Genomic DNA, 41,679 nt, shown 5'->3' on the forward strand with positions numbered 1-41,679 from the left:
CCACGCCATGCGTGGATGCCCTCCGTGAGGAACCACGGCGCCAACCAAGGTTGGCGGCTACCAACAGCAGGCCCACACAGCGATCGTTTGCCGGCCAGCGGCAGGCACTACAAGTAGATCCACGCCATGCGTGGAGGTCCTCTGCGAGGAACCATGGCGCCAACCAAGGTTGGCAGCTACCAACAGCAGGCCCACACAGCGATCATTTGCCGGCCAGCGGCAGGCACTACAAGTAGATCCACGCCATGCGTGGATGCTCTCTGCACGGAACCACGGCGCCAACCAAGGTTGGCATCTACAACTGCAGGGCGCGATCACACACAAAAAAGCGGCGCCCTTGCGGGCGCCGCCTTGGCTTGCTTCAGTACTCAGTCGAGCAAGCTCGACGCTACTTCGCCGCAGCCGGGGCCTTGTCCTTCATCATCGCGTCGCGGGCTGCCTTGAACGGGTTGCCTTCGTACCAGTTCGGCCAACGATCGCCACCGGCCAGTTCCTTGCCGACGCCGTACATCAGTTGCAGGTCTTCCACGGTGCCGTCCAGCTTCCAGGTGGCCGCATCGAACTCGTCCTTCGGGCCGTGGTAGCGGTTGGCGCCGTAGTCGGCTGCAGCCTTGCGGCCCGCGTCCACGCCACCCTCGCGCAGGTCTTCGCCGCCATCGGCGTACAGGGCCGGCACACCGGCCTTGGCGAAGTTGAAGTGATCGGAACGGAAGTAAAAGCCACTCTGTACCGAGGTCTCGCCGTGCAGGGTACGGTCCTGGGCCGCGGCCAGCGGCTTGAGGATGTCTTCCAGTTCCGAGCTGCCGAAGCCGGTGACGGTAACGTCCTTGGCACGGCCGGCCACCGACATCGCGTCGATGTTGATCACGCCGGCGATCTTGTCCAGCGGGAAGGTCGGATGGGCAACGTAGTACTTCGAACCCAGCAGGCCGGATTCTTCCAGGGTCACCGCCAGGAACACCACCGAGCGCTCCGGCTTCGGCTCCTGGTGGGCCATGGCTTCAGCCACCTCGAGGATGCCGGCCACGCCGGTCGCGTTGTCGACCGCGCCGTTGTAGATGTTGTCGCCGGTCTCGCCCTCGTGCTTGCCCAGGTGATCCCAGTGCGCCATGTACAGCACGGCCTCGTCGGCACGCTTGCTGCCCGGCAGTACGCCCACCACGTTGCGCGATTGCTTCTGCGCGATCTGGCTCTTCAGATCGACCGCAGCGGTGGCCTTCAGCGGCACCGGCTTGAAGCCGCGCTTGCTGGCGTCCTTGTAGGCCTGCGCCAGGTCCAGGCCGGCACCGGCGAACAGCGACTTGGCAGCGTCGGCACTCAACCAGCCCTGCACCGGAATGCGGGCTTCCGGGTCATCCTTGGCCGGCAGGTCGTACTGCGGGCCTGCCCAGGAGTTCTTCACCACATCCCAGCCATAGGAAGCGCCGGCGGTGTCGTGCACGATCAGCGCGGCAGCGGCGCCCTTGCGCGCAGCCTCCTCGAACTTGTAGGTCCAGCGGCCGTAATAGGTCATGCGCTTGCCGTCGAACAGCTTCGCGTCATCGACATGGAAGCCCGGGTCGTTGACGAACATGACGACCGTTTTGCCCTTCCAGTCCTGGCCGGCGTAGTCGTTCCACTTCTGCTCCGGCGCGTCGACGCCGTAGCCGACGAACACCAGGTCGCTGGCATCGACCTTCACCTCGGCCTGGCCGGTACGGGTACCCACCACCATGTCGGTGCCGAACTTCAGCTCGGTGGTCTTGCCGCCCTGGGTGATCTTCAGCACGGTCGATTCGTCGGCCGTGGTCTCGGTCATCGGCACATCCTGGAACCAGCTGTCGCCGTTGCCGGGCTGCAGGCCGATGCGCTGCATCTGGTCGCGGATGTAGTTGACCGTCAGTTCCTCGCCCTTGCTGCCCGGGGCGCGGCCTTCGAATTCATCCGAAGCCAGCGTCTTGACCATCTCGGCGAAGTCGCCGGCGTTGATCTCCGGCGAGAACGCATGGGCCGCCGGCTTGGCAGTGGCGGTGTCGGTGGCCGGCGCGGGCGCCGGAGTGTCTTCGCCTTTGCAGGCACTGAGCGCGGCCGCAGCGGCCAGGCACAGGAGGAGTTTGCGGGGCATCGTCGATTCCTGGAAAACAAAGGGCGGCCGCACCACGTGTACGACCGGTAACAGCGAGTATCACCGAACCGATGGGCGCGGTGTGCTCAGTCCGCCGGAGCGGTTTCGGTGTCGAACGGGATCGGCTCGGCGCCGGTGACCGGGCCGATGCGGGCCGTGCGGTGCACGTACAGCACCACCTCGCGTTCGAACTGCAACGGGCCGTCCACCACGGCATTCGGACCGATGATCACGCGTGGCTTGCGGCTGGCGGTCAGCGAGACGCTGAAGTTTGGCTTGCGCACGTGCACACCGCCCTTGACCTGCGAACCGATGCCCACGGTGATGTCACCGTTGACGGTTTCCACGTCGTTGCCGACGCGGCTTTCGACCAGCCCGATGCCACCGTTCACGGTTTCAACGCCGCCTTCGATCTGGCTGCCGCGATCGCTGAAGATGCTGCCGTTGACGGTGCTGACGCTGCCGTGTGCGATCACTTCGCGGCCCAGGCGTACGCCGCCGTTGACCGTTTCGATCTTGCCGGTGCGCGCGCGATCGGCGACCTTGACCCCGCCGTTGACAGTGTCGATGCTGCCGGTCTCGACACCTTCGCCGACACGGATGCCGCCGTTGACGGTGTCCAGCTTGCCGTAGCGCTGGCCGGGTTCGGCGCTGATGCTGCCGTTGACCTTGCTGATGTTTTCCTGCGCTGCCACTGGCCCGGTGACCAGCAGTACGCCCAACAGCAGCGGAATGGAGAGAGCTTTCATGGGGACCTCGATGGATGTGCGGCTGGCAGGCCGCGTGCGGAGATGTCACCATTCCCCGGTACCCCCTGCAACTGCCTGAAGTCACTGGAAAGCCCTTGCGCAACAACGCCTTCCCATCACGCCGACATCACATCGCCGCCGCTCGCGGCGGGCGCTGCCTGCTGTTGGGGCTGGCCTTGGCACTGGCGTTGCCGCTGCCGGGGGCCGCGCAGACCACGCGCGAGACCGAGCGCAAGCTGCAGAAACTGCGCAGTGAACTGAAGGGCGTGGCGCAGGAGCGCCGGCAGATCGAGGGCCAGCGTGGCCAGGCCTCGCAGCAGTTGCGTGAGGCCGACGAGAAGGTGGCCCGCACCGGCCGCGCGCTTGCGCAGACGGAAACCGCGCTGCGCGAGCAGGGCCACGCCCTGGCCGAGGCCGAACAACGCCGCAGCACGCTGCAGGTCAACCTCGCCCAGCAGCATCGCGAGCTGGCCGGCCTGCTGCGTGCGGCCTACCAGCTGGGCAACCACGCACCATTGAAGCTGCTGCTGTCGCAGGACACGGTGGCCGATGCCAATCGCGCCCTGGCCTACCACCGCTACCTGCAGCGTGAGCGGGCCCAGCGCATCACCACGCTGACCGCCGACCTGAAGGAACTGGAAGCGCTGCAGGCGCAGATTGCCGAGCGCAAGCAGAAGCTGCAGGGGGCGCAGCAGGACCAGAAGCAGCAGGCAGCGGCGCTGGAAGCCGACCGCCGCGATCGTGCAAAGACCGTGGCCTCGCTGGACGAGCGCTTCAAGGACCAGCGCGAGAAGGAACAGGCGCTGGGCCAGGACGCCAAGGCGCTGGAAACACTGCTGGCCAATCTGCGTGCGGCCGCCGCCCGTGCCGAGGCCGAGCGTCGCGCGGCTGCGCGCCGTGCGGCTGCGGAGAAGGCGGCCGCCGAACGTGCCGCACGCCAGGCCGCGGCACAGGGACGGCCGCCACCGCCCACCAAGGTTCCGCCGGCGGTGGCTTCCGCACCGGCGCCGAAGGTGGGGGGCCTGGGTTGGCCGTTGTCCGGCAACCTGCTGGCCCGCTACGGCGGCAAGCTGCCTGACGGGCGTACCAGCAGCGGCGTGCTGATCGGCGCACCGGCCGGCAGCACCGTCACCGCTGTGGCCGACGGTACCGTGGTGTTCTCCGACTGGATGACCGGCTACGGCATGATCCTGATCGTCGACCACGGCAATGGCTACATGAGCCTGTACGCCCACAACGACACCCTGCTCAAGGACGCCGGTGCACGGGTCAGCCGTGGCGATGCGGTGGCCAAGGTCGGCAACTCGGGGGGCCAAGGGGTCACCGCGCTGTACTTCGAGCTGCGTCGTGGCGGGCAACCGGTGAATCCGGACAGCTGGCTGCAGCGGCGCTGAATCCCGGCTCGCCACGTGCGGGCTGGATTCAACGGGAATTTAGCTGTGCTTCGCGCATAATCGGTGCATGTGCCTTGGGCACGATGCCAACGTCGACAGGAGTGATCCATGCGCGCAGCCCGTACCGCCACCCTCTTGCTGGCCCTGTTGCCAGCGCTGTCCTGGGCGCAGCAGACCGCGCCCGCCCCGAGCCAGGAAACCGGCGGGCAGGCAGCGAGCAGCGAGGAGGCGGTGACCTCGAAGGTGCCGCTGGAGGACATCCGCCGCTTCGTGGCCGTCTACAACGCAGTGCGGGCCGCCTACGTCGATCCGGTCGATGACAAGAAGCTGATGCAGGCAGCGGTGCGTGGCCTGCTGCTCGACCTCGACCCGCACAGCACCTACTTCAACAAGGAAGACGCGCAGGCCTTCGACGAACAGGCCAGCGGTGCCTACGAAGGCATCGGCGTTGAGCTGCAGCAGCAGCCGGACAACGCCAGCATGAAGGTGATCTCGCCGATCGACGACACGCCGGCGGCCAAGGCCGGCATCCTCGCCGGTGACCTGATCATCGCCATCGACGGCAAGCCGATCAGCGCGATCGATGCCAGCGAACCGCTGCGCGGCCCGGCCGGCAGCAAGGTGGTGCTGACCATCGTGCGCGAAGGCAAGCCCAAGCCGTTCGATGTCAGCCTCACCCGCCAGACCATCCGCGTGACCAGCGTGCGCAGCCGCCTGCTGGAACCGGGCTATGGCTACATCCGCCTGAGCACCTTCCAGGCCGACACCGGTTCGGACTTCCAGAAGCACGTGCAGCAGCTGCAGAAGCAGTCCGGTGGCCAGCTCAAGGGCCTGGTGCTGGATCTGCGCAGTAACCCGGGTGGCCTGCTGACTGCTGCCGTGCAGGTGGCCGACGACCTGCTCGACAAGGGCAACATCGTCAGTACCCGCGGCCGCATCAGCATCAGCGATGCACGTTTCGATGCAACGCCGGGCGACCTGCTGAAGGGCGCACCGGTGGTGGTGCTGGTCGACGCCGGTTCGGCCAGTGCCTCGGAAGTGCTGGCCGGCGCACTGCGCGACAACAAGCGCGCCCGCGTGGTTGGCAGCCGCACCTTCGGCAAGGGCTCGGTGCAGACCGTGCTGCCGCTGGACAACGGTGACTCGGTGAAGCTGACCACCGCGCGTTATTACACGCCCAGCGGCAAGTCGATCCAGGCCACGGGCATCGTGCCGGAGGTCGAACTGAAGCCGGCCGCTACGCCGGCCGAGGATGCACTGCCGGCCAGCCTGAGCGATTACAGCGAAGCGACCCTGCCGGGTCATCTGCGCGGTGACGACGAGGGCACCGAGGGCTATCACGCCGGTGCGGTACTGCCGGGCGATGGCCCGATCAACGACGCGCTGGCCGAGCTGAAGACCCCGGGTTCGGTGGCTGCACGCTTGAAGGCCGAAGCGGCAAAAGCGGATGCGGCCAAGGCTGCGAAGGCCGCTGCGGCGAAGCCGGAAGCGAAGGTAGAACCGAAGCCGGAAGCGAAGCCGGAAGCGAAGGTAGAACCGAAGCTGGAAGCGAAGCCCATTCCGGTCCCGGCCAAGCCCTGACGGTAGCGCCGGGCTGTGCCCGGCGGACACCCTGCTCATCCACAAGGCGACGCGGCCGAGGCGTCGCCCGATAGAATCGGCCCATGGACGATTCGAACCTGGCGACTACGATCAGCCAACTGCTTGGTCGTGATCCGCTGCCACCTGACCGGGCCGCCACCTTGCTGGAATCCCTGGCGGTCCGCCATGGAATCGATCCGCGCTTTGTCTATTGGTGGGCAGGCAAAGCGACGTCTGATCAGACGATCCAATACGACAGCAGCGATGAAGGCCTTTCCTGCCTGGCTGAACTGCTGGCTGAACTGCTGGCGGAAGTGAACGGTGAAATGTGCCTGGTAGCGTCAGATGAGCGCGCATTGCCGTGGCCGATCTGGACTCTGCAGGCAAGTGAACTGATTCCTTTGCTCGGCGAGTTGCCGTTCTTTGAATACTTCGTGGTGCTGGATGACGGCGCTACGCTGCTGTTCGATACCCACCACAACACGTTGGTGGTCAGTCGCGAGTGACGCATTCGGCGTCATCGCGGACGGAGCAGATCCATATCGATGAAGGAGTCGAGCACGCTCGACGCCACGAACGAGCGGGTGCGCATGGAGCCGGCCAGCGGCCGGCACTACCAGGGGTCAGAAGCCGTGGTGCTTGCGCAGGCGGCGGGCGATGGCCGCCCGCACGTAGACCCCGTACACCACGCCGAACACGAAGCCGCCGATGTGCGCCCACCAGGCCACCATGCCGAAGCTTGGGCCGATATGGGCGAACACCACCTGCAGGGCGGCCCAGACGCCGATCAGCAGGTAGGCCGGGGCGCGCACGAACTCCAGGAACAGGCCGAGCGGAATGACCACGCCCAGCCGGGCGCCCGGGAACAGGGCCAGATAGGCGCCGATCAGTGCGGACACCGCGCCGCTGGCACCGATGATGATCTGGTCGGGGCTGCCCATGGTGTAGATCGCCACCAGATTGGACACCGCACCGCCGACCAGGAACAGCAGCAGCAGCCGCCACGGCCCCAGCACCCGCTCGGCGGGCAGGCCGAAGATCAGCAGGAATACCAGGTTGCCCAGCAGGTGTGACCAGTCCGCGTGCAGGAACAGGGCCGTGAACAGCCGCAGCACGCTGCCGTCCTGCAGGGTCGCCCACCAGTCCAGCGGGTGGGTCAGGCCGGTGGACAGGGCGCCCCAGTCCAGCCAGAGGCTGCCCCGGGCGTCGTCCGGACGCGAGATCGACCACAGGAACGCCAGCCACAGTGCCGCAAACAGCACGGGCGTGGCCCAGCGCAGGGCCGCCTTCTTGCGCGACGGGAGGGAGACGAACATGGGCAATAGCCTAGCGTGCGGGCGCTTACGGCGGGGATTGTCCTGTTCAGCTTCTGGGACGAAAAAAGCGCCTGCGCTGTTATTGTTTCATTAACAGCTCTGGGTAATACTCGCATACGGCGTCGTATGTCGGGAGGGGAATCCGGCGCGCTCCGAAGGGCCCCAAGGCCTGCCGGGCGCAGGCGCACTCAGAGCACCATCACCGCTTACCGGAGAGAGAACTACGATGCAAACCGCTTCCACCATTGCCCGTCTGACCCTGCTGGCCGTCGGCGTTGCCGGTGCGCTGGCCGCCGCCGACGCCAACGCTGCTGCCTTCCAGCTGAAGGAAAACAGCGCCAAGGGCCTCGGCCGCGCGTTCGCCGGTTCCGGCAGCGCCGAAGGCGACGCCTCCATCATCGCCGTCAACCCGGCCGGCATGCGCCAGCTGGAAGGCACGATGGTCCAGGGCGACCTGAGCGCCATCAGCTTCAAGGCCGAGTTCAAGGGCCAGGGCCGCAATGCGGCAGGCCGCCCGCAGACCGGTGGTGACGGCGGCGACGCCGGCATGATCGCTCCGGTCCCGGCTGCGTACTTCCACATGCCGATCGGCGAGAAGGCCCACTTCGGTGTGTCGCTGACCGCACCGTTCGGCTTCAAGACCGAATACGACAACGGTTGGGTGGGTCGTTACAGCGGCCTGAAGACCGATCTGAAGGCCATCGACCTTGGCTTCGCCGCGTCGTATGACGTCAACCCGTACGTGTCGTTCGGCGCGTCGGTGTTCGTCGAGCACCTGACCATCGAGCTGAGCAACGCCGTCGACTACGGCAGCATCCTGGCCGGCGCCGGCGCTCCGGGCTTCGCCCCGGGCAGCGCGGATGGCACCCTGAAGATCGAGGGTGACAACAATGCCGTGGGCTGGACCGTCGGTGGCCTGTTCTCGATCGACGAGAACACCCACATCGGCCTGAGCTACCGTTCGAAGGTCGAGCACAAGATCACCGGTGGTGATGCGACCTTCAGCGGCGCCGACCGCGCACGTTCGCTGCTGACCAACTCGCCGCGTACCCGCGGTTGGTTCATGGACACCAGCGGCAAGGCCACGGTGACCATGCCGGCCTCGGCCACCCTGAGCGTGACCCACAAGGTCAACGACCGCTGGACCGTGATGGGCGACGTGACCCGTACCGCCTGGTCGACCGCCTTTGACAGCGTCACCGTCGACTACGCGTCGCCGCAGGCGGACTCGGTCCTGGAGTTCGGCTACCGTGACACCACCTTCGTGTCGCTGGGCGCCGACTACAAGCTGAGCGACACCGTCACCCTGCGCGGTGGTGTTGCGCTGGACCAGACCCCGACCACCGACGCCCACCGCGACGCGCGCGTGCCGGATACCAGCCGCAAGTGGCTGTCGCTGGGCGTGGGCTGGACCCCGTCGGCAAACACCGAGTACAACTTTGGCTACACCCACCTGTTCACCAGCGATCCGAACGTGAACGTGCGTGCGACCACTGCCAACCAGGGCAACTCGCTGTCGGGCAAGTACAAGGTCCGTGGCGACGTGTTGGCGGCTTCGTTCCAGTACAAGTTCTGATTCGGGCCTCGGCCTGACGCAGCACACGGAAGGCCCCGCGCAAGCGGGGCTTTCTTTTTCTGTGGCCACGGGCCATCCACGCGCGGCGTGGATCTACCGAAGAGCGCAGCCATCCACGGCGTGGATCCACGACAATGGCGCCATGAACCTGTCCGATCCGAACTTCCAGCTGGAGCTGGCTGCCAACATCGCTGTCGCCGGCTCGATCCTGCTGGCCGGCCGCAACAACGTGCACACCTGGTGGCTGGGCATCGTCGGTTGCGCACTGTTTGCCGCGGTGTTCGAGCGCTCGCACCTGTACGCGGACATGGTGCTGCAGTTCTTCTTCATTGCCATCAGCGTGCTGGGCTGGTGGCAGTGGCTGCGTGGCGATCACGGCGCGCCGCTGCCGATCACCTCATTGCGGCCGCGTGCATGGGCCTGGCTGGCGCCGCTGGCGGTGGTGGCCACGTTCGGCTACGGCTGGATGCTGACCCGACTGACCAACGCCTACGCGCCCTACATCGATTCGGCGGTGCTGGTGCTGAGCGTGATCGCGCAGATCCTGATGATGCGGCGCAAGCTGGAATCGTGGTGGGTGTGGCTGTTGGTGAACACCGTGGCGGTGCCGCTGTACTACAGCCGTGGCCTGCACCTGACCTCGATCCTGTACGTGGGCTTCTGGATCAACGCGCTGGTGGCGTTGCGTCATTGGCGCGGCCTGATGCGGGTGTAGCGCCGAGCCCATGCTCGGCTGCACCGTACAAGCCGAGCATGGGCTCGGCGCTACAGGAAAAAAGGCACAAAAAACCCCGCTTTCGCGGGGTTTTTCGTTCACTGCAACTACCGGGCGATCAGTCGCCCAGGGTCAGCAGCGAGGCGTTGCCGCCGGCAGCGGTGGTGTTCACCGTCACCGTCTTTTCGGTGGCAAAGCGCAGCAGGTAGTGCGGGCCGCCGGCCTTCGGACCGGTGCCGGACAGGCCCTGGCCGCCGAACGGCTGCACGCCGACCACCGCACCGATCTGGTTGCGGTTGACGTAGACGTTGCCGACGTGGACGCCGTTGCTGATGCGGTCGACGGTCTCGTCAATGCGCGAATGCACGCCCAGGGTCAGGCCGTAGCCGGTGGCGTTGATCTGGTCGATCACCGCGTCGAGCTGGTCGCCCTTCCAGCGGATCACGTGCAGGACCGGACCGAACACTTCCTTCTGCAGTTGGCCCAGATCCTTCAGTTCGTACGCACGTGGTGCGAAGAAGGTGCCATTGGCCGCTTCGGCAGACAGCTCGGCGGCAGCAATCAGGCGCGCTTCGCGGTCCATGCGTTCGGCGTGGTCCTGCAGGATCTTCAGCGCATCGGCGTCGATCACCGGGCCGACGTCGGTGGACAGCAGGCCGGGGTTGCCGACCTTCAGTTCCTTCATCGCACCGGCCAGCATGGTCATCACCTTGTCGGCGATGTCGTCCTGCACGAACAGCACGCGCGCGGCCGAGCAACGCTGGCCGGCAGAGGTGAAGGCCGAACCGATCGCGTCCTTGACCAGCTGTTCCGGCAGTGCCGAGGAGTCGGCAATGAAGGCATTCTGGCCACCGGTCTCGGCAATCAGCACACCGATGGCGGCGTCACGTGCGGCCATCGCGCGGTTGATCGCACGGGCGGTGTCGGTGGAGCCGGTGAAGGCCACGCCGGCCACGCGCGGGTCGGCGGTCAGCGCGGCACCGACGGTGGCACCGTCGCCCGGCAGGAACTGCACCACCTCGGCCGGCACGCCGGCGTCGTGCAGCAGCTTCACCGCGTAGTAGCCGATCAGGTTGGTCTGCTCGGCCGGCTTGGCGATGACGCTGTTGCCGGCGGCCAGGGCGGCAGCGACCTGGCCCAGGAAGATCGCCAGCGGGAAGTTCCACGGGCTGATGCAGACGAACACGCCGCGGCCGTGCAGCTGCAGCTCGTTGGATTCACCGGTCGGGCTCGGCAGCTTCTCGGCGTGGCTGAACTGCTCGCGCGCCTGCTTGGCGTAGTAGCGCAGGAAGTCCACCGCTTCGCGCACTTCGGCGATGCTGTCGGGCAGGCTCTTGCCGGCTTCCTTCACGCACAGCGCCATGAACTCCGGCATGCGCGCTTCCAGCTGGTCGGCGGCGTGCTCGAGGATGGCGGCGCGGCTGGCGGCCGGGGTGCGGTTCCAGGCCGGCTGCGCGGCCACGGCGTTGGCCAGGGCCTTCTGCACGGTGGCGGCATCGGCGGCCAGCCACTGGCCGACCACTTCGCGGGTGTCGGCCGGATTGGTCACCGGCAGCGCGGCGCCGGCCGTGTTGGCACCCGGCACCAGCGGGGCGGCCTGCCACGGCTTCACAGCCGCGTTGATCTGCTCGGCGAGGGCGCGCAGTTCGTTGTCGTTGGCGAGGTTGGCGCCCATGGAGTTCTTCCTGTCGTGGTTCTGGCTGCGCAGCAGGTCAACCGGCAGCGGGATCTTGGGATGCGGAATCGATTCGAACGAAGCGACCATCTCGACCGGATCGCGGATCAGGTCGGCGATCGGCACGCGTTCGTCGGTGATGCGGTTGACGAAGCTGGAGTTGGCGCCGTTTTCCAGCAGGCGGCGCACCAGGTACGGCAGCAGGTCTTCATGCGAACCGACCGGTGCATACACGCGGCAGGGCAGGTTCAAGCGGTCGGCCGGCACCACTTCGGCGTACAGGTCGTCGCCCATGCCGTGCAGCTTCTGGTGCTCGTACACGCCGCCATTGGCGATGCTGCGCACGGCCGCGATGGTGTGTGCGTTGTGCGTGGCGAACATCGGGTAGATCGCGTCGGCATGCGTGAACAGACGCTTGGCGCAGGCCAGGTAGGAGACATCGGTGTTCTGCTTGCGGGTGAACACCGGGTAGCCCGGGTAGCCTTCGATCTGCGCGCGCTTGATCTCGGCGTCCCAGTAGGCGCCCTTGACCAGGCGCACCTGCAGGCGGCGACCGGCGCGGCGCGCCATGTCGGCCAGGTGGTCGATCGTGTACGGCGTGCGCTTCTGGTAGGCCTGCACGACCACGCCGAAGCCGTCCCAGCCGGCCAGCGAGGCGTCGGAGAAGACCTGCTCGATGATGTCCAGCGACAGTTCCAGGCGGTCGGACTCTTCGGCGTCGACGGTGCAGCCGATGCCGTAGCTCTTGGCCAGTTGTGCCAGTTCCAGCACGCCCGGCACCAGGTCCTTCAGCACGCGCGCGCGCTTGGCGTGCTCGTAGCGCGGGTACAGCGCCGACAGCTTGATCGAGATGCCCGGCGCGTTGTTGACGTCGCCGTCCGGACGGCCGCCGCGTGCCTTGTGGTCGCCGCCGATGGCGTGGATCGCACGACGGTAGTCTTCCAGGTAGCGCAGCGCGTCCTTCATGGTCAGCGCGCCTTCGCCCAGCATGTCGAACGAGTAGCGGTAGTTCGCGTTGTCGCCCTTGTGCGAGCGCGACAGCGCTTCGCTGATGGTGCGGCCCATGACGAACTGGTGGCCCATGATCTTCATCGCCTGGCGCACGGCCAGGCGCACCACCGGCTCACCGACGCGGCCGACCAGGCGCTTGAACGCGCTGGGCGCATCGGCACGGGTGGCGTCGTTCATCTGCACCAGCTTGCCGGTCAGCATCAGGCCCCAGGTGGAGGCGTTGACCAGCACGGAGTCGCTGCCGCCCAGGTGCTTTTCCCAGTCGGCATCGGCCAGCTTGTCGCGGATCAGCTTGTCGGCGGTGTCCTGGTCCGGAATGCGCAGCAGCGCCTCGGCCACGCACATCAGCAGCACGCCTTCCTCGCTGCCCAGGTCGTACTGGCGCATGAAGGCTTCGATCGCGCCCTGGTCCTTGGCACGCACGCGCACGCGGCCGACCAGGTCGGCGGCCAGCGCCTGCACCTTGGCCTGCTCTTCGGCGGGCAGGCGGGCCTGCGCCAGCAGCTCGCGCACGTGGCTGGCCTCGTCCTTCAACCAGCCATCGGTGATGGCCTGGCGGAACGGGTTGGGGGGCGCCGGCAGTTCCGGCGACAGCAGCGCGCCGGGACGCGGAGCGTCGTGGGCGGCAGGGGAGGAGGAAGGTGCGTTCATGCCGGTCCGGCCAGTGGAAAACTTGGCGATTTTAATCATTTTTGCGGGTTGCGGAAGTGCCCATCAGCCACCTTCGTGAAGCGCTGATAGCCCCTAGCTGCGGTGGATTCAGCGTGTTCAGCAAGCTCGGCAGAATTTGTGCTGAATTCGTCATTCGTGCCGCCGACCTCATGCTGTGTTGCAGCATGGTAAAAAGTGTGAATGCACCCTTGCTACCGGCGAGAGGGCGGGGCTACCATCGAGACGTTTCCCGCGGCAGGAACGCGGTTGCGACATGATCGAGGTGCTTCCAGCTCCGGATGGGTCAGGTACGCAGCTGCGGCTGCGTCCCCCACGGGCGCTCGATGCCCGGCAGTTCGTCCTGTTGTTCACCGTGTTGTCGGGTGCGATGTGGCTGGTGTCCGCCCTCGGGTGGTTGGCCGGCAATGCATTCGCCCCCCTGTTCGCGCTGCTGTACAGCCTGGTGCTGGCGGCGGCACTGCGTGCCTTGTGGCGCAGTGGTGAACGGCAGGAGGAGATCCGGGTAGTGCCGGCGTACGTGGAGGTCATCCCCGTACCCGGTGGATCGCCGGTGTTCCGGGCCCACCCCCACTGGGTGCGCCTGCTCACCGACGACGAGAGGGTCCGGCTGGCATCCAGCGGCCGGCAGGTGGAGGTGGGGAGTTTCCTCGCGCCGGCCGAACGTCAGACGCTCGCAGAGACACTTGAAAGCTTGCTCGCCGCCAGCGATGGCGGCAACCGACGACGCTAAGGGTCTAGGCAATGAAGCAAAGCAGCAGGTGGGGCACGAAGTGCGTTGCAGCGGTCGCCGCCATGGTGGCCGGGGGACTGATGCCGGCGTTGGCCTGGGCCCAGGCGGCCGATCCCAAGCCGTGGCAGCTGAACATGGGCAAGGGGGTGACCCAGACCTCGCGCCTGGCCTGGGAATCGAACAATCTCTCGTTGATCATCTGCACGGTGATCGGCGTCATCGTGTTCGGGGCGATGGCCTACGCCATCTTCAAGTTCCGCAAATCCAAGGGTGCGGTCGCCGCCACCTTCAGCCACAACACCAAGGCCGAGATCATCTGGACGGTGATCCCGGTGATCATCCTGATCGTGATGGCATGGCCGGCCACGGCCAACCTGATCAAGATGTACGACACCCGCGACGCCGAGATGACGGTGAAGGTCACCGGCTACCAGTGGATGTGGAAGTACGAATATCTCGGCGAGAACGTCACCTTCACCAGCCGCCTGGACCGCGAGTCCGACCGCGTGCGGCAAAGTGGCATCGTGCCGACCCGCGAGACTCACCCGCATTACCTGCTGGATGTCGACAACCGCCTGGTGCTGCCGGTCGATACCAAGGTGCGCTTCGTCATCACCTCCGACGACGTGATCCACGCCTGGTGGGTGCCGGCGCTGGGCTGGAAGCAGGACGCCATCCCCGGTTTCATCAATGAGGCCTGGACCAGCATCGAGCAGCCCGGCGTCTACCGCGGCCAGTGCGCCGAGCTGTGCGGCAAGGACCATGGCTTCATGCCGATCGTGGTCGAGGCGGTGTCCAAGGAAGAGTTCAAGCAGTGGCTGGCACAGCGCAAGCCGGCGCCGCCCGCCGAGCCGGCAACGCCGGCGGCACCTGCCGAACCGGCTGCACCGACTGCACCGGCGAGCGAGGCACCGGCTGCGCCTGCTGCTGCAGAAGCGGGCAGCGCGCCTGCCACCGCGGCCAGCGGAGCGTGATGTAAAGCCCGCGGCCGTTCGCGGCCGTGGTGACAACCGATTCTGAGAGGTGTTTTGCAATGGCGCACTCGGCAGTTGGGCACGACGATCACCATCACCAGCAGAGTTTCTTCGAGCGTTGGTTCTTCTCGACCAACCACAAGGACATCGGCACGCTGTACCTGGGTTTCAGCTTCATCATGTTCATCATCGGTGCGGCGATGAGCGTGGTGATCCGTGCCGAGCTGGCGCAGCCGGGCCTGCAGTTCGTCAAGCCCGAGTTCTTCAACCAGATGACCACCGTGCATGCGCTGGTGATGATCTTTGGCGGCGTGATGCCGGCCTTCGTCGGACTGGCCAACTGGATGATTCCGCTGCAGATCGGCGCGCCGGACATGGCGCTGCCGCGCATGAACAACTGGTCGTTCTGGCTGTTGCCGGTGGCTTTCAGCCTGCTGCTGCTGACCCTGTTCCTCCCTGGCGGTGCACCGGCCGGCGGCTGGACGTTGTACCCGCCGCTGTCGCTGCAGGGCGGCTACAACGTCGCCTTCAGCGTGTTCGCCATCCATGTGGCCGGCATCAGTTCGATCATGGGCGCGATCAACATCATCGCCACCGTGCTCAACATGCGTGCGCCGGGCATCGACCTGCTGAAGATGCCGATCTTCTGCTGGGCCTGGCTGATCACCGCGTTCCTGCTGATCGCGGTGATGCCGGTGCTGGCCGGTGCGGTGACCATGCTGCTGACCGACAAGTTCTTCGGCACCAGCTTCTTCAACGCCGCCGGTGGCGGTGACCCGGTGATGTACCAGCACATCTTCTGGTTCTTCGGGCACCCCGAGGTCTACATCATGATCCTGCCCGCCTTCGGCGTGGTCAGCGAGATCATCCCGACCTTCAGCCGCAAGCCGCTGTTCGGCTACCAGGCGATGGTGTACGCCACCGCCGCGATCGCGTTCCTGTCGTTCATCGTCTGGGCCCACCACATGTTCACCGTGGGCATGCCACTGGGCGGCGAGATCTACTTCATGTTCGCCACCATGCTGATCTCGATCCCGACCGGCGTGAAGGTGTTCAACTGGGTCAGCACGATGTGGCGTGGCTCGCTGACGTTCGAGGCGCCGATGCTGTGGTCGGTGGCGTTCGTCATCCTGTTCACCATCGGTGGCTTCTCCGGCCTGATGCTGGCCATCGTGGCGGCTGACTTCCAGTACCACGACACCTACTTCGTGGTCGCGCACTTCCACTACGTGCTGGTGACCGGCGCGGTGTTCGCGCTGATCGCGGCGGTGTACTACTGGTGGCCGAAGTGGACCGGGCGGATGTACAGCGAGAAGTGGGCCAAGGTGCACTTCTGGTGGTCGATCGTGTTCGTCAACCTGCTGTTCTTCCCGCAGCACTTCCTCGGCCTGGCCGGCATGCCGCGCCGCATTCCCGATTACAGCGTGGCCTTCGCCGACTGGAACCTGATCAGCTCGATCGGCGCGTTCGGCATGTTCGTCACCCCGTTCATGATGGCCGCGATCCTGCTGTCCTCGCTGCGCAACGGCGAGAAGGCCGAGGCCCGATCGTGGGAAGGTGCGCGCGGCCTGGAATGGACGCTGCCGTCGCCGGCGCCGGCGCATACGTTCACCACGCCGCCGACCATCCGCCCGGGGGATCTGGCGCATGACGACATCACGCATTGAGGTGGGGCATGCATAACGAAAGCCCGCTCCCGATCGGTAGAGTCGAGCCATGCTCGACTGACGAAAAGCAGCCGACCAACGGTCGGCTCTACAACAGCGAAGCGCAGCCGACCAGCGGTCGGCTCTACCAGGGTGGAAGCATCGACCAGCAACGCCAGCGCGCCAGGCGCACGGCGATGTGGGTCGGCGCCATCGCCGTGCTGGTCTACGTCGGTTTCATCCTCAGCGGGGTGATCGGCCGATGAGCGAGGCGCCGGCCAGCACACCGTCACGCAGTGCGGGGCTGCCGCGCCTGATCGGCGTGGCGGTGGCGGTGTTCCTGCTGACGTTCTCGCTGGTGCCGCTGTACCGCATCGCCTGCGAAAAGGTATTCGGCGTGCGCCTGGAGCGCGGTCCCGGCAGCGAGGCCAGTACCGGCGCCGTGACCGGCAAGCGCACCGTGCGCGTGGAATTCGATGGCGGGGTCAACTCACGGCTGCCATGGTCGTTCCATCCCGAGCAGCTGACCATGGACGTGGTGCCCGGCGAACTCAACGAAGCGCTGTACTTCGCCCGCAATGACAGCCAGCAGGCAGTGGTCGGCAGCGCGGTGCCTTCGGTGGCGCCGGCGCGTGCGTCGGGCTTCTTCAGCAAGACCGAGTGCTTCTGTTTCACCGCGCAGACGCTGCAGGCCGGCGAGAAGCGCGACATGCCGGTGCGCTTCATCGTCGATCCGGACCTGCCACCGGAGATCAAGACGATCACGCTGTCCTACACCTTCTACCGCAACGACGTGCTGTCCGATCGGCTGGCTCCGGCCGCCACCTCGGAAGGCGCGCACGCCGCACCCTGACCCCGGATACCGACATGGCCCAGACACCGACCGACGCCAACGTGTACTTCGTCCCGGCCCAGAGCAAATGGCCGTTCGTGGGTTCCATCGCGATGATGGTGACCATGGTCGGTGTGGCCAGCTGGCTCAACGATGCCAGCTGGGGACGCTGGACGTTCTACATCGGCATCGCGATGCTGGTGCTGACCCTGTTCTGGTGGTTCAGCGACGTGGTGCGCGAATCGCAGGCCGGCAACTACAACCATCAGGTCGATGGCTCGTTCCGGATGGGGATGATCTGGTTCATCTTCTCCGAAGTGATGTTCTTCGGTGCGTTCTTCGGCGCGCTGTTCTACACCCGCAACCTGGGCCTGTCGTGGCTCAGCGGCGAAGGCCGCGGGGTGATGACCAACGAGCTGCTCTGGCAGGGCTATTCCGCCGGATGGCCGACCAATGGCCCGGCGGCGATCGGTGGCGCGTTCCAGACCATTCCGGCCTGGGGCCTGCCGCTGATCAACACGCTGATCCTGTTGACCTCCGGCGTGACCCTGACCATCGCCCATCACGCGCTGAAGGCGGGCAACCGTCGCCAGCTGCTGATCTGGCTGGGCCTGACCGTGGTGCTCGGCCTCGGCTTCCTGACCCTGCAGGCGGAGGAGTACATCCACGCCTACAAGGAACTGAACCTGACACTGGGCTCGGGCATCTACGGTTCAACGTTCTTCATGCTGACCGGCTTCCACGGTGCGCACGTGCTGCTGGGCACGATCATGCTGATCGTGATGTGGCTGCGTTCGGCCAAGGGGCACTTCACCCGCGACAACCATTTCGGTTTCGAAGCCGCCGCGTGGTACTGGCACTTCGTCGACGTGGTGTGGCTGATGCTCTTCATGTTCGTCTACGTGCTTTGACCGCGCACGTATCGGTGGCCTCAGCCGCCGATGCCGTGCGGTTTTATCCAGCCCATGTAGATGCTCACGATCACCAGCAGGATCAACGCCACCGACACCGCGATGCGGCGGGTCAGTGCGTTGACCGTGCGCTTGGTCTGGCCGCGGTCGACCAGCAGGTAATACAGGCCGGCGCCCAGATTCCAGACGATGACGATCAGAAACGCGATTACCAGCAGGGTCTTCAGCGAATCACTCATGCGCGGCTCGAGGGCAGGGTGGATGCGCCTATCTGACCGCGTTTGCGCGGACTTGTCATGATGCGCCAGCACACGCGCGTGATCGGCTGGCTGTTGGCGGTGCTGGCGATGGCCGGTTTCAGCGCATTGGGGCTGTGGCAACTGCAGCGCATGCATGCCAAACAGGCAATGTTGGATGCGCAGGGTCCAGCTGTGGCGCAAGCGCTTCCGTTGTCGCAGGCCCTGGCGGCGCCCGGCGCCTTGCACGGCGTGGCCGACCACGGCCGCTTCCTGCCCGGCGTGGTGCTGCTGGACAACCAGACCCGGCATGGTCGCGCCGGGGTGAAGATCTATCGTCCGTTCCGCAGTGACGGAGGCAGCGTGCTGCTGGTCGACCTCGGCTGGCGCGCGCTGCCGCCGGATCGCACGCTGCCGGATGTGCCGGCGCCGCCTTCGCCGGTGGCGGTGCGTGGGTTATTGGCGCCGCCGCCGTCGGCGGGACTGGCACTGGGCCCGGCGTTCTCCGCTACCGATGAGGCCGGGCGTTGGCTGGCCAGCCGTTTGCCCGCCGAAGGCCTGGCGGCGGCGCTTGGCCTACCGGTATTGCCCGACCGCGTCCTGCGCCTGGACCCGGCACTGCCATTCGGCGACGAACGCGATCTGGACCTGCTGCCGAACACGCTGCCGCCGCAGCGTCACCTGGGCTACGCCGTGCAGTGGTTCGGCCTGGCCCTGACCGTGCTGGTGGTCGCGCTGGTGCTGGAGTGGCGCAGGAGACGTGCCGTGGCCCGGTAGTGCCGGCCGCTGGCCGGCATCCCCTCGGATTCCTGGATGCCGGCCAGCGGCCGGCACTACCGGGGCACCACACCCGCATCCCTTACCCAACCATGAGAAAATGCCCCGCATGAACACTGCTACGTCCCCGCAGGCGCGCGGCTCCGGCCGCCGGACCCTGGTGCTGCTGTTTGCCGTGTTCTTCGGTGCGATGGCACTGGCCGCCGTGCTGCGCTTCTCCGGCTGGCAACCGACCGGGCACCGCAATGCCGGCCAGCTGCTGAAGCCGCCGGTGGACCTGCGCCAGCAGGCGCCGACCCTGGCCAGCGGCCAGCCCTACGCCTGGAACCCCGAGGCCCGTACCTGGCGTCTGCTGGTGGCGCCGGCCGGTGCCTGCGACGCGCAGTGCGTCACTTTGTCGCAGGGACTGGGCAAGGTGTGGCAGCTGTTCGGCCATAACGCCGATAATGTCGAAATCCTGTGGCTGGGAACGCCACCGGCGTCGATCGCCTCGCTGCCCGCGCTGCGGCCGCTGGCTCCGTCGCCAGCACTGCGCGCGGCCCTGCCCGGCGTCGACGATCCGGCTGGCCTGCCGGTCTACGTGATCGATCCGAACGGCTTCGTGATCATGCGTCATGCCCCGGGCACCGACCTGGGTGGCCTGCGCAAGGACATGGCCACGTTGCTGAAACTGAAGTGAGTCCCGTTTGATGAGCCTTTCCGCGCGTCCGGCGCTGCACCGCAATTTCCACCGCCTGGCGTGGTTCGCCATGATCATGACCGCGAGCACGATCATGTTCGGCGCGTTCGTGCGCCTGTCCGATGCCGGCCTGAGCTGCCCGGACTGGCCGACCTGCTATGGCCAGGCCACCTGGCCGCAGCACGTGGAAGAGACCATCGGCCACCCGGCGGCGGAGATCCGCCCGCTGGAGACCCACAAGGCCTGGCGTGAGCAGGTGCACCGCTTCCTGGCTGGCGCGCTGGGCATCGAGATCCTGACCCTGGCCCTGTTGGCCACGCGCAAGCGGCGATTCGGAAGCACGGCGGTGGTGACCGCCTGCGTGCTGGTGGCCGCCGGCATACCGCTGTACATGATGGGCTGGCATGGCACGGCCAGCGTGCTGGCGTTGATCGGTGAGGCGATCCTGCTGATCGCCGCGCTGCGCTGGAGCAACATCGACCTGGCGCGCGCTGCATTGCTGACCCTGGCGGTGGTGATCTTCCAGGCCTTGCTGGGCATGTGGACGGTGACCCTGCTGCTCAAACCCATCGTAGTGATGGGCCATCTGCTCGGTGGCATGCTGATGTTCGGCCTGCTGGTGTGGATGGCCTGGCGCGCGACGCACATGCCGATCACGCTGGCCGAGGCGCCGAAGCTGAAGTGGCTGCTGCGCATCGGCGTGGCGGTGCTGGTCACCCAGATCGCGTTGGGGGGCTGGGTCAGCGCCAATTACGCGGCGCTGGCCTGCGGCGGTGGCAGCGCCTCGCTGGACAACTTCCCGCGCTGCGCCAACCAGTGGTGGCCGCAGCACAACTTCGTCGAAGGCTTCACCCTGTGGCGTGGCATCGGCGTGGACTACGAAGGCGGCGTGCTGGATGGCGCCTCGCGTATCGCCATCCAGATGGCGCACCGCCTGTTCGCGGTGGTGGTGGCCGTCTACCTGCTGTGGCTGGGCGTGCGCCTGTTCCGGTTGCCGAGCATGCGTGGCTGGGCCAGCGCGCTGATCGCGCTGCTGGTGCTGCAGGTCACCCTCGGCATCCTCAATGTGAAGCTGGCGCTGCCGCTGGAAGTGGCGGTGGCCCACAACGGCGTGGCCGTTGCCCTGTTGTTCGTGCTGGTCAGCCTGCTGGCCCGCCTGCGTGCCCCGGACTGATTCCATGTTTTCCAATTACCGCCAGTACTGGGACCTGACCAAGCCCAAGGTCGTTGCCCTCATTGTCTTCACCGCCCTGGTCGGCATGGTCCTGGCCATCCCCGGCGTGCCCAGCTGGGAGCAGGTGCGCGCAGGCGTGCTCGGCTTCCTGGGCATCTGGCTGGCCGCTTCGGCGGCCGCGGCGATCAACCAGCTGCTGGATGCGCACATCGATGCGCAGATGGCCCGCACCTCGTGGCGGCCGCTGGTGGTGGGCAAGGTCAAGCCGTGGCAGGTGCTGGTGTTCGCCGGCGTGCTGATCGTGCTGTCGATGGTCATCCTGGTGCTGTGGGTGAACCTGATCACCGCCGTGCTGACCTTTGCCTCGCTGATCGGCTACGCGGTGATCTACACCGTGTACCTCAAGCGTGCGACCTCGCAGAACATCGTCATCGGTGGCCTGGCCGGCGCGATGCCGCCGATGCTGGGCTGGGCTGCGGTGACCGGCATGCAGGGTTCGTCGGACTGGGCGTACTCGTCGCTGCTGGTGCTGATCATCTTCATCTGGACGCCGCCGCACTTCTGGGCGCTAGCGATCTTCCGCCGCGAGGACTACGCCAAAGCGGAGATCCCGATGCTGCCGGTGACCCACGGCGTGGTGCACACCCGCAAGCAGATCATGGTGTATTCGGTGGTGCTGGCGCTGGTCTGCCTGCTGCCGTACCTGGTGGGCATGAGCGGTGCGTTCTACCTGGGCGGCGCGATCGTGCTCAATGCGGTGTTCCTCTGGTACGCCTGGCGCATGCTCAATCCGCCGGACGAACTGTTCTCGATGAAGATGTTCTATTACTCCATCGTCTACCTGATGGCGCTGTTCGCCTTCCTGCTGGTGGACCATTGGATCCTGCCCTGGCTGTAGAGTCGAGCCATGCTCGACTCGGGGGCGGATCCCCGTCGGGGCTCTGACCCGGTCTGATGGTGGGCGCATCCACGCATGGCGTGGATCTACTTGAACCGCGGTTGCTGTGTCGCCATTGCTGTTCCTGACCTCAAGGGAAGGAAGGCGCAGGGATGCATTCGATCTTCCGCTGGACTGCGGCGCTGCTGCTGACGCTGGGCATGGCCCTTAGTGCGCATGCCGACGACACCGCCGTGCAGATCCGCCAGCACGCCGGTGAGCATCGCCTGCTGGTGCTGGGTGAATTTCACGGTACCCGCGAGACACCGCTGCTGGTACGCCAGCTGGTGGACGACTACAGCCGTAACGGCCCTGTCCTGCTGGCCCTGGAACTGCCGCGTGCAGAGAACCCTGCGCTGCACGACTATCTGGAATCCGATGGCGGGGCCGCGGCGCGCCAGCACCTGCATGGCCGCGCGTTCTGGACCGTGCGCGATGACCAGCATGACGGCCGTCGCAGCCGCGACATGCTGGCGATGATCGAAGACCTGCGTGCGCTGAAGGCACAGGGTCGTGCCATCGATGTGGTCGGCTATGACGTCGACAACAGCGATGGCGGCAACCAGGCACGCGATGACCGCATGGCGGCCGAGCTGCGGCGGCTGTACCGGCGACTGCCGGCTGGCGCACGCATGCTGGTGCTGACCGGCAACGTGCACGCCATGCTGCAGCGCCCGCAAGGTATGCCGCCGGAAATGCAGATGTACCCGATGGCGTCGCAGCTGCGGGACCTGGATATCTACAGCGTACGGTTGGGCGCGCAGCGTGGTCAGGCGTGGGGATGCGCGGGCCGCTGCGTGGCGCGGTCACTTCCAGAGCAGGTGGCCACGGCGCCGCGGGTCGATGCCGATGCGAAACGGCCGTACGACCTGTGGGTGTGGATGCCGGAGTTGAGCGTCGGCACGCTGGTGGGCCCGTAACGGCAGGCAACCCATCCACGCATGGCGTGGATCTACTGGTGGTTCACGCCATCGGTGGGAGTAGAGCCACGCCATGCGTGGATGGGCTCTCACGGAACCCGGCGCAGCCAGTGTCGGGTTTCGCCCGGGAGGGCTGCAACTGCGCCCACCGACCAAGCCGTCGCGCTGTAGGGTTTTGCCGCGCTGTCAGCTTCCTGCACGCAAGGCGTCACAGATACCGACTGTTCCACCAGACCGGATCATCAACAGTAGATACACAGGTATTGCGGGATGACTCGCAATTCTGTGGAGCAATCCATGAGATGTCATGTTTCTCTGCCCATCGTTCTGTGTGCCGCGCTTACCTGCCTGCCTGGCTGGCAATGCGGCAGCAGAAGTAAAAGCACTGAGTCGGGCCAACTGCATTGGATTCATCAACGAATCCGTGACCTATGAACGGCCCCAGTTTCGCAATTTTCAGGGGGCGGCCGTAACCAGGCACGTTCCCCTCGGGAACATTGAGCCGAAGCATGCTTTCGGTGCGCCTAACAATGGACTGTACACCTGGCGATTTTACGCAGGCGATGGCAGTGATCCAGAACGAATGGTTGTTCACGGATATCACACATGGGTGCTGGGCGGACGCGTATTTACGCAATCCACGAGTGCGGTCGATTGCCAGCTTTCGGAGTGGTGAGCATCATGAAGATTCTTTGCTTTATCGCATTCTCGCTGGCCATGTCGATGTCAGCTCAAGCATCCCAGAATGAACCTGCTCCCGATGCGGTAGGGAGCTGGCTACACCAACGCGCCATGCAGGCTGCAACGCAGGAGGCCTCGGCAATGGGAAGATCGTCCGCCAGCGTGGGCAGCTACCAGATGGTGAAACTGGCAGACCTTGATGCCCCCCGAGAAGTGAAGCGGCAGCTTCGCGATGACATCGAACGATCCAACGGTGTCGTGCGGGTTGCAGCAGGGAGCATCCCAACGCAGGCCGAAATGCTGGCTGCCGTGCCGCGGACTCACCGCTCAACTCCAGAACTACGCCAGCGCCTGCCGCAGCCACCCAGCAGGCTGGAAAGCAGCCTGCTGGGTGCAGCCGAGATGATTGGCATGGAGCCCAGTGGTGCGTTGGAGGGTGGAAAGTCCTCGGGCTTGAGCCGTTTCTACCGGCTGGAGGGTGTCGGCATCGTGGAGTTCAGCGAGAACAACTTACTCGCTGCGGGCATGCAGATCGAGGTCATCGCGGAGGCGCAGAACACCGTGGTGGACGGCAAGCCCGCTCACCTCGGGAAGGTTGTGGATAGTGTCGGCCGTACTCGGGTTGAGCTTGCCTGGACGGGAGACAGCAAGACCTACAGTCTGACCGTCACGGGCGAGCCGGGCAGCGACGTGGAGCGCAACGCCCGAGTGCTGCACGACATCGCCGCGGCCATCGTGGATTAGCGGCGGCGTATGCGTCATCCACGCATGGCGTGGATCTACTGCGGGTTCACGCCATCCGCGGTTTGGTAGATCCACGCCGCGCGTGGATGGGCTCTCTACAAAAACCCGCGCGCCCAATCAGGGCACGCGCTTCGCATACCGCTGCGCGATCACACCGCAGACGATCAGCTGGATCTGGTGGTAGATCATCACCGGCAACACGATGGCGCCGAGGCTGCCACCCGCAAACAACACCTTGGCGATCGGCACACCGGTGGCCAGGCTCTTCTTCGAGCCACAGAACACGATGGCGATCTCGTCCTCGCGGTTGAAGTGCAGGCGGCGGGCGAGGAAGGTGATCAGCGGCATGGCGATGCCGAGCAGCACGGCGGCGACCACTGCTACCGCGAACAGCGACAGCAGCGGTGTCTTGCTCCACAGGCCCTCGGTCACCGCTTCGCCGAACGCGGAGTACACCACCAGCAGGATGGTGGCCTGGTCGGTGTAGCGCAGCAGCGCGCGCTGCTTCTCCACCCAGCCGGCAATCCAGGGCCGCAGCAGATGGCCGGCCACGAACGGCACCAGCAGCTGCAGCATGATGCCGCCGATCGCATGCAGCGGATCGTGGATGCCGCCGGAGGTGCCGGCCAGCGCGGTCAGCAGCAGCGGGGTCAGGAATACGCCGAGGATGCTCGACAACGAAGCGCTGCACACCGCTGCGGGCACGTTGCCATGCGCCATCGAGGTGAACGCGATGGACGACTGCACGGTGGAGGGCAGGGTGCACAGGAACAGCACGCCCAGGTACAGCTCCGGGGTCAGCAGCCAGCCCGACAGTGGCTTGAACATCAGCCCCAGCAGCGGGAACAGGATGAAGGTGCAGGCCAGGATGGTCAGGTGCAGCCGCCAGTGCAGCATGCCGCCGATGATCGACTCGCGCGGCAGGCGCGCGCCATGCAGGAAGAACAGCGCGGCGATGGCGACGGTGGTGACATCATCGAGGACGATGGCGGCGGCGCCCTTCATCGGCAGCAGCGAGGCCAGGCCGACGGTGCACAGCAGGGCGAGAGTGAAGTTGTCCGGTCGCAGGCGCGACCACCAGCGGGTCATGGTGGGCAGAGTCCTTGGTGCGGAGGGTTCAGGGCGAGGTGACCGGCGTGGCCAGGCGCTGGCGGGTGGCGGCTTCCAGCGACTTCAGGCCAGCACGCTGGCCCAGCTGAAGGGCCTGTTCGGGGCTGGCGTGTTCGTAGCGTGCATTGACCAGGCCGAGCACGGCACCGGCGCGGTTGCCGGAGGCGCAGTGCAGCAGCACCGGCCCCTGGCTCTGCTGCAGGGCCTGGTGCACGGCACGGATGTTGGCTGCATCCAGGCCGTCGGCGCCGGCCACCGGAATGCGTACGTAGCGCAGACCCAGTGATTCGGCCACCCGGGTTTCATCGAAGCCGCGGTCTTCGTCGGGCTGGCGCAGGTCGATCACGGTGCGCACGCCCTGCGCGGCCAGGGCCTGCAGCTGTGTGGCGCTGGGTTGGCCGCCGGCATACAGGCCGGGGCGGACTTCGTTCAGGGGCGCGTCTTCGGCCAGGGCCGTCAGCGGCAGGCAGAGCGACAACAACAGCAGGCAGGTCAGGCGCAGCAGCATGGTCCTCTCCGTGAAAACGTTCTGCCGCTACAGGCGCAGTCCGGCCCGCGCTTTCAGCAGCTCGCGCAGTTCGTATTTGTCAGTATCGTCCAGACCCTGTTGGCGCTGCTTTGCCAACAACTCCTCCAGACGTTGCACCAGCAGCTGTTTCTCCAGCTGGGCCACGGCATCGTGCAGTTCCTGGGTCCACATCGCGTCGTCGCCGGGCATCGTCTGCGCGGCCAGCGTGTGCAGTGACGCCTGCTCCTCACGCCCGTCGAAGTGCTCCAGCAGTGCGCCGGTGCTGATGTCCGGACGTTGCTCGACCAGGTCCAGCAGCTCCAGCAGCAGCTCTACGCCCGGCAGGCGCAGGCCCTGGAAGTGGTGCTTGCCGCCCAGCGTCAGCGCCAGCGACGGCTGCTGCAGCAGTACGGCGATCGCGCCGCGTACCAGGCTGCGCTTGGCCACGGGTTGGATCGTCCGCTGCGGCTGGCGTTGCGGCATCGGTGCGCGCGCTGCCTGGGCATTGCCGCCAAGGCCGGTCAGCTGCGCCAGCTGCTGCTTCATCAGGTCGCCGAAGGCGCCGTCGGGAATCTGCGCCAGCATCGGCTTTGCGCGCTCGGCCAGGCGCGCCTTGCCATCGAGCGTGCCCAGGTTGATTTCGCGGGTGAGCTCGTCGAAGAAGAACTGCGACAGCGGCGTGGCCTGTTTCAGGCGTTCGTTGAAGGCCTCGGCGCCTTCCTTGCGCACGATGGTGTCCGGGTCTTCGCCATCGGGCAGGAACAGGAAGAAGGCCTGGCGGCCATCCTTCATGCGCGGCAGCACCGACTCCAGCGCCTTCCAGCCGGCGCGGCGGCCGGCGGCGTCGCCATCGAAGCAGAAGAACACATCCGGTGCGTTGCGGAACAGCAGCTCGGCATGTTCCGGCGTGGTTGCGGTACCCAGCGTTGCCACCGCCTGGGTGACCCCGAACTGGAACAGCGAGACCACGTCCATGTAGCCCTCGACCACGATCAGCCGCTCGATCTTCTGGTTGGCCTGGCGCACCTGCCACAGTCCGTACAGTTCGCGGCCCTTGTGGAACAGCGCGGTTTCCGGCGAGTTGAGGTACTTGGGGCCGTCGTCCTTTTCGAACACGCGGCCACCGAAGGCGATCACCCGGCCGCGGCGGTCGAAGATCGGGAACATCACCCGGTCGCGGAACTTGTCGTAGACGTGACCGCGATCGTTCTTGGAGAACAGGCCGGCGCGGTCGAGCAGCTTCATCCGCCGCTCGTCCTTGCCCAGCGCATCGCGCAGGCCGCTGTAGCCATCCGGCGCGTAGCCGATCTGGAAGCGCGCGCGGTTCTCTTCATCCACGCCGCGGCCATCCAGGTAGCTGCGGGCCTTGTCGCTGCCCTGCAGGTTGCTCTGGAAAAACTTCGTGGCCGCCTCAAGCGCCGAGTACAGCTCGCGGCTGTCGTCCTGCTGCTGGGGGCTGCGCGGATTCTCGCTGCGCGGCACTTCCATGCCTGCGCGCTTGGCCAGTTCATCCACCGCGTCGAGGAATTCGAGGCGGTCGTAGTTCATCAGGAAGCTGATCGCGGTGCCGTGCGCGCCACAGCCGAAGCAGTGATAGAACTGCTTGGTGGGCGAGACCGTGAACGACGCCGAGCGCTCGTCATGGAACGGGCAACGCGCTGCGTATTCCTTGCCCTGTCGCTTCAACGGCACGCGGCTGCCCACCACCTCGACGATGTCGGAGCGGGCGAGCAGATCGTCGATGAAAGCGTCGGGGATACGGGCCATGGGCAACAGAACGGGGCGCGGCCGCAGGGCGCGCAGCAGGGGCGGCAGGTTCCCCTAGTTTACTCGCTGGCGGTGCCGGGGCTGGCCTGTTCCGCATCGGCCCCGGCCCTGGCCAGTTGCGCCCGTGCATGCTGCCGTTCGTCGATCACCGCGGTCATCAACGCACCGACGAAGAACACGGCGGTGGCGTAGTAGATCCAGACCAGCGAGATCACCAGCGCGCCCATCGAACCGTAGGCGCTACCCGGGGCCACCGTGGCGATGTAGACGCCGATGCCATAGCGGCCGAGGGTGAACAGCACCGAGGTGATGGCACCGCCGATGAAGGCCTGGCGCCAGGCCACGCGGCGGTCCGGCAGGTAGTGGTAGAGGAAGGCGAAGGCCAGCGTGTACAGCAGCAGCGAGGTCAGGTAGCCGATCGCCGGCAGCACCGAGGGCAGCTGCGCGAACACCACCTGCAGTGCGGTGGTGGCGGTCATCGACAGGATCAGCAGGAAGCCCAGCGCCAGCACCACGCCGAAAGAGAACACGCGCTTGCGCAGCCAGGCCTTGACCCCTTCCAGACGCTGGCCGCTGGTGTGGAAGATCCGGTTCAGCGCGTTCTGCAGCTGGGCGAACACGGCGGTGGCGCCGATGAACAGCAGCAGCGTGCTCCACAGCCCGGCCAATGAACCGACGCTGGGCTGGCTGTTGGCGTTGTGCAGCACGGTGTCGGCGACGCTGGCCACGCTGCTGCCGGCCACCGAACCGATCTGGCTGATCAACGTCTGTTGTGCTGGTGGGTACAGCGAGGCGGTCAGCCACAGCAGCAGCACCAGCAGCGGTGCCATCGACAGCAGGGCGTAGAAGGAGACCGAGGCGGCCTGGGTCAGCACGTCGATTTCGACGAAGCGCTTGGCGACGGCCATCGGGAAGCTGTCCTGCAGGCGGTCAGCGTAGTGGCGAAGCCGTGCGGGAATGCCGTGGGGACGCGTGTCGGCGGGGGAGTGCGATTGCTCGACCATGGGGATGTTGTAGCAGCCGGGGGTCGAAGGTGCGGTGAAGCGGGTGCATCAATGGGGTCAGAGCCCTTCCGCGATGCGAAAGGGATCCGACCCCGGCAATGGCTTACGCCAGCTGCTGCTTGACCAGCTTGGAGACCAGACCCATGTCGGCCTGGCCAGCGAGCTTGGGCTTCAATGCGCCCATCAGCTTGCCCATGTCGGCCGGACCGGAAGCGCCGGTCTCGGCGATGGCGGCCTGGATCGCGGCGACGATCTCGGCTTCGCCCATCTTGGCCGGCAGGTAGGCTTCGATGACCACGATCTCGGCGCGCTCGATCTCGGCCAGGTCCTCGCGGTTGGCGGCTTCGAACTGGCTGACCGAGTCCTTGCGCTGCTTGACCATCTTGTCGAGCACGGCGATCACGGCGGTGTCATCCAGCTCGATGCGCTCGTCCACTTCGCGCTGCTTGATGGCGGCGTTGATCAGGCGGATCACGCCCAGCTTGTGCTTCTCGCCCGCCTTCATGGCGGCCTTCATGTCTTCGGTGAGCTGCTGCTTCATGCTCATGAGGAACCTCGTGGTGGTAGGTGGGGCGGGGCGGATGCCCGAACCCGGAAACGCAAAAAGCCGGCGACGCTCGCGCGTGCCGGCTTCGGCTCCATCGCGACAGGCAAGCCCATCGCAATGAAGATGCGTCCGATCAGTACAGGCGCTGACGCTTGGTAACGTCGCGCGACGAGCGGCGCAGCTGACGCTTCACAGCAGCGGCGGCCTTGCGCTTGCGCTCCTGGGTCGGCTTTTCGTAGAACTCGCGCTTGCGGGTTTCGGCCAGCACACCGGCCTTTTCGCAAGTGCGCTTGAAGCGGCGAAGAGCAAACTCGAAGGGCTCGTTCTCGCGGACTTTGACGCTGGGCATGGAATCTCCGGGACACAGTAGAACCGGGTCACGCCCGGCGAGCCGCACATTATAGCGGCGAATAGACAAACTGCAAGCGGCCAACCCTGAATACGGGCCAGAGGTTCGAAAGCAGTGAGACCTGCACGTCCCCCGAGGGGGCGGCAGGGGCGTCATAATAGCAGGCATGCGAGTCCTTGGCATCGAATCTTCCTGTGATGAGACCGGCGTGGCGGTGTATGACACCGACCTGGCCGGCAGCGCGGCCCTGCGCGCCCATGCGGTCTACAGCCAGATCGCCCTGCACGCCGAATACGGTGGTGTGGTGCCCGAACTGGCCAGCCGCGACCACGTCCGCAAGTTGCTGCCACTGGTACGCCAGACCCTGGCCGACGCCGGTCTGGGCGTAGACGACATCGACGGCGTGGCTTACACGGCGGGTCCCGGCCTGGTCGGCGCGCTGCTGGTCGGCGCGGGCGTGGCGCGGTCGCTGGCCTGGGCGTTGGAGGTGCCGGCGGTGGGCGTACACCATATGGAAGGCCACCTGCTGGCCCCGCTGATGGAGGACGACCCGCCGGAAGCGCCGTTCGTGGCGCTGCTGGTGTCCGGTGGCCATACCCAGCTGGTGGCGGTGGACGCGATCGGCCAGTACCGCCTGTTGGGCGAAACCCTGGACGATGCCGCCGGCGAGGCCTTCGACAAGACCGCCAAGATGATGGGCCTGCCCTATCCGGGCGGCCCGCAGTTGGCCAGGCTGGCCGAGCAGGGCACGCCGGGTGTCTACCGCTTCGCGCGGCCGATGACCGACCGCCCGGGGTTGGATTTCAGCTTCTCCGGCCTGAAGACCCAGGTCCTGATGGCCTGGCGCGACAGTGACCAGAGCGAACAGACCCGCGCCGACATCGCTCGGGGCTTCGAAGACGCCGTGGTCGAGACTCTGTCGATCAAATGCGAGCGCGCGCTGGAAGCGGCCGGCACCAACGTGATCGTGGTGGCTGGCGGCGTCGGCGCCAACAAGCGCCTGCGCGCACGCCTGCAGCAGATGGCCGAGCGCCTTGGCGGCCGTGCCTGCTTCCCGCGGCCGGCGTTGTGCACCGACAACGGCGCGATGATCGCCTTCGCCGGCGCGCTGCGGCTGCAGGCCGGCCAGCACAGCCCGCCGAAGGTGGACGTCACCCCCCGCTGGGACATGGCGACCCTGCCGGCGGTCTGAGCCCCCGGCCGCGCGAACCGCTCGATCGACTCTACAGGCAGGCCTCCGTAGCGCCGGGCTACGCCCGGCTACACATTACGGACGCCCTGCCAACGGCGACGCCGCCAACACCGTTGTCGCCCGCTCATGGCGCTGCAGCCAGCCCAGCGTATGCGGGCAGCGGGCGTGGATCAGCCGTCCGATCGCCGCCAGGTCGGCACCGATGTCGCGTTCCAGGATGGGTTCGTGGTGGGCGATCCGATTGCGCAGGAGGCGGATGCGGTCGAGGTCGGCATGGATGGACCGACGCAGGACGGACAGCGGCACCGAGGGTGCGTGTGGCAGCGCCAGGCCCATGGTCCCGGCCCAGATCGAATGCTCGAACCGTCGAGCGAACAATTGCTGCCAGAAGCCGAATCGCAGTTTGGCGATGACCTCCGGTACATCCCGTGGAGCTCCGGCGCTGCCGCGGACATCGCATAGCGAGGCAAGGGCGCCTTGGGCAGGAAGGCTGCGCAGCAGCGCTGGATGCCAGGGCCAGCATCGACCATAGCGATGCACCAGCGCCGTAGCTGCTGCATTGCGGATCACGACTTCACAGATGTGCAACGGTGGCAGGAGAGCAGCACACATCTGCATGTTCCAGGCATAGAGCGTGGCTGGATCGGCTACGCAACGAGAAGCGATGCGCTCGTAGGTCGACCATCTCTGCCTGGATAGAGCTGCCTGCAGGATCCTGCTTTCCTTCATCAACTCACTCCCAGGGAACGTGGTTTCACCTTGACCCTGGGAACGATGCAGGAACATCAGAAAACGGCATCATGATCGTCAGTGTTCTTTCGTGGATCGGCTCGGTTTTTCACCCGGTCGTCTGCCGTGACGCATTTGCCAATTGACTGGTCAGGGGGGCACTCCTAACCTTGCGGCGTGTGCTCCGGGACTCGCGGCTGAATTCCAGCTTCCCCTGGGGACGTTGAGAGGTACCGAAGGGCCCCGCTAGCAGGGCCCTTTGTCTTTTCTGGAGCCGCGTTCCTGCCGGCCACCCACCGCCCGTTCCGGGCAGGCTCACCGCCGTGCCGTTACCATGGCCCCCTGTATTCGGGCTGGTTAAGCGCAATGGACAAGGTTTTCATCGAGGGGCTGACGATCGACGCCCTGATCGGTATCTACGATTGGGAACGACGGATCCGCCAGGACCTGGTGTTCGACCTGGAGATGGGCTTCGACAACCGTCGTCCCGCGGCCTCCGACGACATCGCCCATACCCTGAACTACAAGGCGGTGAGCAAGCGCCTGGAGCAGTTCGTGCGCGAGTCGGAATTCGGCCTGGTGGAAACCCTGGCCGAGCGCTGCGCACAGATCGTGCTGGACGAATTCGACGTGAAGTGGCTGCGCCTGAAACTGAGCAAGCCGGGCGCGGTGCGCGGCGCGCGCGCGGTGGGCGTGATCATCGAGCGCTCGCGGGACTGATCCGGTAGTGCCGGCCGCTGGCCGGCACCCCCAACAACAACGACAACGCAAGGAGACAACTGATGGTGGACGCGGTGGTGGCGGTACAGTGGCTGGAAAAGCTGCAGAACACACTGGAACCCTATCCCGGCGCCTACCTGGCGTTGATGATCTCGGCGCTGCTGATCGCTGCGGGCTTGGCCAACTGGGTGACCAAGCGCATCCTGGTGCGTGGCCTGCGGCGCCTGCTGCAGCGCCTGCCGGGTGCCGAGTCCGGGCGTGGCAGCCATTTGATGCGGGTCATCTCGCGCCTGTCCAACGTGGTGCCCAGCCAGGTGATCGCCTCGGGCATCACCCTCATTCCCGACCTGCCACCCGGCTTGGTCAACGTCATCATCAAGCTGTGCATCGTATGGGCCGTACTGACGGTGTCGATGGCGTTCTCACATGCGCTGGACGCGGCCAACAGCCTGTACGAGCGCAAGCCCGATGCGCGCAACAAGCCGATCAAGGGCTACCTGCAGGTGGTCAAGATCGTGGTGTTCGTGGCCGCCGGCCTGTCCATCATCGCCACGCTGCTGGGGGTGAAACTGGGGCCGTTGGTGACCGGCCTGGGGGCGGCCACGGCGGTGCTGATGCTGATTTTCCAGGACACCATCCTGTCGTTGGTGGCCAGTGTGCAGATCAGTGGCGATGGCCGTGTGCGCATCGGCGACTGGATCGAAATGCCCAGCCAGAACGCCGACGGCGATGTGATCGACATCGCGCTGCACACCATCACCGTGCAGAACTTCGACAAGACCATCACCACCATCCCGACCAAGAAGCTGGTGACCGAGTCGTTCAAGAACTGGCGTGGCATGCAGGAGGCCGGTGGCCGCCGCATCAAGCGCGCGCTGTACCTGGACCAGCACAGCGTCGGTTTCCTGGACGAGGGTGATCTGGCCTTCCTCGGCGAATTCGCGCTGCTGCGCGACTACCTGCAGGCCAAGGAGCAGGAGCTGGGCCAGTGGAACGGGCGCCTGCGCGAGCAGGGCGTGGCCGAGGTCAACAGCCGCCGGGTGACCAACCTGGGCACCTTCCGTGCGTACGTGGAGCGCTACCTGCGCAGTCACCCGGGCATCCATACCGACATGACCCTGCTGGTGCGGCAGCTGCAGCCGACCACCGAGGGCCTGCCGCTGGAGCTGTACTGCTTCACCCGCAGCACCGCCTGGGGTGAATACGAGGCGGTGCAGTCGGACATCTTCGACCACCTGCTGGCGATCCTGCCGGCGTTCGGCCTGCGCGTGTTCCAGGCCTCCAGCGACGCCATGTTGATGGCCGGGCAGCGCCAGTTGGCCGGCTCGGAGTAAGCTGCGGTGCCCCCGGCGGGGCCATACGGACCCCGCTGGTGGCTGAAACTGAATGAAGAAACCTCTCGCCAAATCGCCCGGGATCGCTAGAATGCCGGGCTTGTAAACGTTTTCATCAAGGACTGCCGGTGGCCTCCGATCGCATCGAATCCCTCATTGCCCAGATGACCGTCGAGGAAAAGGTCGGCCAGCTGGGTGTCTTCGCGGACATGGTCCGCCCGTTCGCCCCGGACGTGAACCCGGAAGCCAACGTGCGCAATGCCGACCAGGTGCTGCAGCAGGTGCGCGAGGGCAAGGTCGGCTCGCTGTTCAATGGTGTGGGCGCCGAGCTGGGCCGCCGCATCCAGCAGGTCGCCACCGAAGAGAGCCGCCTGGGCATTCCGGTGATCCTGGCCGCCGACGTCATCCACGGAATGCGTACCGTGTTCCCGATCCCGCTGGGCGAGGCCGCCAGTTTCGAGCCGGAGCTGGCCGAGCGCACCGCACGCGCCACCGCCATCGAAGCCACCGCTGCTGGCCTGCACTGGACCTATGCGCCGGCCGTGGACATCGCCCGCGACCAGCGCTGGGGCCGTGGCGCCGAAGGTGCCGGTGAGGACGTGGTGCTGGGGTGTGCGTTCGCCGCCGCCCGCGTGCGCGGCTTCCAGGGCAGCGACCTGCGCGCTGCCGATTCGCTGCTGGCCACGCCGAAGCACTTCGCCGCCTATGGCGCGGTGATGGCGGGCATGGAATACAACATGGTGGACATCTCGCCGCAGACCCTGCGCGACGTGCACCTGCCGCCGTTCAAGGCTGCGTTCGACGCCGGCGCGATCACCGTGATGTCCTCGTTCAACGACATCAACGGCGTGCCGGCCAGCGCCAACGCCGAACTGCTGACCGACATCCTGCGCGGTGAGTGGAAGTTCCCGGGCGTGGTGATCTCCGATTACACCGCCGACATGGAACTGGTCGCGCACGGTTATGCCGCCGACGACCGCGATGCCACCGCCAAGGCGTTCACCGCCGGCCTCGACCTGAGCATGCAGAGCGGCTTCTACGCCGAGCACCTGCCGGGCCTGGTCGAGAGCGGCGAGGTGCCGATGGCGGTGCTGGATGAAGGCGTGCGCCGTATCCTGTGGCTGAAGGAAACCATCGGCCTGTTCGACGACCCGTACCGTTCGCTGGATCCGGCGCGCGAAGCCGATACCTCGCACATTGCCGCACATGACGCGCTGTCGCGCGATGCGGCGCGTCGTTCGATCGTGCTGCTGAACAACCGTGACAGCGTGCTGCCGCTGCAGAAGACCGGGCAGAAGATCGCGCTGATCGGTCCGTTCGTGCAGGACCGCGAGAACATCGAAGGCTGCTGGACGCTGTTCGGCGACAAGCAGCGCTACGTGGATCTGGAAACCGGCGTGCGCGCCGCCATCGGCGATGAAGCGCTGCTGGAAATCGTGCCGGGCTGCGATCTGGAAGCCGCGATTCCGGGCGGTACCGAAGCGGCCGTTGCCGCCGCGCTGCGCGCCGACGTGGTGGTGCTGGCGCTGGGCGAACCGCAGCGTTACAGCGGTGAAGCCCAGTCGCGCGTGGAGATCACCCTGCCGCCGGCACAGCAGGCGCTGGCCGAGGCGGTAGCGATGACCGGCAAGCCGCTGGTGGTGCTGCTGCGCAATGGCCGCGCGCTGGCGCTGCAGGGCGCGGTGCGCAATGCACAGGCCGTGGCGGTGACCTGGTACCTGGGCACCCAGACCGGCCATGCCGTGGCCGATGTGCTGTTCGGTGACTACAGCCCGTCCGGCCGCCTGCCGGTCAGCTTCCCGCAGGTGTCCGGCCAGCAGCCGTACTTCTACAATCACCCGCGCACCGGCCGCCCGGAACTGCCGACCATGTCGGAGTTCAAGGCCCGCTGGCGCGAGATTCCGAACGAGCCGCTGTATCCGTTCGGGCATGGCATCGGCTACACCACCTTCGCCTATGGCGTGCCGCAGTTGAGTGCGGGCCAGCTCGGCTGGGACGACACCCTGACCATCACCACCACGCTGACCAACAGCGGCGACGTGGCCGGCGAGGAAGTGGTGCAGCTGTACATCCACGACCGCGTGGCCAGCCGCGTACGTCCGGTGCGCGAACTGAAGGACTTCCGCAAGGTGGCACTGCAGCCGGGCGAGTCGACCGAAGTGGTGTTCACCCTGACCCGCGAGCAGCTGGCGTTCACCGGCCGCGACGGCGTGCTGCGTGCCGAGCCGGGCCAGTTCGACCTGTGGGTCTGCGCCTCGTCGGCAGCAGGCGAAGCCGTGCAGTTCGAGCTGCTGAAGGCCTGATCGAGAAAAAGGGGACGGAGGGGATTAAGTCGTTTGTGCCACTAACGACTTAATCCCCTCCGTCCCCTTTTTTGTTGTCCTCACTGGGGCGGCGCTACCATCGGTGTTCTTGAACCGATGGATGCCCGCGCATGCGCACGATCGCTGTGTTGATTCCCGCCCTGTTGCTGGCGGCCTGTTCGCAGCCGGCACCGCCGGCCGAGCCTGCGGTGGACGCACCGCCGCCGATGGAGGCCAGTGTTGCGGCGACGCCTGCGGCTGAACCGGCGAAGGCTGCTGCCGAGCCGGCCGGCGCCGCACCGACGGATGCGCCCGCGGAAGACGCGCGTGCACGCATTGAGACGCTGCTCGGCGACGCCGCGCAGTACGAGAAGGTGTTCAACGCGTTCAAGACCGCGGTGGTCGGTGGTGATCGCGCTGCGGTGGTGGAAGAGGTGCGCTTCCCGCTGAATATCGCTAACGGAAGGAAGATCACCGGCCCCGGTGAGTTCCAGCGCAACTACGAGAAGATCATCACCCCGGCGGTGGTCAAGGCGGTGTCCGAACAGGACTTCGGCAAGGTCTTCGTCAATCAGCAGGGTGTGATGATCGGCGATGGCCAGGTATGGTTGAACGGGCAGTGCCTGGACCAGGCCTGCACGAAGACCGAGGTGAAGGTCATCACCATTCAATGAACGCAGACGGCCCCGCGTGCGGGGCCGTTGCGGGAAAACGTGCCGGCCAGCGGCCGGCACTACCATCCTGTCAGGTTTTCGGGGTGAGCTTCAGCAGGCGCGCCTTGTTGCCGTCTTCCAGCAGCCACAGCGCGCCATCCGGGCCCTGTTCCACTTCGCGGATGCGCTCGCCCATGTTGAAGCGTTCGGCTTCGCGCGCGCTGTCACCATCGAAGGCCACGCGCACCAGCGAGGTGGAGGACAGGCCACCGATGAAGCCGCTGCCCTTCCACTGCGGGAACAGGGTGCCGCTGTAGATCACGAAGCCGGCCGGCGAGATCACCGGCGTCCAGGTCACCTTCGGGGCGGCGAATTCCGGCCGGGTATCGTGGTCGGGAATCGGGCGGCCGTCGTAGTGGTTGCCGTTGGAGACGATCGGGTAGCCGTAGTTGGCGCCGCGCACGATCAGGTTCAGTTCGTCGCCGCCGGCTGGGCCCATCTCGTGCGCCCACAGCTTGCCGTTGGCGTCGAAGGCCATGCCGAGGATGTTGCGGTGGCCCAGCGACCACACCTGCGCGGCCACGCCGCCCTGCGAGGCGAACGGGTTGTCGGCGGGCAGGCTGCCGTCGTCGTTGAGGCGGATGATCTTGCCGAGATTGCCGCCCATGTCCTGGGCCGGATCGAACTTCTGGCGCTCGCTGGAGCTGATCCACAGCTTGCCGTCCGGGCCGAAGACGAGGCGGTGGCCGTAGTGGCCCTCACCACTGACCTTGGGGCTCTGCCGCCAGATCACCTTCAGGTCCTTCAGCTCACCGCCACCCTTGGCATCCAGCGCCAGCGTGGCGCGTGCGACGGCAGCGCCACGGGTGTCCAGCGTGCCTTCCTCGGCATAGCTGAGATAGATCACGTGGTTGCTTGCGAACTGCGGGTGCAGGATCACGTCACCGAAACCACCCTGGCCACCGTAGGCGACCTTCGGAACGCCGGTGATCTCGTGTTTCTGGCCGCTGGCCAGGTCCAGATGCTGCAGCTTGCCGCGCTTTTCGGTGACCAGCAGGCTGCCATCGGGCAGGAAGGTCATTGCCCACGGCTGGTCGAAACGACTGATTTCGGATGCGGTGAACGGTCGCTGGTCGGCAGCGTCTGTGCTGGCAGCGGCAGCTTTCTGCCCACTGGCATCGGGGCCGGCGGCACTGCAGGCCGTGGTGGCGAGGATCGGCAACAGGCCGAGGACGAGCAGCAGGGGCGTGCGGGTCATGGGTATCTCCAGCGGAAGGGGATGCGGATGGCCAGGCTCTCCCTTGTATACCACCGGGGCGGTGACGGTCCTGGCCCGAAGGTCCTGTTTCCCCCTGTGCGGCGGCGGCGGGATCGTCTAGGGTGGGTTCGCCCGGGCAAAGCATGCCCGCCTGACTGCAAGGAACCGCAATGAACGCACCGATCATCCATCGACCCTCGCCGGCCTTCATTGCCGCCTCCTGGGTGGCCCTGCTGCTCGGCGCGGTGGCCTACCTGATAGGCCTGTTCAATGCGGAGATGCCGCTGAACGAGAAGGGCTACTACCTCACCCTGCTCCTGTTTGGCCTGTTCGCAGCGGTGTCGCTGCAGAAGAGCGTGCGCGACCGTGTCGAGGGCATTCCGGTGAGTGGCCTGTACTACGCGCTGTGCTGGTTCGCATTGCTGTCTGCGCTGTTGTTGCTGCTGGTTGGCCTGTGGAACGCCACCCTGGTGCTGAGCGAGAAGGGCTTCTACGGCATGGCCTTCGCGCTGTCGCTGTTCGGTGCGGTGGCGGTGCAGAAGAACACCCGCGACCTGATCGCCGCCGGTGGCGGCGAGAGCAAGCGCAGCACGATCGTGCCGCCGCTGCCGGAACAGGAATGATGCAGCAACGGTAGCGCCGGGCCATGCCCGGCGTTGCCGCATATCGGGTCCGTCAGGGGCCGCGTGCCAGGCGCGGTTCCACCTGCTGCGCTTCCTCCCAGCCACGGCGAACGGCACTGCGTGCCTGCGCCCAGTCCAGGCGGCTGCGGCCGCGTTCACAGGCCCAGCGTGATTCCAGTTCGCCTTCCACTTCCTCGTAGGCGCGGATCATGTCCCGCGCACGTGCGGCGTGGCCGATGCGGTAGGCCGGCTCGTAGTCCTCAAAGAACAGCTGGTCGTCGTAGTACGGCTCGGCCGTGTAGCGTTCGCGCCAGTAGTTACTGACCGCATCGCGCGGTGTGCTGTCGTCCGGTACGCGGCCGGGAATCTGGTACTCGGTCATGGAAGGGCTCCGTTGTGGACGAAACCTGATCGTGCCTGCGAGGCGGTTAACGGCCCGGTCCGGCAGCGTGATCGCCAGATCAATCCGCCGGGCATGGCCCGGCGCTCCGCTCACCCGGCGTCGGCATCCTTGCGCGGCAGCTTGTAGATCACCGCGCCGATGGCAAACGCGACCAGTGCAGCGGCAATGTTCTGCCAGCTCGCACTGGCGAACAGGGCAACACATAGCAGCAGCGCCAATACCGGAATCAGTGGGCCGCCCGGCAGCTTCAACGCACCAGGGCGATCGGCATAGCGCTTGGCCAGCACCAGTACTGCAGCGGCAGTACCGATGTAGGCGAACAGGCGCGTGGTCATCGACAGCAGCGCCAGCTGCACGAACGAACCGGACAGCGCCAGGCCGAGTGCGATCAGGCCCTGGCACAGGATCGATGCGGCCGGCGTATGGAAGCGCGGATGCACCTGCGCCAGGATCTTCGGCCCGTAGCCATCGCGCGCCAGCGCGAACAGGAAGCGCGGGCCCATCATCATCGTGTTGCTGTTGGTGCCGAGGATGGAAATGGTCGCGCCCACGGTCAGGATCAGCGCGAGTGCCTCACCACCGAAGCCTGCGGCGGCGTCGGCCAGCGGCGTGGCCGAACTGGACAGCCCGGCCAGCGTGCCCTGCGCCACCACCTGCACCGCTCCATAGATGACGGTGACGGTGATGATCATGGTGATCAGCGCGAACGGAATATCGCGGCGCGGATTGCGGTACTCGCCCGCAGCTGCCGGGATGTTCTCGAAGCCGGCGTAGGCGTACAGCAGCAGCAAGGCGGCTTCGCCCATGCGCTGCAGGTCATGCGGGTCAGGGCGCTGGCCGGAGAAGGCCAGCTGCGGATCGATGTAGAACGCACCGATGGCCACGAACAGCAGCAGCGGCAGCATCTTGCCGATCACCAGCACCACGCCGGTGCGCGCGGCCGAGCGCACGCCGATGATGTTGACGCCGGTGAGGAAGCCCAGCGACACCACGATCACCGCGATGCGGCCCATGCCGGCGCCGGCCCACGGCCAGAAGCGCGCGACCGCATCGGCCAGTGCATTGCTCAATGCGGCCGCCGAGCTGATGCGGGTCAACCAGATCATCCAGCCGATCTCGAACCCGGCGAATCGCCCGAACGCCTCACGGGCATACAGGTAGCTGCCACCGGGTTCATCGAAGTAGCTGGCGGCCTGCGCGTAGCACAGCACCAGCAGGGCAACGACGATGCCGGCGGCGACCACGCCCCACAGGCTGAAGGGGCCGAGCAGGGCGACGGTGGCGGCCGGCAGCAGGTAGATGCCGCTGCCGATCACATCGTTGATCGACAGGCCGACGATCTGCCAGCGGCTGACCGCGCGCTGCAGCTGCGGTTCGTCCTGCGCGCTCAACGGGCGTCTCCGCTCAGTGCGGGCAGCTGCCACTGGGCCTGCAGGCGCGTGTACTCGGCGCGCGGCAGCAGCACGAAGCGCGGCGTATCCTGCGGGCGCAACCAGTCCAGCAGCGCCTGCATGCGTGGCTGCGGCATGGCGGTGCAGCCAGCCGTGGCCTCACCGGGCGCGCGCCACAGATGGGCGAAGATGCAGCTGCCCTTGCCGGGCTGGTTGTCCGGGTTGTGGGCAATCACGAAGCCTTCCTGGTAGCGCACGTCGCCCTGGTTGTGAAGGTCCAGCCGCATCGGCTCGGTGGAGCCCTTGACCGCGGCGCTGCCGACCTTCCTCGCATCGACGATGCGGTTGTAGAACGGTGAACCGGGCACATCCATGCAGTAGCTGCTTTCAAGCATGGGCTGGTAGGCCATCGCGGTGCCGGGGCGGGTGATGGCATAGCCGAAGGCGCTGCCGAGCGCGAACACGCCGGCCGGGCTGCGGCCATCGCCTTCCTGTTTCTGCGGGCCGTCGGCCTGTACCGGATGCAGGCCCAGCCCCCAGGCGCTGCCGGTACGGCCGAGCGCCACCGGGAACGCCTGCCCATGCGCATGCCAGCCGTTGCCATCGCGCACATAGGCCTGCAGTTGCCCCTCGGTGCTGTCCCAGCTTTCGCTGGTGACCACGATCAGCTGGCGCGCGCCATCCAGCGGCGCGGCGTGGGCGGACATCGCTGCAGAAAGCAGCACGGCAATGGTGGCAAGGCGGACCAGCGATTTCATCAACGTGCGCTCCGGTCAGGAATCCAGCAGGTGGTCGATCCGCTCCAGGTTCACCGCCAGTTGCTGCTGGCGATCCGGATTGGCGTGGCAGAGCAGCACGAACAGGAAATCGAGCAGCGCGTGCATGGCGCTACGGTACAGCAGCTGCGCGACCTGCGGCGTGCGGTCGTGCGCACACACCACCAGTGTTGCATCAGCATGCGCGCGCAGCGGGTTGGCGGTGTGGCGGGTGATGGAAATCACCTTGCCACCCATGTCCTGGAACTGGCGCGACAACTGCGAAAGCTGGGGCAGGTTGCCGAACTCGGAGAACATCAACAGCACGTCACCCGGGCGTGCCGCCGACAGGTTGGCCAGCATCAGGATCGGGTCGGTATGCGGCACCACCAGCAGCCCGAGCAGGGACAGCCGCATGGCGAACTCACGCGCGTACAGGCCGTCATCACCCAGGCCGTACACGAACAGCTTCGGCGCGCCGTCGATCAGCTGCACGATGCGCTCGATTTCCTCGCGTGGATTGGCCTGGCGGGTTTCCTCTTCGGCTTGTGCCTTGCTGCGGCGCAGGGCGTCGCCCAACCGCAGGTAGTCATCGCCGCTGTCGGGTTCGCTGGGCGCCTGTTGCGGGTCGGCACCCGCGCGGGCCACGTCCTGGCCGATCGAATACTTCAGGTCCGGGTAGCCCTTGAAGCCGAGCTTCTGGCTGAACTTCACCACGCTGGACTGGCTGATGCCGAGCGCGCGGGCCAGCTGCTGGGACGAGTAGTCGCGCAGCAGGTGGGCGTTGTCGAGGATGAAGTCGGCGATGCGACGCTCGATGGCCGACATCTGCCCGCGCTCGGAGCGGATCTTCAGCAGGGGCGGCATGCGGGGAGTCCGGGTGTCTGCAAAGGCGTTGCGGTTGGTCGCTGAGAGCGTGTCATGGGGTGAGTCGGGCGGGTGGGGCTTGCAGGGGACGCCGTGAATCCGTCCATGGAGGCTTGGCCGCGCGTGCTCGTT

General features: G+C 66.5%; 40 protein-coding genes. 23 read left to right on the top strand and 17 right to left on the bottom strand.

What is annotated here, in order from left to right; genetic code table 11:
* Positions 1-388: 388 nt before the first annotated feature.
* Positions 389-2,104 carry a M28 family metallopeptidase gene (locus QRO95_RS14755; RefSeq protein ID WP_285302883.1) on the bottom strand — a complete coding sequence of 572 codons (1,716 nt, stop codon included), beginning with the start codon at positions 2,102-2,104 and terminating at the stop codon, positions 389-391.
* Positions 2,105-2,190: 86 nt separating this feature from the next.
* A complete protein-coding gene (locus tag QRO95_RS14760; protein ID WP_032129713.1) occupies positions 2,191-2,853 on the bottom strand; it encodes a hypothetical protein in 663 nt (220 codons plus the stop codon).
* A gap of 95 nt (positions 2,854-2,948) precedes the next feature.
* Between QRO95_RS14760 and QRO95_RS14765 the strand changes: the two genes are divergently transcribed.
* The 3 genes from QRO95_RS14765 (at position 2,949) to QRO95_RS14775 (ending at position 6,334) form a co-directional block, all read left to right on the top strand.
* Entirely contained in the window at positions 2,949-4,247 is a 1,299-nt protein-coding gene (locus QRO95_RS14765; RefSeq protein ID WP_100437697.1) for a murein hydrolase activator EnvC, read from the top strand.
* A 108-nt stretch (positions 4,248-4,355) separates the two neighbouring features.
* A complete protein-coding gene (locus QRO95_RS14770) occupies positions 4,356-5,828 on the top strand; it encodes a S41 family peptidase (RefSeq protein WP_285302884.1) in 1,473 nt (490 codons plus the stop codon).
* Between the two features lie 83 nt (positions 5,829-5,911).
* Complete coding sequence (locus QRO95_RS14775) at positions 5,912-6,334, top strand: hypothetical protein (RefSeq protein WP_285302885.1); 423 nt, start codon at positions 5,912-5,914, stop codon at positions 6,332-6,334.
* A 117-nt stretch (positions 6,335-6,451) separates the two neighbouring features.
* Here QRO95_RS14775 and QRO95_RS14780 read toward each other — a convergent pair whose 3' ends face one another.
* Entirely contained in the window at positions 6,452-7,144 is a 693-nt protein-coding gene (locus QRO95_RS14780) for a rhomboid family intramembrane serine protease (RefSeq protein ID WP_285302886.1), read from the bottom strand.
* Positions 7,145-7,370: 226 nt separating this feature from the next.
* On the opposite strand from QRO95_RS14780, the gene QRO95_RS14785 reads away from it, so the two are divergent.
* Positions 7,371-8,720 carry an outer membrane protein transport protein gene (locus QRO95_RS14785; RefSeq protein ID WP_049461914.1) on the top strand — a complete coding sequence of 450 codons (1,350 nt, stop codon included), beginning with the start codon at positions 7,371-7,373 and terminating at the stop codon, positions 8,718-8,720.
* A 142-nt stretch (positions 8,721-8,862) separates the two neighbouring features.
* Positions 8,863-9,435, top strand: a complete 573-nt coding sequence (gene pnuC, locus QRO95_RS14790) for a nicotinamide riboside transporter PnuC (protein WP_032129718.1) — start codon at positions 8,863-8,865, stop codon at positions 9,433-9,435.
* A gap of 118 nt (positions 9,436-9,553) precedes the next feature.
* On the opposite strand, the gene putA is transcribed toward pnuC, so the two are convergent.
* Positions 9,554-12,772 carry a bifunctional proline dehydrogenase/L-glutamate gamma-semialdehyde dehydrogenase PutA gene (gene putA / locus QRO95_RS14795; protein ID WP_285302887.1) on the bottom strand — a complete coding sequence of 1,073 codons (3,219 nt, stop codon included), beginning with the start codon at positions 12,770-12,772 and terminating at the stop codon, positions 9,554-9,556.
* A gap of 274 nt (positions 12,773-13,046) precedes the next feature.
* On the opposite strand from putA, the gene QRO95_RS14800 reads away from it, so the two are divergent.
* From QRO95_RS14800 to QRO95_RS14825, 6 genes are read left to right on the top strand one after another with little or no spacing between them, the layout of a single operon-like run.
* A complete protein-coding gene (locus QRO95_RS14800; protein WP_004153894.1) occupies positions 13,047-13,523 on the top strand; it encodes a DUF2244 domain-containing protein in 477 nt (158 codons plus the stop codon).
* Positions 13,524-13,534: 11 nt separating this feature from the next.
* A complete protein-coding gene (coxB, locus tag QRO95_RS14805) occupies positions 13,535-14,497 on the top strand; it encodes a cytochrome c oxidase subunit II (RefSeq protein ID WP_049421198.1) in 963 nt (320 codons plus the stop codon).
* A 59-nt stretch (positions 14,498-14,556) separates the two neighbouring features.
* The gene (gene ctaD, locus QRO95_RS14810; RefSeq protein ID WP_004153896.1) at positions 14,557-16,164 is read left to right on the top strand and encodes a cytochrome c oxidase subunit I; all 1,608 of its coding nucleotides are present in this window, start codon (positions 14,557-14,559) and stop codon (positions 16,162-16,164) included.
* Between the two features lie 8 nt (positions 16,165-16,172).
* The gene (locus QRO95_RS14815) at positions 16,173-16,409 is read left to right on the top strand and encodes a hypothetical protein (RefSeq protein WP_285302888.1); all 237 of its coding nucleotides are present in this window, start codon (positions 16,173-16,175) and stop codon (positions 16,407-16,409) included.
* Entirely contained in the window at positions 16,406-16,996 is a 591-nt protein-coding gene (locus QRO95_RS14820) for a cytochrome c oxidase assembly protein (protein ID WP_285302889.1), read from the top strand. The genes QRO95_RS14815 and QRO95_RS14820 overlap by 4 nt, the downstream gene beginning before the upstream one ends.
* 14 nt (positions 16,997-17,010) lie before the next feature.
* Positions 17,011-17,886, top strand: a complete 876-nt coding sequence (locus QRO95_RS14825; protein WP_005412024.1) for a cytochrome c oxidase subunit 3 — start codon at positions 17,011-17,013, stop codon at positions 17,884-17,886.
* Between the two features lie 20 nt (positions 17,887-17,906).
* Here the strand turns inward: QRO95_RS14825 and QRO95_RS14830 are convergent, their stop codons facing one another.
* Positions 17,907-18,125: a twin transmembrane helix small protein gene (locus QRO95_RS14830; RefSeq protein WP_005412025.1), complete on the bottom strand. Its 219-nt coding sequence runs from the start codon at positions 18,123-18,125 to the stop codon at positions 17,907-17,909.
* 57 nt (positions 18,126-18,182) lie between these two features.
* Between QRO95_RS14830 and QRO95_RS14835 the strand changes: the two genes are divergently transcribed.
* The 6 genes from QRO95_RS14835 (at position 18,183) to QRO95_RS14860 (ending at position 24,034) form a co-directional block, all read left to right on the top strand.
* Positions 18,183-18,899, top strand: a complete 717-nt coding sequence (locus QRO95_RS14835; RefSeq protein WP_049461907.1) for an SURF1 family protein — start codon at positions 18,183-18,185, stop codon at positions 18,897-18,899.
* A 109-nt stretch (positions 18,900-19,008) separates the two neighbouring features.
* A complete protein-coding gene (locus QRO95_RS14840; protein WP_032129724.1) occupies positions 19,009-19,578 on the top strand; it encodes a hypothetical protein in 570 nt (189 codons plus the stop codon).
* A gap of 10 nt (positions 19,579-19,588) precedes the next feature.
* Positions 19,589-20,752 carry a heme A synthase gene (locus tag QRO95_RS14845; protein WP_032129725.1) on the top strand — a complete coding sequence of 388 codons (1,164 nt, stop codon included), beginning with the start codon at positions 19,589-19,591 and terminating at the stop codon, positions 20,750-20,752.
* A 4-nt stretch (positions 20,753-20,756) separates the two neighbouring features.
* On the top strand, positions 20,757-21,650 hold the full coding sequence (cyoE, locus tag QRO95_RS14850) for a heme o synthase (RefSeq protein ID WP_010484229.1): 894 nt from the start codon (positions 20,757-20,759) through the stop codon (positions 21,648-21,650).
* 152 nt (positions 21,651-21,802) lie between these two features.
* Complete coding sequence (locus QRO95_RS14855; protein ID WP_285302890.1) at positions 21,803-22,609, top strand: calcium-binding protein; 807 nt, start codon at positions 21,803-21,805, stop codon at positions 22,607-22,609.
* A gap of 681 nt (positions 22,610-23,290) precedes the next feature.
* Positions 23,291-24,034 carry a hypothetical protein gene (locus tag QRO95_RS14860; protein WP_285302891.1) on the top strand — a complete coding sequence of 248 codons (744 nt, stop codon included), beginning with the start codon at positions 23,291-23,293 and terminating at the stop codon, positions 24,032-24,034.
* A gap of 117 nt (positions 24,035-24,151) precedes the next feature.
* Here QRO95_RS14860 and QRO95_RS14865 read toward each other — a convergent pair whose 3' ends face one another.
* The 6 genes from QRO95_RS14865 to rpsU form a co-directional block, all read right to left on the bottom strand.
* The gene (locus QRO95_RS14865; RefSeq protein WP_285302892.1) at positions 24,152-25,123 is read right to left on the bottom strand and encodes a bile acid:sodium symporter family protein; all 972 of its coding nucleotides are present in this window, start codon (positions 25,121-25,123) and stop codon (positions 24,152-24,154) included.
* Between the two features lie 28 nt (positions 25,124-25,151).
* Positions 25,152-25,652, bottom strand: coding sequence for a protein tyrosine phosphatase family protein (locus QRO95_RS14870; protein WP_285302893.1), 501 nt, complete (start codon positions 25,650-25,652; stop codon positions 25,152-25,154).
* 27 nt (positions 25,653-25,679) lie between these two features.
* On the bottom strand, positions 25,680-27,419 hold the full coding sequence (gene dnaG / locus QRO95_RS14875; protein ID WP_285302894.1) for a DNA primase: 1,740 nt from the start codon (positions 27,417-27,419) through the stop codon (positions 25,680-25,682).
* Between the two features lie 59 nt (positions 27,420-27,478).
* Positions 27,479-28,423 (bottom strand): YihY/virulence factor BrkB family protein, encoded by a 945-nt coding sequence (locus QRO95_RS14880; protein WP_285302895.1) that lies wholly within the window; start codon positions 28,421-28,423, stop codon positions 27,479-27,481.
* 103 nt (positions 28,424-28,526) lie between these two features.
* On the bottom strand, positions 28,527-28,970 hold the full coding sequence (locus QRO95_RS14885) for a GatB/YqeY domain-containing protein (protein WP_004153909.1): 444 nt from the start codon (positions 28,968-28,970) through the stop codon (positions 28,527-28,529).
* Positions 28,971-29,103: 133 nt separating this feature from the next.
* Positions 29,104-29,319 (bottom strand): 30S ribosomal protein S21, encoded by a 216-nt coding sequence (gene rpsU, locus QRO95_RS14890; protein ID WP_002808376.1) that lies wholly within the window; start codon positions 29,317-29,319, stop codon positions 29,104-29,106.
* Positions 29,320-29,485: 166 nt separating this feature from the next.
* Between rpsU and tsaD the strand changes: the two genes are divergently transcribed.
* Positions 29,486-30,511, top strand: coding sequence for a tRNA (adenosine(37)-N6)-threonylcarbamoyltransferase complex transferase subunit TsaD (gene tsaD / locus QRO95_RS14895; protein ID WP_088479116.1), 1,026 nt, complete (start codon positions 29,486-29,488; stop codon positions 30,509-30,511).
* 75 nt (positions 30,512-30,586) lie between these two features.
* On the opposite strand, the gene QRO95_RS14900 is transcribed toward tsaD, so the two are convergent.
* Positions 30,587-31,240 carry a hypothetical protein gene (locus QRO95_RS14900; RefSeq protein WP_285302896.1) on the bottom strand — a complete coding sequence of 218 codons (654 nt, stop codon included), beginning with the start codon at positions 31,238-31,240 and terminating at the stop codon, positions 30,587-30,589.
* 366 nt (positions 31,241-31,606) lie between these two features.
* On the opposite strand from QRO95_RS14900, the gene folB reads away from it, so the two are divergent.
* From folB to QRO95_RS14920, 4 genes are all read left to right on the top strand, one after another.
* Positions 31,607-31,960, top strand: a complete 354-nt coding sequence (folB, locus tag QRO95_RS14905) for a dihydroneopterin aldolase (protein WP_025878255.1) — start codon at positions 31,607-31,609, stop codon at positions 31,958-31,960.
* A 62-nt stretch (positions 31,961-32,022) separates the two neighbouring features.
* Positions 32,023-33,294, top strand: a complete 1,272-nt coding sequence (locus tag QRO95_RS14910) for a mechanosensitive ion channel family protein (RefSeq protein ID WP_049449407.1) — start codon at positions 32,023-32,025, stop codon at positions 33,292-33,294.
* A 128-nt stretch (positions 33,295-33,422) separates the two neighbouring features.
* Complete coding sequence (locus QRO95_RS14915) at positions 33,423-35,597, top strand: glycoside hydrolase family 3 N-terminal domain-containing protein (protein ID WP_285302897.1); 2,175 nt, start codon at positions 33,423-33,425, stop codon at positions 35,595-35,597.
* Between the two features lie 131 nt (positions 35,598-35,728).
* Entirely contained in the window at positions 35,729-36,271 is a 543-nt protein-coding gene (locus tag QRO95_RS14920) for a hypothetical protein (protein WP_164079969.1), read from the top strand.
* 70 nt (positions 36,272-36,341) lie between these two features.
* On the opposite strand, the gene QRO95_RS14925 is transcribed toward QRO95_RS14920, so the two are convergent.
* Positions 36,342-37,508, bottom strand: a complete 1,167-nt coding sequence (locus QRO95_RS14925; RefSeq protein ID WP_285302898.1) for a PQQ-dependent sugar dehydrogenase — start codon at positions 37,506-37,508, stop codon at positions 36,342-36,344.
* Positions 37,509-37,678: 170 nt separating this feature from the next.
* Between QRO95_RS14925 and yiaA the strand changes: the two genes are divergently transcribed.
* A complete protein-coding gene (gene yiaA / locus QRO95_RS14930) occupies positions 37,679-38,131 on the top strand; it encodes an inner membrane protein YiaA (protein ID WP_285302899.1) in 453 nt (150 codons plus the stop codon).
* A gap of 52 nt (positions 38,132-38,183) precedes the next feature.
* On the opposite strand, the gene QRO95_RS14935 is transcribed toward yiaA, so the two are convergent.
* The 4 genes from QRO95_RS14935 to QRO95_RS14950 all read right to left on the bottom strand — a co-directional run bounded on the left by QRO95_RS14935 (position 38,184) and on the right by QRO95_RS14950 (position 41,547).
* Positions 38,184-38,513 carry a hypothetical protein gene (locus QRO95_RS14935; RefSeq protein ID WP_285302900.1) on the bottom strand — a complete coding sequence of 110 codons (330 nt, stop codon included), beginning with the start codon at positions 38,511-38,513 and terminating at the stop codon, positions 38,184-38,186.
* 110 nt (positions 38,514-38,623) lie between these two features.
* Positions 38,624-39,925: an APC family permease gene (locus QRO95_RS14940; protein WP_043400011.1), complete on the bottom strand. Its 1,302-nt coding sequence runs from the start codon at positions 39,923-39,925 to the stop codon at positions 38,624-38,626.
* Positions 39,922-40,683, bottom strand: a complete 762-nt coding sequence (locus QRO95_RS14945; RefSeq protein ID WP_164079971.1) for a L,D-transpeptidase — start codon at positions 40,681-40,683, stop codon at positions 39,922-39,924. Before QRO95_RS14945 ends, QRO95_RS14940 begins: the two co-directional genes overlap by 4 nt.
* A gap of 15 nt (positions 40,684-40,698) precedes the next feature.
* Entirely contained in the window at positions 40,699-41,547 is an 849-nt protein-coding gene (locus QRO95_RS14950) for a MurR/RpiR family transcriptional regulator (RefSeq protein ID WP_285302901.1), read from the bottom strand.
* Between the last annotated feature and the right edge of the window lie 132 nt (positions 41,548-41,679).

The organism is Stenotrophomonas maltophilia group sp. Smal13, from assembly GCF_030236855.1.
GTDB classification, from domain to species: domain Bacteria; phylum Pseudomonadota; class Gammaproteobacteria; order Xanthomonadales; family Xanthomonadaceae; genus Stenotrophomonas; species Stenotrophomonas maltophilia_A.

What these genes read in the sequence shown, in the direction of transcription:
- QRO95_RS14775 (WP_285302885.1), top strand. Translation starts at nt 5,912, where the DNA reads ATGGACGATTCGAACCTGGCGACTACGATCAGCCAACTGCTTGGTCGT.
- QRO95_RS14920 (WP_164079969.1), top strand. Translation starts at nt 35,729, where the DNA reads ATGCGCACGATCGCTGTGTTGATTCCCGCCCTGTTGCTGGCGGCCTGT.
- cyoE (WP_010484229.1), top strand. Translation starts at nt 20,757, where the DNA reads ATGTTTTCCAATTACCGCCAGTACTGGGACCTGACCAAGCCCAAGGTC.
- ctaD (WP_004153896.1), top strand. Translation starts at nt 14,557, where the DNA reads ATGGCGCACTCGGCAGTTGGGCACGACGATCACCATCACCAGCAGAGT.
- QRO95_RS14855 (WP_285302890.1), top strand. Translation starts at nt 21,803, where the DNA reads ATGCATTCGATCTTCCGCTGGACTGCGGCGCTGCTGCTGACGCTGGGC.
- folB (WP_025878255.1), top strand. Translation starts at nt 31,607, where the DNA reads ATGGACAAGGTTTTCATCGAGGGGCTGACGATCGACGCCCTGATCGGT.
- QRO95_RS14820 (WP_285302889.1), top strand. Translation starts at nt 16,406, where the DNA reads ATGAGCGAGGCGCCGGCCAGCACACCGTCACGCAGTGCGGGGCTGCCG.
- yiaA (WP_285302899.1), top strand. Translation starts at nt 37,679, where the DNA reads ATGAACGCACCGATCATCCATCGACCCTCGCCGGCCTTCATTGCCGCC.
- tsaD (WP_088479116.1), top strand. Translation starts at nt 29,486, where the DNA reads ATGCGAGTCCTTGGCATCGAATCTTCCTGTGATGAGACCGGCGTGGCG.
- QRO95_RS14885 (WP_004153909.1), bottom strand. Translation starts at nt 28,970, where the DNA reads ATGAGCATGAAGCAGCAGCTCACCGAAGACATGAAGGCCGCCATGAAG.
- QRO95_RS14825 (WP_005412024.1), top strand. Translation starts at nt 17,011, where the DNA reads ATGGCCCAGACACCGACCGACGCCAACGTGTACTTCGTCCCGGCCCAG.
- QRO95_RS14840 (WP_032129724.1), top strand. Translation starts at nt 19,009, where the DNA reads ATGAACACTGCTACGTCCCCGCAGGCGCGCGGCTCCGGCCGCCGGACC.
- QRO95_RS14925 (WP_285302898.1), bottom strand. Translation starts at nt 37,508, where the DNA reads ATGACCCGCACGCCCCTGCTGCTCGTCCTCGGCCTGTTGCCGATCCTC.
- QRO95_RS14865 (WP_285302892.1), bottom strand. Translation starts at nt 25,123, where the DNA reads ATGACCCGCTGGTGGTCGCGCCTGCGACCGGACAACTTCACTCTCGCC.
- QRO95_RS14880 (WP_285302895.1), bottom strand. Translation starts at nt 28,423, where the DNA reads ATGGTCGAGCAATCGCACTCCCCCGCCGACACGCGTCCCCACGGCATT.
- QRO95_RS14835 (WP_049461907.1), top strand. Translation starts at nt 18,183, where the DNA reads ATGATGCGCCAGCACACGCGCGTGATCGGCTGGCTGTTGGCGGTGCTG.
- rpsU (WP_002808376.1), bottom strand. Translation starts at nt 29,319, where the DNA reads ATGCCCAGCGTCAAAGTCCGCGAGAACGAGCCCTTCGAGTTTGCTCTT.
- QRO95_RS14815 (WP_285302888.1), top strand. Translation starts at nt 16,173, where the DNA reads ATGCATAACGAAAGCCCGCTCCCGATCGGTAGAGTCGAGCCATGCTCG.
- QRO95_RS14785 (WP_049461914.1), top strand. Translation starts at nt 7,371, where the DNA reads ATGCAAACCGCTTCCACCATTGCCCGTCTGACCCTGCTGGCCGTCGGC.
- QRO95_RS14945 (WP_164079971.1), bottom strand. Translation starts at nt 40,683, where the DNA reads ATGAAATCGCTGGTCCGCCTTGCCACCATTGCCGTGCTGCTTTCTGCA.
- coxB (WP_049421198.1), top strand. Translation starts at nt 13,535, where the DNA reads ATGAAGCAAAGCAGCAGGTGGGGCACGAAGTGCGTTGCAGCGGTCGCC.
- QRO95_RS14910 (WP_049449407.1), top strand. Translation starts at nt 32,023, where the DNA reads ATGGTGGACGCGGTGGTGGCGGTACAGTGGCTGGAAAAGCTGCAGAAC.
- QRO95_RS14935 (WP_285302900.1), bottom strand. Translation starts at nt 38,513, where the DNA reads ATGACCGAGTACCAGATTCCCGGCCGCGTACCGGACGACAGCACACCG.
- QRO95_RS14760 (WP_032129713.1), bottom strand. Translation starts at nt 2,853, where the DNA reads ATGAAAGCTCTCTCCATTCCGCTGCTGTTGGGCGTACTGCTGGTCACC.
- QRO95_RS14860 (WP_285302891.1), top strand. Translation starts at nt 23,291, where the DNA reads ATGAAGATTCTTTGCTTTATCGCATTCTCGCTGGCCATGTCGATGTCA.
- QRO95_RS14755 (WP_285302883.1), bottom strand. Translation starts at nt 2,104, where the DNA reads ATGCCCCGCAAACTCCTCCTGTGCCTGGCCGCTGCGGCCGCGCTCAGT.
- pnuC (WP_032129718.1), top strand. Translation starts at nt 8,863, where the DNA reads ATGAACCTGTCCGATCCGAACTTCCAGCTGGAGCTGGCTGCCAACATC.
- QRO95_RS14780 (WP_285302886.1), bottom strand. Translation starts at nt 7,144, where the DNA reads ATGTTCGTCTCCCTCCCGTCGCGCAAGAAGGCGGCCCTGCGCTGGGCC.
- QRO95_RS14845 (WP_032129725.1), top strand. Translation starts at nt 19,589, where the DNA reads ATGAGCCTTTCCGCGCGTCCGGCGCTGCACCGCAATTTCCACCGCCTG.
- QRO95_RS14870 (WP_285302893.1), bottom strand. Translation starts at nt 25,652, where the DNA reads ATGCTGCTGCGCCTGACCTGCCTGCTGTTGTTGTCGCTCTGCCTGCCG.
- dnaG (WP_285302894.1), bottom strand. Translation starts at nt 27,419, where the DNA reads ATGGCCCGTATCCCCGACGCTTTCATCGACGATCTGCTCGCCCGCTCC.
- putA (WP_285302887.1), bottom strand. Translation starts at nt 12,772, where the DNA reads ATGAACGCACCTTCCTCCTCCCCTGCCGCCCACGACGCTCCGCGTCCC.
- QRO95_RS14770 (WP_285302884.1), top strand. Translation starts at nt 4,356, where the DNA reads ATGCGCGCAGCCCGTACCGCCACCCTCTTGCTGGCCCTGTTGCCAGCG.
- QRO95_RS14830 (WP_005412025.1), bottom strand. Translation starts at nt 18,125, where the DNA reads ATGAGTGATTCGCTGAAGACCCTGCTGGTAATCGCGTTTCTGATCGTC.
- QRO95_RS14800 (WP_004153894.1), top strand. Translation starts at nt 13,047, where the DNA reads ATGATCGAGGTGCTTCCAGCTCCGGATGGGTCAGGTACGCAGCTGCGG.
- QRO95_RS14900 (WP_285302896.1), bottom strand. Translation starts at nt 31,240, where the DNA reads ATGAAGGAAAGCAGGATCCTGCAGGCAGCTCTATCCAGGCAGAGATGG.
- QRO95_RS14950 (WP_285302901.1), bottom strand. Translation starts at nt 41,547, where the DNA reads ATGCCGCCCCTGCTGAAGATCCGCTCCGAGCGCGGGCAGATGTCGGCC.